Raw genomic sequence first — 57,671 nt, forward strand, 5'->3', positions numbered from 1 at the left:
GGACACCTTGGCGGCATGAACCCCGTCTGCGTGGATGCAAGCGCACCTACGGCATCCAGGGGACTGAGGGCAGCACAGTCCAGGGGCTCGCCGTAGTCGAATTCCAGCCGGCTGCCCGGCAGGGCGAGCAGCGGAACGTCCCACAGTGCCACCCCGTAAGTCCTCGGACCGAGCACAGGGGTGCGAATCGACGGTGACGAAAGGCTGGCAGGCGGCAGGTCTGAGGACAGTGGCCGCGGAAACGCCAGCAGCTTGGCCCGCCGCCTCGCCCACTCGGAAGAAGTAAGCAGAGGCCTGGCAAGGTAGGACTGGCTGGTCACGAGCGGTCACCACCCGACTGTCATACAGGAGCTTGTGAACCCATATACACCTTTCCCCCGATTCTCCGGCGCTGTGTGAGTCTGGCGTGAGTAAGTACTACTCAGACTCGCCATGCCTTGTGTGTCTCGCATGGAGGTTGGCAAGGGACCACAGGACCGGCATACCGGCTGGGGTGCGCACGGGGTATCCGTAGGCCCGAGAAGAATCGGGAATGGCCGGCGCGGTTTCTGTATCCGGCTCAGTCGGCCAGGTCTCCAGCATCGCCTGGGCGACGGCGAGGCAGGTGAGCCCGGAGCCGGCCAGTCGGGGAGGGGTTTCAGCCACTGGGTGTCCGTGGGATCGTCGTCGATCTTCACGTGCAGTGAGGTAGCAGGGTGTCTGGGGCATTCGTCACAGAACGATCTTTGGTTTTCTGTCCGGATCGCAGGGCCGCCCGTGCGGTGAGGGCACCCGGCAGCCAGCACGGCTCCGGCCTTTACTGTGCGCCGAGCGTCATCCACTTCTCCGGCTTCTCGAGGGATACGAAGCCCGCCCTGGCGTAGATCGCGTGCGCGTCTGCGGTGGCCAGCAGAACACGGCGCAGCCCGTAGGGCGCGAGATGTTCGCAGACGGCGGCAACCAGTGCATGCCCCAGGCCCTTCCCCCGGCTGCCGCGAGCGATATAGACGTCGCACAGCCATGCGAACGTGGCCCGGTCCGTGACCACCCGGGCGTAGCCGAGCTGAACGCCGGTGACACTGTCATAGACCCCGAAGTTCAACGAGTTGGCCATGGCTGCATCCTGCTTCTCCCGGGACCGCCCCAGGGCCCAGTACGAATCTGCGGAAAGCCACTGGTGGATGACTGCACGGTCGAGACGAGCCGGGTCGCTGGATATGGTGAAGTTGGCCGGGAGATCAGTGGTCATGGCAGCATATAAGCAGACCCGGAGGCCCCGAGGCTATCCGATAGCCCATTGACGTATCGACACGCCGGATCGTGATCACTTCGGAATTGCTCGTCTAGATCACGTGCCGTTTTCGCCGGGGTGGCACCGGTATCCAGGAATGCTTTCACGACCTCGGTCCGCAATGCGGGGGCATGCTCAGGGACTTGCTCGACGGCACCGCACCGACCTGAAGACCGACGAGGTCACCCGCCAGACCGTCCGCGCCGTCACCGGCACGACGTCGTCCGAGGCGTAACCGCAGTTGATCGCGCGTATCTCCAGTGCAGCGGGGCATCGCGTCGGGGCGCCACGTTCACCGAAGCCTCGAAGATCCGGACAGGCGTGGACCATAGAACATGGTTACCCTTCGCAACTTCGCGATCAACCTCCGCGACGAAGGCCCCCGGCATCGCCGCCGGACTCCGGGAAGTCTCCCTGTATGCCCGTCACCCGCCCACTGGACCTCCTCGGGCCAACAACCCCTGACCTGCAACGCCACATGATCAACCCGGCTATGAATCAGCCCTTGGCCCAGGTCTCTTAAGCATGAATTGCTCTTTCGCAGGCGCCCGATTTGGGGGACTGTCATTCAGGTCGCCTGTCCAGCATTCAAGGGTGCGAGGCCGGCGGTCGGGTCTGGGGCCTGCCCTCCGAGGTCTCGGCTCCGACGGTGGATGACTTGAAAATATTCGACCTTTTGAGGGCCAAATGAACCTATCCCGAACCAGTCCCGTCAAATCTGTGATCTTCCTCTCGGGAGTCGCCCTGGCTGGAATGTCCTTCTTCTCTGTTTTCTCGGCTCAGGCCATGTTGGACGCGGTATCTCTCAGCGCTGTTGCAACATCCGGCTCCACGGCTCCTATCGTCCCCGATTTCAGCGTTCTGGTGAACGGGGGAGCCGACAACGGCCGGGACGCCGCCAGTGGGTCCGTCGGAAAGCTTTCATACGACGACATCACCATCAAGACCGGTATGTAGTTCGATCCGAACGGTAAGTTTCCCGTCAGTCCAGAAGAAACTGCCGAGTACCCGATCCCTCTGTACGGGGTTCTTTTCGATCATGAAGATGGCCCTGCTCGGTGGCCTGAGGCCTGCGACGGCATCAGGTCTTCACCGAGGCAGGGCCATTGGGCTGGAACGTCACGGCAGGGCTGGGCTCCGATCGGCTTGTCGGGCAGGTGGCACCGGTTCGTCGAGAGCTTGTGGACGATCAGGGCTCGCCGGTGGCGGCGGGACAGATGTGGGCGCCGGGGCTGTGCAGGCCGGTCGTGGTGGTGTTGTTCCTGCTGCGGCAGAACCCGACTCAGGAGGCCGCCGAGGAGCTGTTCGGCATCGGTCGGGCCGCCGTCTGCAGGCGGTGGACAACCTTGCTGCCGGTGGGGGAAGGTCCTGACCTGCCGTGTTCCCGACTCCGCCGAAGCGCCTGCCGGTCGGAACGTCCTGGTGGACAGCACTCTGGTCACGACATGAGACTGCCAAGGAGTGGGCACTCGGCTGTGTCTTCGGCAAGCACTGTGCCACCGGCTCCGACCTCCAGGCCGTCGCTCTCGGGGACCTCCTCGCGGTCTCTATAGGGTGCCTAGCCCCCGTCACAACATGCACGCCTGGCACCGGTCCTCCTCCCTCCCCCTCGAAGTCTTCGCCGAACGCGAGGGCATCGGACATCTGGGTCACCTCGGCTCCGGCCTCATCGCACCAAGGCACAGACCACCTGGCGGGGAACGATCCGCAGGAAACGAAGCAGTCGGCGGCCCGGCCGGCACACTCCGAGCCGCCGTCGAACGGGCCCTTGCACGCCTGAAGGGGTGGAAGATCTTCTCCATCCGCCACCGCGGGCCCTGCACCCAGTTCCCCGGCATTGTCAAGACCGTTCCCGCCCTCGCCTTCCACAAAACAGGCTTGAAACCCCGCGAACAGGCCCTCCGGTCTAGGCTTGGGTCAGCCGGACGGACGGAGGTGTCTCTAGCCCGATTCCGGGCCGGGCGACGGAGTTACTCATCAGCGGATCTCCTGGGTACAGCACTTGATACCTCCGCCGGCCTTGCGGAATTCCGACAGGTCGATGGGGACGGGTACGAAGCCGCGGTCGGCAAGCTGACCGGTCAGGTCGCGGGCTTGGGGAGCGATGAAGACATGGCGGCCGTCGGAGACAGAGTTGAGGCCGAAGGCCACGGCGTCGCCTTCTGTGGCGATCAGCGCGTCTGGGTAGATGTGGCGGAGAACTTTACAGCTGTCCCGCGAGAAGGCCGACGGGTAGTAGACGATGTTCCCATCGCTGTCACCGGTCTCCTCGCCGAGAAAAAAAAGTGCGGTGTCAAGGTGGTAGAAGCGGGGATCCACCAGCTGGAGACTGATCACCGGCTTGCCGAACAAATCCTGTGCCTCGCGGTGAGCGGACCGCTGTGTGCGGAACCCCGTTCCTGCCAGTATGATCTGGCCGGCTGCGACGAAGTCACCTTCGCCTTCGCACACCGCGTGCGGACGGTGGACGTCAAATCCCGCTGCCTTGAACCACGTTTCGTAAGCGTTGGACTCTGGTCGCCGCTCGGGTGCGTGGAAGAAGGATCCGAAGACTTTCCCGTCCACGACGAAGGCCGCGTTGGCCGCAAACACCATGTCCGGTAGATCTTCCACCGGAGCCACGGTCTCGACCGTATGTCCATGGTCGCGGTAGGCCTGGGCCAGGGTCTGCCACTGCGCGTGTGCCAGAGCGATGTCGACTGGGGCGCCGGCATTCATCCACGGGTTGATGGCATAGCGGACCTCGAAGAAGCGGGGCTCGCACATAAGATAGCGACGGCCTGGGATGTCAGGATCACAGCTTACGGACATAGAGACGTTCCTCCACCTCTGCGGTGGTCAGGGGAGTGCTCCCACTACAGGAGGGTGCGGTAGACCGGAAAGAATGAAAGGCTGAGTGCACCAAGCCCGTCCCGTCCGGCATGCCGTTCATGCACGCTCACGGCAAAGGTTTCCGCAAACCTCCATCTCCAGCAAGATTCACGCGGGCGGACATAGTACATATCTTCCGGCAGGCAATCTACTCATGACTGAGTAGATTGTGCTCACCTTCGCCAGGGAGAACGCCGCTTTCCGGAGAAGTGGGCAATGCCCTTCGGGGGCTGTCGCTCAGCCCGGTCCCGGGGCAGCGGTGTCGTGCGGAATCTCGTGCAGTCGGCCCCACACGCCTGCCCTGGACCAGATCAGGAACCGGCCAGGCGATGAGCAGTCGACTTCAATACCCCGAAGCACGGCGGCAGAGCCCGTCAGGCGCAACCGGAAACCAGCACGTAGATGTTCGCGGCGAACAGCGTCTCATCGGGCGTGTCCTTGCGTTCCGCCGCCCTGCAGCCGCACTTTCGACGGCGGGATCAACGGCTTCGCGATCTCCCACAGCCCGTCCGGAACAGTCCCACTCCATGTACCCCGCCCCATGCAGGACCCAACGATCGCCTCACCACATAGGACACGGTCATATACCCAATTGTTTTCAGGCGCGGTCTGCTGGTTGGTTTGGTGGGTGGCATCAGGGTGACGGTGTGAGTGGGTGGTGGGGGCGGGTTGCGGTGGTGGGGGTGCTTGAGGTGCCAGTTGGTCATCTTGCGTTTGATGACACGGGGGTTGGAGCGTTGTCTGCGGGGTGGCAGTAGCCGTTGCAGCAGCTCATGGGTGGTGTGTGTCAGGGCTCGGCTGAGTCGTGAGGGGGGAAAGAGCCGCCTGGGCGGTGACGTGGCGGCGGGCGGCGTTGAGGGTGCGGGTGAAGGAAGATCCGGTCGGGATCGAGGCGTGCTTCGCAAGCCGCCTGGTGCATGACGCCCCGCAGTGCGTGGTGGACGAGGAGGAAGTAAATCCGTAGATTTCCTGCTCGACGCCGTCGGGATACTGTGAGCGCAGGACCAGCTGTCGGCCGCCCTGGTGGGTCTTGATCTCGTCCAGGGTGTTCTCGATTTCCCACCGCTGGTGATAGAGCGCGGCAAGCTCAGCCGCACTCTGCTGCTACAAACGGCTCCTCAAGCTGACCTCCGCTCGACGACCCAGCGGTGCATTCCGAGGCCTGAGCCGTGTGGGATGCCGCGGCGGGCGATGACCGGTTTGATGCCTTGGGCAAGTTTCCGCCGGTCAGCGACACGGCGAGCCCTGTCCGTCGACGAGGACGTGGTGCTTGCTGCCCGGTCGCGCTCGGGCGACCGGCCTTGGACCGCTTTTGGGCCGCGCCGGGCAGCCCGGATGTGGCTGGAGTCGATCACCGCCCTGGACCGCTCGAACCTCTTAAGCGGTCCGGGTCCTGAGTCCGATCTCGACCAGGTCGCCGCGCACGGCAAGTGATGGCAGAAACGTCAGTGGGTATCAGCGCAGCGCCATCGTGTGTCCGAGGGCAGGGTGCCCACTTGGGGCGACGCCTAGTGCGAACGCCGGCCACCCGGGTTCCGGGGTACTGCCTTCATCGTCATGTGCTCGCCCTTTGCGATCTCTGGTCTGCTCCCATACCGGAGCTTCATGGCCGACGGGGAGTGCGTGCGTGCAGCCGCATGGGCAGTAGATCCGGCCTCAGGGTGGTTCTGACCATTGGTTTGACCAGGACGCGGGGGTCCGGTTCCAGATCGAAACGCGCGGCGATGGTGCTGAGAGCGAGAGTGGCTTCCGCCATGGCGAACGAGTCGCCGATGCACTTGCGTGCTCCGCCTCCGAACGGGATATAGGCGCCGCGGGGCGGGGGTGGCGTCCCGGGCAGCCAGCGGTCCGGGTCGAAAAGGTGAGGGGAAGGGTAGATCTCGGGAAGGTGGTGGACGATGTAGGCGCTGTAGACGATGTCGGTTCCTGCGGGAAAGGTGTGTCCGCCCAGTTCGGTCTCGGCGGTGGTGACCCGGGTGAACAAGGGGCCCGGCGGGTACAGCCGCATGGTTTCCGTCAGGATCCGGGTGGTGAGACCCAGCCGGGGAATATCGTCCCAGGAAGCCGGATTGCCGTCGAGGACTTCGTCGACTTCACTGTGCAGGCGCTGGCGGATGTGCGGGTGCCTGCCGAGGAGATGGAGCGCCCATGCCAGCAGGGACGCGGCGGTTTCGATTCCGCCGATGAAGAAGGTGATGACCTGGTCGTGCACCTCCTGTTCACTTAGCGTGTCGCCCTGCCCGTCGTGAGCTGCCAGAAGCATGGAGAGGAGGTCTCCGTGCGGTGCGTTCTTCGAGTTCCTGTACTGCGTGATCGTGTCGCTGACGATCTGGTCCATGCGGGACCGGGCCTGCATGTATCTCTTATTTGCCGGAGTGGGCAGCCGCTTCAGGAAGGGAAGGGGTGACGTCATCTGCTTGTAGAATCCGTCGAAAGTAATGGTGATGCATTCTCCGAACTCGTCCATAGTTCTTTCTGGAACGGCGGAGAAAATGGTGTGCGCTGTCACACGTGACGCTATGTCCGTCATCGCCTGAAGCGCATCGATCACCTGACCGTCACGCCACGATCCCATGACAGCCGCGATGCTGGACGGCATGGCCTGTGCGTATTCGGCGATGCGTTCCGCGACGAAGGCGGGCTGGATCAGGCGCCGCTGGCGGCGGTGAGCCTGGCGAGGGCAGGTGGCCAGGCCGTCCCCCAGTATTTTCGCCGCTTGTTCGATGAGCGGTCCGCCCTTGTCAAACGCCGTACTGTCTCGTAGGACGAGGTGGGACAGTTCCGGGTCGCAGGTCACGTATGCGGTCGATGGGCCGAGGCCGATGGCGACAAGGTCGCCGTGTTTCGGGAGAGACGCCAGGAACTCCAGGGGGCTGTTGCGCAGAGCCAGTGCATGTCCGAGAACCGGAAGCCGATGCGGAGCTGTGCCGAGCGTGCACACCGCCTGCGGCAGCGCTGCTGCGGTCCCGGACCGGTGATGGGCCTTGCCGCCATCCATGTAGGTTCTCCTGTTCATTTCACGTATCGTCCTTCGACGAGCTCCTGGAGCCATGCGAGCGTTCCGCTGAGCCAGTGCTCCAGGTCGGCGATGTGCTGCATCAGGGCGGTGTTCTCGTCGGCGGGACCAGCCACGGCAGTCAGCTCCGCTTTTGCGCGCCGGAAGTCCTCGACTCGTTCATGCTGCATGGCCTGGATGCTCTGTACGGCTGCGGAGCGGCTGTGCCCGCATACCCGCTCGAGCACGAACACAAAATTGAGCGGGCAGCCCGCTGCCTCTTCCTTCTCCACGGAAGTGACGTCTTGCATGAGCCACACCACGTCGTTGGCGGCGTCACGGAGCTGCCGTATCCTCGGGTCGGCCGCCAAGGCAGGGGAGAGCTCGCTGCGGCTCACCCGCTCGCACAGATCCCAGCACACTTCCATGGCGATGGTTTTTCTGCGCAGCGCAACGTACGCGTCCACTCCGGGCAGGTCTCCGGCCGGTCCCGTCCTCAGCGCCACCTCACGCGCGCAGCTGGTCAGGTAGGCCTCCCAGGTGTCCGCAGCGCGCTGTCGCCAGGCTTCTGACATCGGGGCCGACTCGCGCTCCCAGAAATCCTGAAAGGCCGCGACCAAGGCCTCCTCGCCGCCGCGGGCCGTTGCGGGACGGAAGTGCACGACGTCGACGAACGGCCGGCACGCCTCGAAAGCGGCACGCGCCGGATCCGGACCGGGAAAGAAGTCGAACAGGTCGTCGTAGATCACGATCCAGTTGGCGAAATCCGTACCCACCATCAAGTCATCGATCGGAGCTTCCGGCCAGTTCCTTGCCATATACGCTGCCAGCTCGGCAGCTTCCACGGACTTCATCGCTCTCGGGTCGGAAGTCACTCCGAAGTCCTCCAGCCATTGCAGCGATCGCGAATGCGCCTCCTGGGCATTCGGGTTGACTCGCAATTCGAACGGCATGTCGAAGGGAGTGTCCTGCGGCATGAAATCCCTCTTTCATGTTCCATAGCGGCGGGTGCGCCGCCGGTACCATGCCAATGCCTCGAGGAAGTCGCTGTGCGTGAAGGCAGGCCAGGGAATGGATGTGAAGGAGAACTCTGAGTACGCGGTCTGCCATGGCATGAAGCCGGACAGCCGCTGCTCGCCCGCGGTTCTGATGACCAAGTCCGGGTCGGGCTGGCCTGCGGTGTCCAGATGGGCGCCGATCTCTTCCGGGTGGACTGTGCGCAGGAGATCGCCAGCCGCCTGCCGGGCGAGAACCAGACTCTGTACGGCACGCGCAATCTCGTCACGCCCACCGTATGCGACGGCGACGTTGACTACCTTGCCGGTGATGTGTCTGGTTCGGTGCACGCTGTCGCGGAGGCTTCGAGCGGTTTCCTCCGGCAGTCGGTCCAGGGAGCCGATGAGACGCACCTGCCAGCGCTGGGTCGCGGCTATCTTCTCCGTCGTCTCTGTGATCACGGAGAGGAGATCCGCCAGCTCGCTCTGCCCACGTCGGAGGTTCTCCGTGGACAGGGACCACAGCGTGACTGTCGTGATCTCGTCGATGGAGTCGCACCAGGTAAGGAGCTCCAGAACGCGCTGGCCTCCCGTCCGGTATCCCGTGATGGCCGGAAGATCGTGCTGAAGAGCCCAACGCCGATTCCCGTCCACGATGACGGCCAGGTGGCGCAGCGGTTGAGGGATCGTCTTGGCAGGGGGTGCAGGCATGTCTGCTGCTCTCGCGGCTCGATCTCACGGGGGACACCTCCTGTCGCCCGCGCGGCCATCACTGCAGCGGCTGCCCGGGGCGTTGATGCGTGCAACTGTCGGAGAGTCCTCTGACAGTTACATGCTCCACAAGAATCCGCTGATCCAGCACAAATCACCATGATGTATGTCAGGTCGCCGCTGTCCGCTGGAGCGGCGGCCTATGCTGAACGGGTTCCCTGACCTCGACCCGAGTGGTCTGCCGACGGGAAGGCTCATTTCATGACATCCACTCCACAGCCTCAGGCGCCCCTCCTCCCCCTGCTGACCGAAATTGCAGGACTGGAGACGTTACAGGCCCTGCCGGCAGCAGACCTGCCACGGCTGGCAGATGAGATCCGCCGTTTCGTGGTCACGCAGGTATGTCGGGCGGGAGGCCACCTGGGGCCCAATCTTGGTGTCGTGGAGCTGACGATCGCGCTGCACCGCGTCTTCGCCTCGCCCTACGATGCCCTCCTGTTCGACACGGGGCACCAGGCTTATGTCCACAAGATACTGACGGGTCGGCAGGACCTTTTCGGCTCCCTCCGTCAGAGCGGAGGACTCTCGGGGTATCCGTCGCGCGCCGAGTCGGCGCACGACTGGGTGGAGAACTCGCACGCGTCGACGGCGTTGGCGTATGCCGACGGACTGGCCAAGGCCCGCCAGCTCTCGCGCGAACAGCACCGGAACGTCGTCGCGATCATCGGGGACGGAGCGCTGACAGGCGGAATGGCGTGGGAGGCCCTGAACAACCTCGGCGCTTCGACCGACCGGCCGGTGATCGTGGTCCTCAACGACAACGGCCGGTCCTATGCCCCCACCTGCGGCGCACTCGCCGGACATCTTGCCCTTCTCAGGCATGGCGGCGAAGAACCCCAGAACCTCTTCCGGTCACTGGGTTTCGCCTACCTCGGTCCACTCGACGGCCACGACATCGCCGCTGTCGAACAAGGTCTCACACAAGCGCGTGACCTGGACCGCCCGGTGCTGGTGCACATCGTGACGGTCAAAGGCAAAGGCTACCCGCCGGCAGAGTCGGATGACGCAGACTGCCTCCACGCCGTCAGCGTCGTCGACCCCGACACCGGAAGACCCCCTCCTCGCACTCAAGCCACCTCGGCGTCCTGGACGAGCATCTTCGCCCAGGAGCTCGCCGACTTGGCAGAACAGCGCAGCAACGTGGTGGCCGTGACCGCATCGATGCTGAGGCCAACCGGCTTGCACCCGATGGCGACAAGATTCCCGGACAGGGTCTTCGACGTGGGAATCGCCGAGCAACATGCCGTAACGTCCGCCGCCGGCCTGGCCATGGCCGGCTACCACCCCGTCGTGGCCATGTATGCGACCTTCCTCAACCGGGCACTCGACCAAGTCATCATGGACGTGGCCCTGCACCGGCTGCCGGTGACGTTCGTACTCGACCGAGCCGGAATAACCGGACCCGACGGCCCTTCTCACCACGGAATGTGGGACCTGAGCCTGCTGACATCCGTGCCGCACCTGCGGATCGCATTGCCCCGAGACGCCGACCAGCTCCGACAGCTGCTGCGCGAGGCCGTCGACGACGCCGACGGACCGACGGTGATACGTTTTCCGAAGGGAACCGTCGGCCGCCCCGTCCCCGCCGTGGCACGGGTGGACGGAATCGACATCCTGCACCGCACCTCCCCGGGCTGCCAGGATGTCCTGCTCATAACCACGGGACCACTCGCACATCCTGCTCTGGAAGCAGCCGCAACGGTGAGAAGCGAAGGTCTCGGAGTCACAGTCGTGGATCCCGGCTGGGTTCAACCGGTCAACGAGACCCTCATGTCCATGGCCTCCCGACACCATCTGGTTGTCACCCTCGAAGACGGGATCCGCGCAGGCGGCATCGGCAGCACCATCACCCAAGCGTTTCAGGACGCAGGTGTCGCTACCCCTGTGATCACACTCGGCCTGCCACGTACCTTCATCCCCCACGGCAACCGCGCTGCACTCCTCTCCGAAGCCGGCCTGGACGGCCCCGGCATCGCACGGTGCATACTCCAGGGTGCCGGCAGGGCGAGCTCCTACGGCGTGCGGGGGCTCGGGTGAGTGCCACGCTCCTCATCCCGCCGGCCTCGCCGCAAGGCTGTGCAGACCATGTGCCCAGAACCGTGAAAGGGAGCGGCATCGGCTGCCCCGGTCCGGCCACGCACCCCGCACGATTACGAAGGGCCATTGCGATGGCCACTAACTTCATCGGTTCTTGACCGTCCCGACCCGGCTCGCCGAGCGGCGCAAGAGCCGCCAGATCCAGGTCGGCAGCGTGGCCGTCGGCGGTGACGCACCCCTCTCCGTGCAGTCGATGACCACGACCCGCATGTCCGACATCGGCGCCACGCTGCAGCAGCTTGCCGAGCTGACGGCCTCCGGCTGCCAGATCGTGCGCGTGGCCTGCCCCACCCAGGACGACGCCGACGCCCTCGCAGTCATCGCGCGGAAGTCGCAGATCCCGGTGATCACCGACATCGACTTCCAGCCGAAGTACGTCTTCGCGGCGATCGACGCCGACTGCGCGGCCGTCCGCGTCAACCCCGGCAACATCAAGCAGTTCGACGACAAGGTCAAGCGGCAAGGGCCAGATCTTCGTGAAGGGCGAGGTCATCAAGACCGTCCCCGAGTCGAAGATCGTCGAGACCCTCATCGAAGAGGCCCTTAAGATCGCCGAACGGACGGAGTGAGCACAGCACTACCGATTGCAGCAGTCCGCGTGCCACCGCCCCGGACGCTCTTGGAGCGTCAAGACCGCATGCGCGGCCGAGACCAATGTGACATGACGATGCCACGCACCGTACGTCCGCCCCCCGAAATCACGGATACCGAGACGGCCCGCACCCTCACGGCAGTCCTGATCGATACGCCGGGGCAGCGCGCTGAGCCGGGCCAGCGCCACCACCGGGGCGCTGACCATGTCCGTCAACCACAGTTCGCCGGGCCACTGCTCCCGGCTCTCGCCGACACCCAGCAAAGACACTTCGACCACCGAACCGTCACACCCTCCGGCCGGCACCATGCCGACCCCGGTGACCACCGCAGCCAATTCGACACCGGCGATCGCACCCTGCTGCGATCGCCGAACCACCGGACGCACGCGATCCCAAGCGCCGCGCATCAGCTGACCGGCATAGCCGGTTGCCGAACCGGGAACGCCCGGCACAAGCGGAAGGTCGTCCCGTACCCGTGCCAGGAAGGGAACGCCCGCACGGCGGAGACTTCCGATCATGAAGGACACATCGACCTGTCGAGCGTCCACGATCACTGGCAGATCCAGGAGCCCCCACTCGCTTCCGGTCTCGACCGCAGCCTCGACCGCACACTCCCCGAGACTGCGCCCCGCGACGCCTTCGGGAATACCAGCGCGACGACGCACCGCTTCCTCCAGCCATGCTGAAGACAACTGCAACCGCCAGTTCACAGGACTGCTCAACCACTCCGTCACGGCCCACACGCCGATTGCCTGCTGCGCGTTGACGACCTGACCTGACTCCGGGGAATACAGACGATCTACACCGATCGCAGTCACACCCCACTTCGGAATGATCATGGGCTCTACCACCCAAGCAGCCGGTCGGAGCCTTTCCACCAGAAAACGAGCGAGCGCGTGGCGTACGGGCGACCATTCCCACGTGGAATTCGAGATGAAGTGGTGAAGGCCCTGCTGGGCTGCAGGATCGCCGAAGATCGCGGCAATATTCCGGATCGTCCTGCGCCCGTGCGCACCCAGAAGGCCTCGCAGATAGTCGGTTCCGCGTGCCCGCTGATCCTTCCGGCTGAGAGATTCGAACAGTACGGAACTCAGCTCTCGAAAAACGCAGTCGTTGAACTCCGCCGGACATCGGTCGATCATCGAAGGCCTACCGGATTCTGTCCGGCAGCCGAGCATCGGCCGCCTGCTCTCGGCCCGCGCCGAGGCACTTCCTGCTTCACGGCCATCCTGCTCCCTGAGTCCTTGCGGCACTGCAGAAATACCCCTTCAGACGGCGAAGGGCACTCACGGACACCGCCCTAGACTTCACCCAACGGAAAGCACCGGCCGCGTGAGAAGCCGATACCCCTCAAGGTCCCCTCCCCCTGATCGCAGCATGTGAGCAATTAGTACTCAACTGAATCGTGTCGGCTTGACGCATGTTCATTCTTCGAGCGCCCAACGTACGGGTGCCGGGCTTCAGTACTCGATCGTTGGCTCTGCCGGTATCCGGCTGCGGCCACACCTGCTGACTGGGGGAACAGGATTCGGTGGCACGGTCCGGCATCACCCGGGATGATCTCGCGGGGCCTCGTAATTCGTCGGTCACGGGTTCAACTCCCACCCAACCCACGTACAGCCTCCGCCCGCTGTCGTCGGCGCTTCCGCCCGGTCTGCTACCGGAGATTCGAGCCGACCGGAAGTGCGGCCTGTTCACGGCCTCAGTCGCAGCCGCCGCTCTGGCTGAAAGAGTTCAGCCGCGCGGACGGGGTCCGGCTGCGTGGCCGATCGGCGGGGTACTGGTAGGAGCGGAGAGAGCCGAACCCTCACGCCGCGAAGGCAATCGGACTTGAATCCGGCGCGTCTGCCAGTTCCACCGCACCCCGTATCTGCAGCTGAGCATGCGGTACTTCTTCAACATCTGCCGCTGGTCCACCCGACGGCCTTGGCTCATAGTGGAACGGATGTCTCACCGACCAACCCGAATGGACCGTCCTGTTGACAAGCACCTGCAGCGAAACCAGCCCTGCCCCTGGCACGGCACGTGTTCTGGGAAGGTTCTGGACCGTGCGCCTGACCGGCTACGGTAACCGCACTGCCACGGTCACTTGTTCCACTGCCGCGTGCCGGATGCCGCCTCGCTCGAAGGACCTGGCGTCGCTGCGCACGTTCGCCGCCCAGCATGCCGCTGCCCACGCCAAAGCTGCCACGCTACGACCCAACGCCGCGTGCCACTGTCGCACTGAGCATTGCGCCGCCCACGAGGACACCAAGGTGTACTGCACCGGCACCGCGGCGCTGATCCTGCGCCACGACCCGGCCTTCGGCCGGGTGTGGAGCGTTGAGGAGGTCTGCGTCGCCTGCGCTCCTCTGATCCCTCATGCCAGGATCATCACCCGTGCCGTGACCCAACGGCCCGACACCACAAGGCCGTCCACGGTGACGTTGCCTTCACCCCCACGTTCCGCTGTTCCGGGCGGCTTCTCCTCTCCGTCCCCACCAGCCGACCGCGACCCGCACCTCCGGCGACCCGGCTCTGGACCGCGCCGTCCGCGCGGAGGGCAGGCGCGCTGACAGGGCGCTGCCACCGCACTCGCCAGTACAGGACAATGTCCCCGAGGAAGCGTGTGGTGCCCCCGCCTGGGTCAGGGGCTGCCGAGCGGGCGGGGGACCAGCGGCCGGCTGTACTTCCCGCTCGCGGCCACCTCCTGTATGCAGAGTGAGGTCATCTTCGGCCCCACCACGGCAGATCACTGAACCCGCGACCTGGCCGCTTCGGCATGGGCGACTCCCCACCGTCCCCGTCCCGGCGGAGTGCGTACTGGTCGGGGAAGCAGCCGAGAGCCCGATAGGAAACGGGCCGGTCCGATACCGCGCCGAGTTCATCGAGGGGGTTGATGCGCTGCGCTTCTCGGCCACCGTGCACAAGCGGTCCCAGCCGTCGCCCACGTCGAAGACGTACGCGAACTGTTCGCCGGCTTCGGCGCGCTCAGTTCGGTGGCACGGCCCTCCACGGTGCCGTCCGGAGCCTCGTCGTCCCACCCGCCCAGGGGACAGCCCCGGATGCCGTCAACCAACATGAGCGGCCCCGACTTTTGTGGAGTCCGCGATCGTGTGATCAAGCGGTTGCGGGTCTTGCGCCCGGTGTTCCCAGTACGCGTGTTCGTACTCATCTGGCGGGACGTAGTCGAGGGCGGAGTGGAGTCGTTCGCCGTTGTACCAGGCGACCCACCGGAGGACGGCCCGTTCGACCTGGCCGAAGTCCCGCCACGGCCCCTGATGCTCGATCAACTCGGCTTTGAAAGTGCCGTTCAGGGCCTCGGCCATGGCGTTGTCGTATGAGTCGGCAACGGACCCGACCGATGCCGAGGCGCCGACCTCGGTCAATCGCTCCGTGTAGCGAATGGACACGTATTGCGACCCGTGGTCGCTGTGATGGATCAGATCGGCATCCGTCTTGATCTTCTGCCGCCACAGAGCCATCTCCAGCGCGTCCAGCGGCAGGTCGGTCCGCATGTGGTCCGCGACCTGCCAGCCCACGATCCGGCGGGAGTACGCGTCCAGGACGAACGCCACGTAGACCCAGCCCGACCAGGTGCGGACGTAGGGCAGATCAGCCAGCCAGAGCTGGCTCGGGCGCTCGGCCTCGAACTGCCGGCTGACCAGGTCGGGCGGGCGCGCGGGGCGGTCGGTTCCGGGATCGTGGTGCGGCGGCGCCGGCCGCGGATGATGCCCTCGATGCCGAGCTCGCGCATCAGCCGCTCGACGGTGCCCGCGCGACCCGGTGCCCGGCGCGGACCAGGGCCCGGGTGATCCGGCGGGCTCTGTAGGTCCGGCCGGAGTCCTCCCACACCGCTGTGACCAGCAACATCAGTTCCTCGTCGCGGAGTCGGCGGGCCGATTTCGGCCGTGTCCTGCGTGCGAAGTACGTCGATGGGGACAGGTCCAGCACCCGGCATACGGGATCGACCCCGAAGCCGTCGCGCAGGTGGTCGATCACCTGCTCGGCCTCGTCCGGGGACGGTCGATCTCCTGGGCGAAAAACACGCTGGCCGCTTTCAGGATCTCATTCGCCCGCCTCAACTCGGCGTTCTCCTTGCGGAGTTCCTTCAGCTCGTCGCGTTCAAGGGTGGCGAGCCGGTCGTCGCGCTCGCCCGCGTCAGCCTCGGCCTGACGGACCCAGGACCGCAGGGCCTCCTTGTGGATGCCCAGGTCACGGGCGACGTGGGTCACCGGCCGGCCGGTCGAGCGGACTTCGCGCACGGCGCGCTCACGAAGTTCATCGGGGTACTTACGTGGTGCTGGCACAGCTCGTGGTTCTCCTCATGCCCGGACCGTAGTCCAGGCTTCAGGGACTCCCGAGAGCAAGAGCAGCTCACGGCTGCCTAATGGGAGCTACGGAACCGGGGAATGCTCGGTTCCGTAGCCGCCAGCAGGTGAGCACTATCGCTGCCAGAACCATTCGAGTTCTGGGGTCAGACCGTGCCCCTGATGGTCGGCCGGGAGGCCAGACCGCTGATGGGGTGGCGTGCCCGCCCGTCAGGGCGTGAGCACTAGATCCATTAGGCCGCGTGCCGTGCCTTCCGCTGGCTGCACCGCTGTTGGGTGAAGTACTGACTGGGGAGGGTCTGTTGCTGCTGATCGGTGACGACTGGGCCGAAGATCACCACGATGTCGAGCTCCAGGACGAGGCTGGCCGCCGTGAACCTGCCCGAGGGGGTGGCAGGCATCGCCAGACTGCACGAGCTCATCGCCCGTCACGGCGGCGAGGGCCTGAAGCCGGCGGACGTGGTGGTCGGGATCGAGACCGACCGTGGTTCGTGGGTGCAGGCCCTGATCGCCTCCGGTTATCAGGTCTACGCGATCAACCCCCGTCAGGTCGTCCGCTTCAAGGAGCGGCACGCGTCCTCCGGTGCCAAGAGCGACAAGGGTGATGCCCACGCGCTGGCCGACATGGTCCGTCTCGACCGTGCCCAGCTGCGGCCGGTGGCCGGGGACAGCGAGCAGGCCCAGGCCGTCAAGGTCGTCGCCCGCGCCCACCAGACTCTCATCTGGGAACGCACCCGCACCTTCCACCGGTTGCGCACCACGCTGCGGGAGTACTTTCCCGCCGCCCTGAACGCCTACGCAGATCTGACCCTGACGAGCATGGATGCGCTGGAACTGCTGGTCAAAGCACCCACACCAGCAGTGGCGGCGAAACTGACCCGCACCCAGATCACCGCCGTCCTGGCCCGCCACCGCCACCGCCACCGCCGGCGCAACCGCGACGCGAAGGCGGCCGCTGTCCTCACCGCTCTGCGCGAGCCGCAGCTTGGACTGCCCGAGCCGGTCACAGCCGCCTACGCGGCCACCACCGCGGACCACGCGCGGCTGCTGATCGCGCTGAACGAGCAGATCGCCGCGATGGAGTACAGGTGAAGGCGCATTTTCTGGCGCACCCGGACGCTGAGATCTACCTCTCGATGCCCGGCATCGCGGAGATCACCAGTGCCCGGGTGCTCGCCGAGTTCGGGGACGCCCCCGCCCGCTACGACAGCGCGAAGGCCCGCAAGAACTACGCCGGCACCAGCCCGATCACCCGGGCCTCCGGCAAGAGCCACCACGTCCAGGCCCGCTACGTCCGCAACAACCGCCTCGCCGACGCCCTCCAGACCCAGGCGTTCTCCGCCGTGCGGGCCTCACCCGGAGCCCGCCGCTACTACGACAGACAACGCGCACGCGAAGTCGGCTACAACCCCGCCCTCCGACAGGTCGGCAACCGCCTCGTCGGCATCCTCCACGGATGCCTCAAAACCCGCACCCTCTACAGCGAAGCTACCGCCTGGTCACACCACGCCAACCTCCACGCCACTTGACACCAAATGACATGGGGTGTCTGACCCGAACAGTGTGGCCCGTCCGGTCGTTGCCCTTCAGCCCGAACCCGGCTCGAGGCTGACTACGCCCGGCTGGAGACCGAGCTCGGCAAGGCCCGCACCGTGACTGAGATCCAGGGAGAGCTCTCCGCGCCTCGACCATACGGACAGCGCCACCCCAGAACCGCGAGAAGTACGTGACCATCCCCACGGACACGGGGCTCGATCGGGTGGCGGGCACGGTCTTCGAAACCGCTCGTTCCCCGGCCCTGGCGGCTCGGCACCGCGCCCGGCCATCCGCCTAGAACCTGTCAAGAGACCTTTCGACCTCGCAGCATTCGCCTCGCTGTACCAGCCCGAGCCACACGCTACTACGACCACATGGTTCCAGAAGCGACCCAACAAATGAGTAGACGCTGCTCACCCGACTGGATCGGCACGGATAAACAATTGACGAAAAAGATCAATTCGGGTAGATGGCGATTTCGCGGCGTGAAATTAAGCACCCTCAGTGAATATGCAGGCCGCTTGGAAATAATGGCCCATCTCGCCATTTTGACAGCTGAACAGAACTCTGCAGATCCTAAGTGAGGCGGTCATGTCCCATGCCCGGACAAACGCGACCTGTGGATTCGCCTTCTCCAGAGGTACCTCTGTGTGTATCTGTTGCCTCCGAGAAGGGTGATCCGCACGGTCGCCTGTGAGCGCATGCGGAATTTTAATGCTGACGGGTGGCTATCGCCGCGCCTCTCTGATGCTGACGCTTGCGGCAGCAGAGATCCACTGCAGGAGAAACGTGGTCGGACGGCTGCATCGGCTCTCCTTGAAGGCTGCGAAGGCAAGGGTGACTGAGCTTCTTTAGCAGTTCGATCTGAGTGGGGCGGTACTCTAGAGGAATGCACCGGCGGCTCAAGCTCGCCGCTGCCCATGACTTTGCCGACATAAACCAGCGACTGCGCCGCCTTGGAGAATTGAAATCATTTCATTCCTGAGGCCACTGCAGGGCGTGTCTCCCATTGACGCATTCAAGAAGAAGCCGTCAGCCGCCAGGGCATCCACAGGACGTCCACCGAGATACCCGAATAATTTCAGGAAGTTGAGAAATTGTGACTGTTTTCGAATCTGTGCAGATCAATCCAGGAAACTCCAGGCAGGCGCGAGCGTGGGATGGTGACGTCGGGATTTTTTGGGCCAAAAATGCGGAACGATTCAATCTGACTATGCGTGGATACAGGAAGAGGTTCTTCAACGTCGCGGCGATTCGTTCCACAGACCGGATCCTTGATATCGGCTGCGGATCGGGGGAAACAGCGCGCGACGCGGCACGTTTCGCTACCTGCGGTTCGGTTCTTGGCGTGGATCTTTCGGCGGCAATGCTGGAAGTAGCTGAAAGAACCTCTATCCGGGAAGGCTTAAGCAACATAGAATTCCAGCAATCCGACGCGCAGGTCCACCCATTTCCCCGTGAGGAATTTGACGTTGCGATCAGCCGGACTGGTACCATGTTTTTCTCCGATCCGGCCTCCGCCTTCAGTAACGTTGCGACGGCGCTGCGGCCTGGAGGAAGACTGGTCCAATTGGTATGGCAGGCTCCCTCATGTAATGAATGGTTCACAACGTTCTCCAGAACCCTTGCGGGGTGCGAATTTTCGATTCCTCCAGGTGATGAGCCCGGTCCGTTTTCTCTGCTCGATCCGGATCGGGTTCGCGATCTGCTCACTGGGGCTGGTTTTGCTGAGCCGAAATTCGAAAAACTGAGCGCGCCCATGAACTTTGGTCATGACGCGGATGACGCCTTCTGGTTCATCAGCACTCTGTTCGGGTGGATGCTCGGAGACGCTGAGAACCGCGACCGGGCCCTAGCCGATCTGCGCGCGAATATTGAGAGTCACGCGAAGCAGGATGGGATCATGTATTCGTCGGCGACTTGGCTGATTACCGCCGAACGTCTTTGATGTGCGGAAATAAAGAAGCGCTCGGTGAAACTGAAATGTGTTCAGTCGGGGGAATGGGTAGCTCGATCAGAAGGTGAAAGAAGGATTGTATCCACCGAGAAACGATGCGACGTTGCGAAGTCGTCCGTGACCTCCCGCCGCCCGCGCCCACGCTTTAGAGGGGCATCTGATTAATGTTCACGCTGTTGCGAGCGGGATGCCCGTTCGATCCGCCAGGGTGGTGCCGACTCTCCCGTGAGTTCTCGGTCATCTTGTTAGTCATCGTCCAGTCTCTCAGCGGCAGGGCTTCGTAGTCACGCGCCAGGCGGCGGTGCTGTATCAGCCAACCGAAGGTCCGCTCGATCACCCACCGCTTGGGTATTGGCTGGAAGCCCTTCACTTGCGGTCGCTGCACCACGTCCACATCGATCCCGAGGCCGACGCCGTGCTGGCGACCCTGGTCTGGTAGCTGCTGCCGGCCCACACCTTGGTCGGATGGTCCGCTGCCAACTCGGTCAGAGCCTGCTTGCCATCGGTGGAGTCGTGGACCGAGGCGGGCGGTGACAAGGTCGGTCAGGACCAGTCCAAGGGTGTCGGTGACCTGGTGGCGCTTTCGCCCTTGATCTTCTTGCCGGCTCCGATGCCCTGACCGGCTTCGGCGACATTGCCAGAGGTCTTCACGCTCTGCGCGTCCCCTGCGGCCGCGGACGGCTCCCCGGCTCCGAGCATGCGCTCGGCGGGCCTGCTCCCGCACAGGCGCCTGCCTCAATGTCCTGCGGGCCCGCGAGACAATGAGCATTTTCAGCGTTGCCTCTCCAGGGTGAGGACCGCGGCGGCGATGTCCGTCATGCGGTTCGGGCTGCAGCGGCTCCGGCGGAAGATCCGCCAGGACTTCAGGCGGGCGACGCCTCGTTCGACAGGAGCGCGGGCCTGGGCGAGTGCCCGGTTCAGCGTCCGTTCGGTCGGTGACAGTTCGCCGTTGGGCGGGCGGCGGATGGCGGTGGTGACCCAGGAGCCTGCGCCGATGTAGGCGCGGTCGGCGACGATCGGGACGCCCTGGCGTTCGCAGATCCGGATGATGCGGTGGGTGCGTGCGGCGGTCAGATCGTGAGCGCGGCCCGGCAAGGCCGGCGAGATCCACAGAAGCTGGCCTTGGGGATCGGTGACTATCTGCACGTTCACGCCGTGGCGCCGGTGCTTGTGGGAGTAATCGGCGCGTGCGTCGCCCAGGCGGTCGCACTCGCTGAGGGTGCCGTCCAGGAGCACGTAGTCCGGGTCGTGCTCGCGCAGGGTCTTGAGCAGGCCCGGCGCCCGGTCGGCGAGGAGCCGCACGACGGCGGTGGTGTAGGCGTGGGCGGTGCCTACGGATATGCCGAACCCGGCGGCGATCTGCGCGAGAGTGTCGTGCTTGCGCAGGTAGGTGAGAGCGACGAGGGCGCGCTTGTGCGGCGGGAGCTTGCAGCGGCGGTCACCCTCACGGGTGACGATAAGCATCGTGACCCACTCGACCAGCGCATGAGGCAGGTCGAGTGCGGCAGGATAGGGAACCAACAGGGCTCCTGGGCCGGCAGGTTGAGACTTCGAACACCTCACCCAACGGCCCGGGAGCCCTGTCCGTTGCGGGCGCCAAGGTCATCACCCGATCGGTGGCCACGCTGAAAATGCTCAATGACAAAGCAGAAACGGACCCTCCGGCCTCGTCCCCCCTCGGCCTGGCCGAACTCAGGCGCCTGATCCACCGCCTCGCCCACCGCCAACCCGCGCCCTTCGAACACATCCTGCACGGGTCATCACACTGGTGACGGCATCGACCGTTCCAAGCCCGCCTCAGCCACTACAAACAACGCGGCCACACACCCCAGAAACTGCCCAGCCATCAGACCGCAGACCGTTGAATTACTAGATCAGGTGCCCACTTATCGGTGGGCGCGGCCGCCCCTTTCTCGGAGTGGCAGGTGATCAGAGTGGCATCGATGTCCAGGACGAGGCCGGGTACTTCCCGTCCACAGGCTTTCGCCGCCGGTGTGCCGCAGCGGGTCGGTTGCCTGTCGTCAGGCCACTCCTCGGGCATGACTCCGGACCCGGCAGTCCAGAACATATTCGACGGCCGACAGCAGCCGCCAGGCCCTCGGTTTCGGGGCGACGGGACGGAACACTTGACCCTGGTCCTGTAGCATGGCCAGATTCGTGACCGCCTCGCCGCCCTCAACCGACATCACCGAGGTCCGTGGCGATCCGGCCCGGGCCATGACCAGTACACTCCACTGCGCTGAGTCCTCGATCACGCGGTCGCTGATGCCACTGGGCTGAGCAGTGCGTAGCCGTGCTCCGGCGTGACCGACCGCCCCCGCATCGTCAGCACAGACATGGAGCTCGGGGCGCAGACCGATGCTCTGGACGTGGAAAGTGCCTTCTGTCCAGACCGACAGTGCCTTCAACAAGGCTCATCGTCCGAGTTCAGAAGGCACTTTCGCGTTCCCGTCCGTGATCCGGACGGACTCCAAGTGAAAGCCCGAGGTTAGGCCCGTCAACCATAGGGGCGCCGTGGAATCCCCAGGGCGCCCCTATCCGCGTGTCAGACGGTGCAGTACTGCGCCTGCTTGCCAATGGAGCGGTACATGCAGTCGGCGTTCTCCAGGAGCTGGAGGACGGCGTCGCGGTTGCGGCTCGTCTCGCGCTCGATGACCTCGTCGGGCGGGTAGAAGCCGCCATACCAGGACGATGTCGGGTACATCTCGAAGGTGTACCCGAAGATCCTCTGGGTGCCCCAGAGGTAGTCGTCGATCGACCCGTCCGTGATATAGAGGTCGCTGGACTGCTCGGCGGTGTAGCCGTTGCTGGAGGCCATCTTGCCGCCGACGGTCGCGAAGGCGTCGCGGTCATCCTGAGTCATGCCGGGCGCGGTGTTGGCTGTGGTCCAGCCGAAGGGCCATAGAACAAGCTCGCTGTACGTGTGGAAGTCGATGGCCGCCTTGATCTGCTGCTTGCCGCCCACGACGCGCGAGCGGACGAAGTCGGCGACGACCTTCACCTCGGGTGCGGACTCGGCGGCAGCACCCCGATAGGTCGCGGAGCTCTTGAAGCCGGAGGAGCCGCCGCAGCAGCCCCACTTGTAGTTCCAGTTCCGGTTCAGGTCCGTGCCAATGTAGGAGGAACCGGAGTTGGGCTGACGGTTCTTGCGCCAGCTGCGGTAGGAGCCGCTCGCGATGTCGTACTCGCCTCCGTCCGGGTTGAGATCCGGCACGATCCAGATCTCGCGGCTATTCACCATGCCGGTGATCCGGGAGTCCATGCCGTAGCCGGCGCCGAGTTCGCGCAGCAGGTAGAGCGCCATCTCGACGGTCAAGTGTTCGCGGGCGTGCTGGTGGTGGGTGAAGAGGACCTCGGGCTCGTTCTCGTCGGCGCCGACGTTGTCGCTGATCTTGATGGCGACGATGTCCCGGCCTTGGTACGTCTTCCCGATGACCCGCTTGCTCATGATGCGTGGGTACTGGGCGAGTCGCTGGTCGATCTCCGTGTTCATCTCCGCGTAGTTGTGGTACTTCGAGTCGGCGGAGGGGAAGTCGAAGGGCTGGACGGCCAGGCCCTTCACCGAACGGTCGGGCGGGGCTGGGAGAGCCTCGGGGCGGTGGCCGAGCGCGCGGAGCTTGCGCAGCTGGGCTGAGTTGGCGCTGACGACGGTGCTGTGGTCGCCTGCCTCGTCGATCGAGACTCCGGTCGCGGCGAGGACGGTACGTTCGGCGACGGTGGACGGGCTGTGGATCTCGTACTGGCGGATCACTTCCTCGGCTGCCGGAGTCGGCTCCGAGTCGGCTTCGGCGAGGTTCGCGCCTGCGGAGAGGGGCGCCGCGAGGGCGAGCGTCAGAAGGGCCGCGAGAGCGGCTGACTTTCTTCTGTTTGTTCGAAGTCGCATGCTTGCTCCTGAGTGGAGTGTGGGTGTGCGACATACATGTGCGGGTGCCGGGCACATGGTCCAGTGCTGGCATGAACTAGTCAAGGTATGTTCGGTCGCTAACGAACCGGCGCGTGATTGCGGTTGACGGGTGAGGGATGCGTAGGCTCCTGGCCGAGCGGGATGTGTGGTGCCCGACCGTCCTGGCATACGGCTTCGGACCCTGGCCGATGTGTTCGCCTATGCTCAGGCTGAGGGTGCCGAGCTGCGTCTGGATGCCACCGAGATCCAGGTCTGCAGACCCATGGCGGGGCGCGGCGGACGCCGGGCGTTCGTCTCGGGGCCCTGCTTCAGGCCATCCTGCCGGTCCGTGGCAAGCGCGGCCGACCCCGGCGACGGCCCGACACCTTGCTGGGTGATCGCGTCTACGACCACGACAAGTACCGGCGTCTGGCCTGGGCCCTGGGCGCGAAACCCATCATCGCCCGATGCGGCGTCCGCATGGTTCCAGGCTCGGTACCCACTGGTGGGTCGTCGACGGACCTTCGCCCATCTCACGTACTGACCTGGTCCCACCGGCGACGACATCGGTAAGCCACCGCCCGCCACTGTCACTGCCGGAGGAGAAGCAGCCCAGGATGCGATTCGCTGCTGGAGTACCAACTATCCATCGGCGAGCGACTCATGGGATCTACTGGCTGCTGGTCGGAAGCGAGATTGCCCTCGGCTGCGACTTCTGGAGCGGTTCGCTGTGATCGTGTACTGCTTGGACTCAACCGGTCGTTGCAACACTGGTCTGTTGGAGCAGCAGTAGCTGCTCGTTGAGTGCCTCGGCCGGGGTCCTCCAGCCAAGTGTCCTGCGCGGCCTGCTGTTCAGTGTGTGGGCGACGGCCTCGATTTCTTCGGCGGACCAGCGCGAGAGGTCGGTGCCCTTCGGGAAATACTGGCGCAGGAGTCCGTTCGTGTTCTCGTTCGTGCCTCGCTGCCATGGGCTGTGCGGATCGGCGAAGAACACGGGGATGCCGGTCTCGACCCGGAACTGGGCGTGTGCCGACATTTCCTTGCCGCGGTCCCATGTCACGGACCGTGTCAGCTGCTCGGGCAGCGGCGCCATGGTGTTGGCGAGTGCCCTCTTCATGGAGACCGCTCCGTAGCCGGCCAGTGCGGGGCCGTTCGTCGTGCGGGGGGTCGTGCCATATCCCTCTTCACGGGGCAGATGGACCAGCATCGTGAACCGGGTCGACCGCTCGACAACGGTGCCGATCGCGGAACGCTCCAGCCCGATGATCAAATCTCCTTCCCAGCGGCCGGGAACAGCCCGGTCCTCGGCCTCGGCGGGCCTCTCGCTGATCAACGCTTCAGGCGTGACGTGCGCCCAGGTCTTGCGCCGGGAACGCGCCCGCGGCACACGCAGAGCACGACCGGACCGAAGACACAGGATCAGCTCGCGTTTCAGCGCTCCGCGGCCCTGAATGTAGAGGGCCTGGTAGATCGCCTCGTGGCTGATGCGCATGGACTCATCATCCGGGAAGTCAAGCTTGATCCGGTTCGCGATCTGCTCCGGACTCCACGCCTGGACCCACGCACGGTCCTTGCGATGCGGCTTGTTCCGTCCCGTCCACGCGCCTGTCGAGGGACCCGTGATCGCCCTGCCGTGTGACGTGCTGATCTGACCGGACAGCCGCTCCTGAACGTAAGCGTGCAACCGCGGGTTGGCAACCAGCTTCGCCGCTTTCGGCCGGCGTGCGGCCATATCGGCCTTCCACTGGGCGACTGATGCGCGATAGTCACGCCTGCCGGCTCTGGTGGCCGCGTTGCGCCGAAGTTCACGGGAAATCGTTCCCGGATCACGACCGACGTCTCGAGCGATCTGGCGAACTCCCTTGCCCTGGGCTTTGAGGAGCGCGATTTCCTCCCGCTCATGAAACGACAGGTACCTGCCCGAACAGGGCTTCGCATCGAACGGTCGCATACCGCCACACTGGCGGTACCAGCGCGTCGCGACGGCCGGCGCCACGCCGACAATGCCCGCGGCCTCCTCGGCAAGAAGGCCCTTCGCGATCTCCGTCCAGAACGCCGCCTCGACATGCCGCTGGTACTTCGGATGCCCCGGAGACCTCAGCTTCGGCCGCACCGCCCGATCCGCTGCCTGCTGACGACGAACCATCCGACACCTCCATGATCACGAGGTGTTGCGACGACCGGTTGAATCCGCCCTGACTACTCGGTTAACCTTGCCTCGATTGGGACTACAAAGGCTTGTATGATCCAGAACAGTTTTCGCTTATCTCTAAGTGCCTGATTGAGAACCGGTCACGGTGAGGTGTGCGGGTGGGTTGTTGTCTGGCGAGGCGGCGGGTCATGAGGATGATCATTGACCACTTGACCATGGCTTCGTGGTGGGCGGGCAGGCGTTCGTAGTCGCGGACGCAGCGTCGGCGTCGGCAGATCCACGAGAGGGTCCGTTCGACGACCCATCGGCGGGGCAGGACGACGAAGCCCTGGGCGCCGTCGCTGCGTTTCACGATCTCGACGGTGAGGTCCCAGCGCTCTCTCGCCCAGGTCACGAGCTTGCCGGCGTATCCGCCGTCGGCCCACACCCGTGTGATGTGGTGGTGGATCTACTGCAGCCGGGAGATAAGCGGCCGGGCGCCGTCACGGTCCTGGACACAGGCTGCGGTCACCAGGACGACCAGCATCAGGCCGAGCGTATCGACGGCGAGATGCCGCTTGCGCTCGTTCACCTTCTTGCCCGCATCCCACCCCCGGCTGCCGACGGCGACGGTCTCGGCAGCCCGTAGCGACTGCGAGTCGATCACCGCCGCACTGGGCTCGATGCCGCGGCCCGCCTTCCGGCGGAGGCGGTCGCGCAAGGTGTCATGGAGGTCGTCGACATACTGCGCACGTTCCCAGCGGGTGAAGAAGGCATACACAGTCGGGTGGGGCGGGAAGTCGGCCGGTAGCGCCCGCCACTTGCATCCGTTGTCGACCACATACCTGATGGCGTCGACGATCTTCCGGCGGCAGTGCTCCTCCGCTGCCGCCCCGGCCCCACCGCCAGGCCGGCAGGGGCAGCAAAGGCTCGGTGACCTGCCACTCCGCATCACTCGTGTCCGACGGGTAGCGCACCAGATGCGCCGGCTCACAGGCGCCCCGCCCATGGCGGCCTGCCGGACACGGACAGCCCGCTGAAGGGAGCGAGTTGGCATCGGACAGCCCGGAACGGTAAAACGGTATGACAGGACTCCTGTGACAACGGTTTGGCTTCGCAACCGCTGTTGTTACGGGAGTCCTGCTGCTTCTGCGGACTCTTCAGAGCCCCACCATGCGAACGTGACACTCCACTTACCGTCATCGGTTCTCAATCAGGCACTCAGATCCGGCGTGTCCCGCTGACACCGCGCACCAGGAGATTAGTGCGGGCCTGCTCCAGGGCCCCGTGAATAAGCCGGCCACGTCCGAGCGGTCGGAGCCGTCCTCGCTGTCGACCCCGACCGATTCACGGAAACGGTCGAGGCCCTGCAGCGGGCCGGGCTGACGGTGTCGCGTGAACAGCCGATTCTCGGCGCACACTCTCCGGCACCATCCCAGAAGACCAGATGACAGCCCTGATGGCGGTCGACCGCGGTGCATCCGTCGACCAGGAACGCACCATCCGGCTCCCCCACCATGACGAGTGCTTGCGAGGACGAGCGCGGCGGGAGAATGCGCGGAACGAGCTGCTCGCCCTCTCTATGTGAGATGGACTATCGGGCGCGGGGTCCTCCATGCAGGAGCAGGATGGCCACCGCTGCGCCAGCAGTCGCCGCGATGAGTAGCGCTACCCACATCCGGCCCGTGGCGGCGACGGTCACCACGGCGACCGGTACGGCGGTACCGAGCGAGGCCGCGACTGCCCAGGTGCGGTCCAGCGCGTCCCGGTCTGTGACCGTAATCAGGACCAGAGCCGCCAGCCAAACCACGGAGATCAACACCGCACCGAGCGTCAGCATCGCCACTTCCCACCAAAGCCACACCAGACGACGGAGGTCGGAGAGACCACCGCTACCCATGATTCACATAAAAGCATGACAAGCCATCTCATCTTCGCATTCGTGTGGTGTGATGGCCACCGACTGCTGTCATGCCAGGGCGCTTGCATAGTCGAATTTCGCGCGGGTTTCTGCTGTTCAGCGGGGGAGCTGAGAAGGCCGAGTGGGTGGTGAAGGGTTCGCAGGACAGATCGCGGACGGGCTTCGGTCATGTCGGTGGCGCGGAGTTGGTTGAGGGGGTGTTGCGCAGGGTGTCCATGTTCTCGGGGTCGTGGCCGGTGCGGATCTGCGAGCGGTGTCACGACGTAGTCGATCTTGATTTCGAAGCGCCATTGGCCTCGCAGGGCCAGGGTGATCTTCTGGGGTTTTGGCCTGGCGGGACGGCAGGGTGGTGATGTCATGCGGGCGCGCGGGTCCGCTTGCCTGTGGGCTTGTCCGTCCGGCACCGGATGACCCGGGCGATCAGTCGGGCATGAGGAAAGCTGAGGTTGGAGACGGTCAGGACCTGAATGATGCGGGTTTCCTCACGGCCGTGGCCTTCGGTGCCGGTCGTAGTACTTCACGGTGGCCTTCTTTCAGGGCGGACGGCGGTACCGGACATAGAGGGTGGGCTGGTTAAGCTCCATGGTGAGTAGGTGACGGGCCTTCTTGCTCTCGACCAGCTCCCCTCGCCCGTCGGGCTGAGAGTTGTCCTTTTTGTGGTGGTGTTTTCCGGCGGCGCGCGGGGCTGCTGGTGCGGCCTGGTGGGTGGCCGGTCCGGGGCCGGGATGCTTTCGGCGCTTTCGCGGGAGTGCCCAGGCTCCGCCGGATCCGGCGATAGCCGCGGAGGACCCGGCGGGGTGAGGGTGTCCGGTGTCAGCGGCTTCTCCCAGGGTCTGCGGAGATCTGCGGCGAGGGGGCGGGCGAGGCGGAGCTGGGTGTAGGCGGCCAGGATCAGCCAGAGATGCGCCACAGGCGGTCGACGTCGTGCGCGGTGGCGTCGGGGCCGCTGTGCCACAGCCACATCGGTTTGGGGTCACGGTTGTCAGGCAGGTACTCGACCGCCAGGTGAACGAGTTTCCCTTCCGCGATGGGGAGTTCATCGTCATGCCGGGTCCATGAGCCGCGGCGTTCCAGTTTTCGGATGCAGACGTCTCCAGCAGCGAGCGACAACGGCACCAAAGCCGTGGACAGTGGTGGACTCCTGGGCCGGAACGGTGTGGGTGGCCAAGGTCGGCGAGGCGGAATACCTCGCCGTGACGCGGCTGTCGGCCCTTGACGGGGCCCTTGCGCCGTCCTGCCGGATGTGACGCATGACCCCGTCGGCGCGGATCCGCCCGAGCAGCCGCACTGGGTCCTCGCGCAGTAGCCAGGACAGGGCACGGCGTCGTAACCGGAGTCGAGCACGAACAGCACCTCCGGGTCGCCCTCGTGCCACTGCCCGGCCTCCCGCAGCCGGACGAGCAGGTCCCTGATCTGGGCGACGGTGACCTCGGTCGGATCATCATGCGGGCCGAGCCGGACCGCGTCCAGCACCCCGATCCACGACGTGCGCCCCCCCCGTTACCTTTTTCGTGGCTCCGCAATGGGGCCTCCGGCCTTCGGGTCCGGCATGACTTCCCCCCCTTGTTGTTCATGATCCGGGGGGTGGTGTCACCGGGCCCGGAGGCATCGACAGACCGCTAATGAGGGGCTTGAGCACCGGCTTCACCCAAGCCGGAAGAGCTCTCCGTAACGTGGATGTGGCAGCTCGGTGCCCTGGCAAGGCCGGACGAAAGCGTGATGGAGGGGCCTGCACGTGATCGATACCGGCGACATCGACGTCTTCCTCGGCCTGGACGTCGGCAAGGGCGAACACCACGCCACCGCCGTCACGCCGGCCGGGAAGAAGGCGTTCGACAAGCGGCTACCCAACACCGAACCCAAGCTTCGCGAGCTGTTCGCGAAGCTGAAGGCCAAGCACGGAACGGTGTTGGTCGTGGTCGACCAGCCGGCCTCGATCGGCGCTCTGCCGCTGGCCGTTGCCCGCGACATGGGCTGTCCGGTCGCCTACCTGCCTGGATTGACGATGCGGCGGATCGCCGACCTCTACCCGGGCGAGGCGAAGACCGACGCGCGGGACGCGTTCATCATCGCGGACGCGGCCCGCGCGATGCCGCACACGCTGCGGGCTATCGACGGCGAGGACGAGACGATCGCCGAGCTGGAGATGATCGTGGGCTTCGACGACGACCTGGCCGGCGAGGCGACCCGGGTCGCGAACCGGCTGCACGGCTTGCTCACCCAGATCCATCCGTCGCTGGAACGGGTGCTGGGGCCGCGATTGCAGCACCCGGCCGTCCTCACGCTGCTGGAACGGTTCGGATCACCGGCACAGATACGCAAGGCCGGCCGTCGGCGGCTGGTCACCCTGCTGCGGCCGAAGGCGCCGAGGACGGCCGAGCGTCTGGTCGAGGAGATCTTCGCCGCGTTGGACGAGCAGACCGTGACGGTCCCTGGGACCGAGGCGGCCGCACTGATCGTCCCGAGCCTCGCCGGCTCGCTGACGGCCGTGCTTGACCAGCGGAAACTCTTGGCCGGGCGGATCGAGGAACTCCTGGAGGACCACCCTCTTTCCAAAGTCCTGACCTCGATGCCAGGCATCGGCGTCAGGACCGGAGCCCGCATCCTGATCGAGGTCGGCGACGGCAGCACCTTCCCGACCGCCGGCCACCTCGCCGCCTACGCCGGCCTCGCCCCGGCCACCCGGAGCTCGGGCTCCTCGATCCGCGGCGAACAGCCATCCAGAAGAGGAAACAAGCAGCTCAAACGGGCCTTCTTCCTTTCCGCGTTCGCTGCCCTTGGCGACCCGACCTCGCGGGCCTACTACGACAAGAAAATCAGCCAGGGCAAGCACCACACTCAGGCCCTGCTCTGCCTCGCCAGACGACGAGCCGACGTCCTCTTCGCGATGCTCCGCGACGGAACCTTCTACGAACCCCAACCCGCAGGGGCCAGGTGACGGTTCAGACTCACCGGTCAGTCCTCCTCCGGCCGAAGCCGCTGCCGAGCGGCCTCAAGTCATGGTCATAGTCAGGCGCGAACAGCCCAGGAAGTGACTTGGCCAGCGTCCCCGCGATGCGATGGATCGGCGCCCAGACCGCCGGGTCGTCGACAACCCGGCTCAGGTCCGTCATCTGCAGCTTCTCCAGCCAGTCCGACAACACCAGCGCCTCGTCACTCGTGAGCTTGATCGTGACCTGGCTATCACCCATGCACACCCCTACGGCTCGGCCCCACCCTCGACCACACGAACCTACTGGTCCTCGACCTTGACCAAACACATAGGGGCACCCCCCCGCCCAGCGCGGCCGCGACCTGGTACGGCCACCCCGGAATCGTCTGCCGCACCCCGTCACACCGACACGGACGGTGACAGGTCAGCCGGCCCGGTGAGCACTCCGCGTCCGGACGCGGCCACGGCGTCACATCCAGCGCGATCAACAACTGCCGGTCAGACCCACGCGGCAGCGTGAGGCCGGCCAGAGCGACTCGCAGCCGGCCCACATCGACCGGCCGTCGGCCAGTGCGTCGTACACCGCGCCGTGTCCCCACCGGTGCACCACCTGAAGCGACAGCTCCGGCAACGACATCACCGGGCCCTCTAGAACCAGGGCTCGTCAACCCAGCCAGTGTTCGTTACTCCGCCAGTGACGGTCACTGTGCCGAGGGACCTCTCTGGGCCCCAGGTGTAGTCGTCCACCCAATTCGTGTAAACCTTTGCGCTTTGCGTGGGTGCGATCGCGACTTGCCAGGCGTATTTGCTGGCAATCTTGTCGTTGCCGTCATCGAAGAGGCCGGCGCCGAAATCCACGTAATGGGTGACATTGTCTATATTGCGCACTTCGGTATAGGCGCGATCCGAGCTCGTTCCGTCCCATTGGATACAAGAGCGGACGGTGAGTGAATATCCTGCCTTGTTGCCGTGCGCGACCGACTTCCACAGGGAGCACGTGACCCCCGATGCAGCCTGGGCGCTTCCAGCGGTACCAGTGATCAGCGCCGCAGTTGCGGCTGCTGAGGCCAGCAGGGCTGGGACTATCCTCTTCATGCCTTGCTCCTTACGCCAGGTTATCCCTGCGCCCATGGAACACCTTCAGTACCAGTTTCTGATTAGGTAGACGGTACTTGACTTCGCCTTTCAGGCATGGTTACCGGTGTGGTGATCTTCAGGCTCGTAGCTGGGGCCATACCCGTAAAGCGAGCGAGGTAGGTGGCCCGGCTTTACCGGAACTATCCTGGTTCATCCCTTGAGTGTTCCCCTTCTGAGATCCCGCGGTCCGGCCTGCAGGGTCCCGCGCGGCCTGGATGCGAGGCATCAGCATCGGCCAGGCTTCATCCGCTGACCAGAGGCGATGACGCTTGCAGGCGGTCTCCCACGGCTCGAACTGCTCCGGAAGGTCACGCCGCTGAACGTTTGTGACCGTGCGGTGGTCACTCCATCTGCCTCAACCTGCACCAGCGTGAGGCAGGGACGACGCCAGCCGTTCCCGCTCTGAGTTCGTCAGATCCCCACGGCCATACGACGAGCCTGGCCTCAACGCTCCACCTCTGTCAGGAGATCCGAGAAGCAGTGCCTAGTGATCTGAGTCAGAGATTCGGTGGCAGTAGGCGGCGACTTTGTCGAGGATCTCGTCGGCGGTCTTGGTCCAGATGAAGGGTCTGGGTTGGTTGTTCCAGTCGGCCAGCCATGACCGGATGTCGCGTTCGAGGGCCGGGACGGAGCGGTGGACGCCGCGCTTGAGCTTCTTCTGTGTGAGTTCGGCGAACCATCGCTCGACGAGGTTCAGCCATGACGCGCTCGTGGGTGTGAAGTGCAGGTGGAACCGCGGGTGGGCGAGCAGCCACTTCTTGATGTCGGGTGTCTTGTGGGTCGCGTAGTTGTCCAGGATGAGATGAATCTGCAGGTCGTCCGGGACTTCCTTGTCGAGCTTGGCCAGGAACTTCTTGAACTCGATGGCCCGGTGGCGGCGGTGAAGTGAGCCGATGACTTTGCCGGTCGCGGCTTCGAGGGCTGCGAAGAGGGTGGTGGTGCCGGCGCGGATGTAGTCGTGACTGCGTCGTTCGGGGACGCCGGGCATCATCGGCAGGACGGGCTGGGACCGGTCCAGGGCCTGGATCTGCGACTTCTCGTCCACGCAGAGGACCAGGGCCTTCTCCGGCGGGTCGGGGTAGAGGCCGACGACGTCGCGGACCTTGTCGATGAAGAACGGGTCGGTCGACAGCTTGAAGGTCTGGGACCGGTGGGGTGCCAGCGCGAATGCCCGCCAGATCCGGAGTCGGCTGATCACGGGGCTTTCGCCTGCGGGGATTGCTGAACTCGCCGGCAAGGTCGGTTCGTTGTGGCGCGAACGGCATCAGGTCGTGCTTGCCTCGCGGCCGCGGTGCCGGGCAGTGGGAGCCGGGGCGAAGCGCAAGCTGGCCTTCGTCGATCGGCTGCTGGTCATTCTCGTCCAGCTTCGCCACGGTGCCACCCATGAGTACTGGCCTCGCGGTTCGGTGTCGACTGTTCCACCACTCACCCGCGCAATCGGTGGGGTCGGCCGCTGCTCGCCTAGAAGAGGTTGCACCGTCACCCCGGTGTCCGGCTCCGTTGCCTGCCGAGGCCATTGACCATCCCGGCGTGAGCCAGCAGACCGGGGATCATCGACGGCACCGAGATCCGGGGAGGCACACCCGCAGCCGGCGCGAGGACCGGGAGAAGCGACAAGCAGAGCGCCGTGAAGTCGATGGTCGTCACGGGACACCTCCGGCCGGCTGCTGTTCTGCAGCCCGGCCGAGCCGACGTGCTGTGTCAACATCACTCATGCCCGACGGTTGGGCCTGGTCAAGCTCCTTGCCGACGGGCCCACCGTGGAGATCCTGGCCGACGCGGGCTATCAGGGGCTCGGTGCTCAGACGGGCGGCCGTGTGGTGATACCGCCGTACTGCAAGTTCAAGAAGAGGCCTGCCTGGCGTGCCTCTTCTTCGCGGGAGCGGGTGTGGCGGGACCTCCTGTTCGGGATGGTGTTCTTCGTGGGTGTGCCCTGGCGCTGCTTCTTCCGCCGGATCCTGCGGGAACGCGGCCGGGCAGGGCGCTTTGCGAAGAGCCCTTGCTGGAGGGCTCGGCAGACGGTCTCGGGGCGCAGGTTCATCGTCGGCTCACCGGGATGGATGCAGGTGAGGTGGCGGGTGATCTGCTGCGGTGACCCTATGTTGCCCCAGCTTGGCGTTGACGAGGTCACGCAGCGCGGAGCTGGTCCGGAGCCTCTCCGGCTTGGGCTGGCGCCGGCGGAGACTAGCCTCGTTGCCGGACCGCCAGGGGTTGTAACGGCCGCCGGGCCCCTGGCCGAGTCGGATCTCCCGGTAGACGGTGGAGCGGGACCTGCCGATCGAGACCGCGAGCGGTGATCCGGTCGTCCTGGCTGAGGTAGCGGGCGTCGATGGGCGTGTCGGGCAGGAGTATCGTCCAGCCTTGATGGACCACAGCGGGCCCGCGCTGGTGGATACACGCACCCGGCGGGCAGCCGCTGCCCCTTTCAGGCCGCCTCTACGCAGTTGTTCGAAGTCCCTCTTCGGCACCGGCAACGGTAACCGGTACAGCCCGATCTCGGCTGGAAACGCGTACGGCTTCGGGTCTCTGGGCGCTGATCGCCAACGTATCCCGGCTGCATGGTCGTCGGGTGGCGTTGGGTGGGTTTGTGCGTGTCGTGCTATCGCTTTGCGCGGTGAGGGGGAAGCTGGGCTCTCGGTATGGCAGAGGAAGGGCAGGTACGGGTGGTCACGACGGCGGTTGGGGCTGGTACGCAGGAGACGGTGCGGCCGTTCAGGGGCGGGGACGGGACGGCGGTGCTGCAGCTGGTCGGTGCGGATCTGCTGCCCGGCCGACCGTATCCCACCCTGGCCATGCTCGACCACGCTGTGCAAGGGACCGTGCCTGGTGGCCCGGCTAGCCTGGAGGACGTGCGTACCGAAGTACTCGCCTCCGCAGGCGGTCAGATCCTGGGCGCGGTCTGCTGGGCGGTTCGTGCGTCGGACGGCGCAGGGATGCTCTTGTGGCTGCACTGCCTGGAGGACGAGCAGCCGCTCACCCGGGTACTGATCCGCCATGCGACAGCGCAGTTGGGGCGGCGGACGGTGCATGCATTTGCCGAGCCCACTGCGCTGGCACCCGCAGGGCTTGCCGCGGGCAATCGTCCCGGGACCCGCCGCGCCTTGGAAGAATGCGGATTCTCCGGTACGGACCGGTGGCGCTACCTGCACCACCGCCTCGAGACCCGCAGCAGGTGGCTGTATGCAGTCGCCGACCTTGCCGAGTGCCCGGATTCTCAGGGCTGGCACCTGCACCTGCGGGAGCCGGACGGCACCCGCATCGGCGAAGCATTCACCGCCCTGCCCGTGGATGGCACCACCACCCTGGAGTGGGTACGTCTGGCACCCGGCCAGCACCGTCTGGGGCACATCCTCCTCGAACAGTGCCTGGCCCACCTCGCCGACTGCGGCGTCCGTGAGGTGACTGCCCACCTGGCCGCGCCCACCGAAGACCAGCCGTACCTGGACGCCGCTCTCGGCCTCCACTCCGCCGTCGGCTTCACCGAGATCGACCAGCTCCACACCTACACCCGCCGTCCCTGACCGAGCGGGCCGACCAGACCGGGACCCGTTCCACAGTCACCGGAGCGCTCCGCTCGCATGCACGACGCCTAAAGGGAGCGCAGCGCAACAGGCTGATGGCCTCTGGAGCGGAGTACAGGCCGCATGAACGTGCCGATCGAGCCGACGATCGCATCGATGCCGACTGGCTGCCCGGCCAGCACCCAGCCTGCGAAACCCTGACGCCAGCCGGTGAAAGCCCGAGTGAGACAGAGACTGTCGTCGTGTGTGCCAAACACGATGAGGTAGTAGGCGCGTTGCGCTGCCGGGTGCGGCCCGCCGACGGGACAGGTCTGAATGTGTGGCTGCACGCCCGCGAGGACTTTGAGGTGACTGCCGCGCTCGTCGCACTGGCCGATCTCACCTCGGCCACCGGCCGCTGTATGCGTGTACCGGCCCCGGCCACCGCCACCGGCATCCCCGGGCCTGCCCATTGAGCACCGTGCCATCACCGCACGCGCCCTGGCCGCTGCTGCTGGCTTCTCCCCGGCCTCCGCGCGGCGGTACTTCCTGCGCGACCACACCACCACCCCACTGGTGCTGCCGGCATGCCCACTGGCAGATGTCACCTCTCTGGGCGGTCCGGCGGGTTGGCGAGTGGCTATCCACCATCGAAGGCCAGCACCTGGCCACTGCCACCTTGCTCACCTCCACCCCGGCCACTGCTCACATGGCCGTCCTGTCACAGCTGTCTGCCCGCTCCGGGCAGCGCCGCCGCGCCATCGGCAGTCACCTGCTCGCCCAGACCCTCGACCAAGCTCATGCCCACGGTGCCCGCCACCTCACCGCCGACATTCCCGAAGGGCACACCGCCGCCCGCCTCCTGGCCAGCACGGCCTTCCTCCCAGTCGACACCCTCACCGTCCACCACCACCGCCCCTGAACCTCACGGGACCGGACGGACCTGCCTGGGTCTCCCAAGTGACCACGCGCACAGAAAAACCTCCGGCCCACTGGACACCAGCACCCGCCCGGCTCTGGATACATGCCGCGTCTGATGAGTGGTCGTGCGGCACAGGGCGGCTGGGCCGCCAGCCGCATATCGGCGCTGGGAGCCCGGCACGCCACCCACGAAAGGGCGTACAGGGCATCGGCGCGGCACGTGGCGGGCAGGCTCCACCGCCCCTCGGAGGCTGGACTTGGGGTAGCCCGCTTGTGGTTTGGGCCGGTGTCGTTGCTTGCGCCTCAGACCCGGCAGTGGTGGTTCGTCTCAGGCGGTGCGGCGCTGGGAATCGGGTGTGTCGGCGTCGTGCTTGCGTCGGGCGGTTTCCAGGAGCCGGGCCCAGGACTGCACGGTCGGGCGGCGCTTCAGCAGAGCCCGGCGTTCGCGTTCCGTCATGCCGCCCCATACACCGTGCTCTATCCGTTCGTCGAGCGCGTAGGCAAGGCACTCGGCCTTCACTGAGCAGCCGGTGCACAGCGCCTTCGCCCGGTTCTGAGCGGCTCCCTGGACGAACAGGTCGTCTGCTGGCGTGGTCTTGCACAGCCCCGACGACATCCAGCTGGTCTCCACACGTCCCCGCTTTCCCGACCGCCATCCGTGCTCGGCCTGCTTCTTCACTCGACAGGGTTGGCACGCTACGTAGGCAAGTGCCGCCGGTCTACATCTCACACCACTCTTCGCCCATTCGGGTGACTTCGTGGGACGTGAGGTGCGGCGGTGCCGTACGTCGTTTGAGGCGGGCGGAGGGTGTTGCCTGGTCTGGCTTGAGTGTGGGGCCAGGCGCGAGCCTGAGTGATCGTGGGGTGCTCCGGACCGGTGGTCGAGGAGGGCTGCGGCCGTGATGACGTGGCGTCGGACCGTGTGGCTGTGATGACGCTCGGCTCTGGAGGTATGCAGCCCACGGGGCGCGGACCCCGGTGATGGCCTGGCGTCTCTTCACACGCATACTTCAGCGGCTGAAGGAGTGGGAATGGTGTCCCGTTTCGTTGGGTGCCTTCGTCATTCAGCTGCTTGAGGAGGGCACCTTCATCAGTGCACCCCTGCGGCCTCGTTAGGGCGGCCAGGGCTCCTCCTGTCTTCGACTCATAAGCACGGGTGTCGACATGCACAGGGCGATTCCCGCCGTACCGGATCGCCCCGCGCGCGGGGCGGGACGTCGGCTCATTGGGGCTTCCGACGGGTCTTTCTCGGGGACTACCTTCCCGCGGGCCTTGTGGAGGGTATTCCGCTGTCAGGCATGTCGTGGAGGCCGGTCGCGGCAGCTTATGGGCGATAAGAGCAGTGAGCATGCTTTGCTCAGGCGAGGGCCAGACATCACACGCAGAGTGATGAGAAGGTCGGCGCGCCCCTCGTCGTCTCCCGGTTGTGCAGGGCGGCGCCGGCATGGAAATCAGCGGATCCCAGTGCCTATATCGCAGGGAGATGCGCAGGAGGTTGCGGCATACGGTCGCGGGGGAGGAGGCCGTCACTTCTTGACCTCTTCAAGGTCCGGGCGGCAGCCGTTCGAATGCGTTTGCGTGGGTGAGTGAAGGGGCGTTGTGTACCGGCCAAGGGCTGGGCCTGTGATGAAGGGAAGTGCCGGGATGATGTCGATGAAAGACTTCTGGCGCGTCATGGCTGCTACAGCGGAACCATCCGGCGTGCAAGCTGTGCAGGAGATCGCCGACACGCCTTTTGTGGATCTTGGTTTCGACTCATTGACACTCATCGACGCCGTGGAGCGCATTGAGAGCCAGTACGGAATCGGGATCGATCACAGGCGGCTGGAAGGCCTGAAGACACCGAGAGCGCTATACAGTTTCCTTTCTGACCGCGGCGGGAGAACAGCGACCCCGTCCAGGCCGCCTGTCGGCCTGGGACGGGTGACGATCTCCCAGCAGGATCCCTCGTCGAGCACAGAGCCGCACGAGTAGTGCCACCGTAGATGGTCAGTCTGGCTGTGGCTCGGCACCAGCGGCCTTGTGGGCGCCAGGAGCCCTCAGTCAGGCGCTCACCATGCGTGACTCGGGGATGCCAGGTCAGTCCCCGAGTTTCCGCTGTGCTCTGCGCGCACGCGAATGACACCGTTCACAGCACGGATCGCCCATATGAGCCGAGGGCCCAAGGCGCCGTCCCGGGGAAGGTTGCGGATGGTGACGACACCATCGACCACGGTCACATCTGTTTCGGACGATGGAGTGAAACGCGGCAGGATGGCGCTGCGAATCTCGTCGGCGAGTTCGGCGTCGGAGCGGAAGAACGTGACGGGGATGTCGCCACGGCTGACGATTCCCTCGAGCAGGCCGAAACGGTTGACGACCGGGAGATGATCGATGCGGTCTCGGACCATCAGCCGTGCTGCTTCCGTCAGCGTCGCATGCGACCGGACCGTCCGGGGCGGTACAGACACGATGTCTTCTCTACCGGTGCCCTGATCGGGTGTCCCCTGCCGGGGGTGCGGACGCCCCCCTGCAGGGGATGCCGCGGTCATTACACCAACGACGCGTCCCTCTCCTTCGAGCACGGGAATTACGCTGATGTCCCACTCGCGCATCAGCTCAGAGATCTCCGCGGGCGAAGCATGGCGTCCGACAGCGATGACGGTGAGGGACATCACGTCGTTAACAGTGTGAGGGGCTGACATAGGACCCTCCTTCGGCCCGGTACGACCAGCGTGACACTACAAGACCTGAAGAGCGGCTGACGGAGCCGAAACAAAGGGGCACCTCTCTCATCGAAGGCCTGGTGTGCAACAGTCACCCGTTTATTTTAGAGGTCCTAGCAGAAGCTGCTGATGTTTGTGATTGCCAGCTCGAATGCCCGTCGGCCGGTTCGTGGGGAAGGCGGATGCTCGACTGTGGACCGGCGACCCGTTGCGGCCATTCCGGCACAGAAGCTGGTGGCGACACAGTAACGGACAGCCGACCGGCAGGTTCCGTGAGGGATCCTGCCCCAGAAGCTTGGCTTCGAGTCTGGCATGACATTTCGACGCTGGCTTGCCGAGTGGAACGAAGCCGGGCGCAGGACCGGCTCCATGCGGTTCTGCGCGAAAAGGCTGCGGTCGGCAGAGCCAGCGGTCGACTCCAGCCGTATCAGGGCTGCTCGGCGGAGGACCGCGGCCGCAGACGGCCGGGCACATGGTCCGCTCGATCACCCGCCGACGGCGCCCAAGCCGTTCTGATGACTCGACGCCCTTGCGAGCGACACAGGCTCACCGAACCGCTTGCCGCGTAGGCATTTCCGCAGCTCAGGTACGTCGTAGGCCCAATGGGAACCTAGGTTGGCCGTTGCCGGCCTCGGCATGGGGTGGGTGCCGTACCACGGCCGACGGGGAAGACTTTCCGCAGTTCAGCAGGCCGTCACCGGCTCTCACGCAAGAATTCCGGGGCCTGGTCAAGGAGGCCGTCGCCACCCTCAAGTCTTGGCGACTGCTCGTAGGCTCCGCTGCTTGACCAGGCGGATCACCACCATTGCCCAGGCCATCCTCACCCTGCACCTGACCAGCTCAGACTGAAGATGGAAAGGCGCAATAAACCCTTTCAGCCTGTGCTGGGGGGAAATGGGCGGGTCAGTGGGTGGGGTGACGGGGAGGGGCCCTGGCCGTTGGCGTGGTGATTCCACTCAGCACACCGGCGGCCGAGGAGCCCCTGCTGGTTCCGTGTCCCCATGCTCGACGTCCCGCATGAGCTCGTCGAGCATATTGCCCGGCTGCTGTACGAGCATTGCCGGACCCGGCAACACCCGCTGGCGCAAGCTCGGTTGCTCCAAGCGGGTGCTGCTCCTGGTTCACCTGCGCAAGGGACGAGACGTTCTCGCAGCTCGGAGCCGGTTTCGGGATATCCCAGGCCGCCGCCTGGCGGTATGCCGACGAGATCCTGGACGTTCTCGCAGTGTGGGCGCCGACCCTGCAGGAGGCCCTTGTCGGCCCCGATGAGGGCGATCACGTCGTCGACAGCCTCCCTGATTCCCACCGACCGGATCCGCACGGACGAACCGTACTGCCCGATGAAACATCGCAAGCACGGTATGAACATGCAGGTCAAGCCCGCCCGGACGGCACACCGCTCTGGCTTCTCCCGCGCGGCACCCGGCCGCACCCATGATCTGGCCGAGGCCCAGGCCCACGGCACTGTCCAAACCTGCCTCACCAGACAGATACACGCCCTCGCCAACCGCGCCAACCAGGGCGCTGGCGCCGCCTTCCCACCCCGTACCACCACCATCGCGAACAGCCTGAGTATTACCAGCAGTTCAACCGCGACCATGCCCGACTGCACGCTCTCGGCGGACCTTCACCCAACCCGAAATCTGTCACATCATGTGCGGAACCCACCGCTCAACCCGACATATCAACCGCACGTCCAAGCCATCCAAACCCCCTGACCTGCGACTATTCAGGATGAAAGAGGTTCACTGGGCCTCTTTCATCCTGTGCCGGGAGGGTGGAATGACCTGGTGGGCGGGGGTGTGACGGGGCAGGGCCCCTGGTCGTTTGCGTGGTGATCTCACTCATCACACCGGCGACCGAGGGGCCCTGTTGGTTCTATATCCTTCCATGCCCGACGTCCCGTACGAGCTCGTCGAGCATGTCTCCTGGCTCATCTACGCCCGAAGGCGTGAACTGAACTCGCCGTGGAGACGGCTCGGTTGCTTCAAGCAGGCGCTGCTCGTCCTGGCCCATCTGCGGAAGAACGAGACGTTCGCCCAGCTCGCTGCCGGGTTCGGCGTCTCGACCGCGACGGCCTGGCGCTACGTCGACGAGACCCTGGACGTCCTCGCGGCGTGGGCGCCGGGCCTGCACGAGGCCCTGACCGGGCTGGGCGAGGGCGACTTCGTCATCGTCGACGGCACCCTGATCGCCACCGACCGAATCGCGGCGGACGAGCCGTACTACTCACAGAAGCACAAGCAGCACGGCATGAACGTCCAGGTCATCGCCCGGCCGGACGGCACACCGCTCTGGTTCTCCCGGGCCGCGCCGGGACGCACCCACGACCTGACCGCCGCCCGTGCCCATGGCATCACCCAGGCCTGCCTCACCAGGCACATCCTCGTACTCGCGGACCGCGCCTATCAGGGCGCCGGCGCCACCGTCCGCACCCCCTACTACCGCCACCGCGAACAGCCCGCCCACTACCAGCAGTTCAACCACGACCACGCCCGGCTCCGCGCCCCCGGCGAACGCGCCTTCGCCGTGCTGAAGTCCTGGAGACTGCTCCGGCGAGCCAGATGCTCCACCCGCCGCATCAGCACCATCGTTCAGGCCGTCCACACCCTGCTGACCTGCAGCTATTCAGGATGAAAACGCCTCACTGACGGCAGCTGCGCAATGCCTCTAGTGTCCGACCGCTCAAGATGAGTCGCTCGTGTGTGGAGCACGGTCTACTCATGTACACGGGCTGCTCCGAGCTTCTACTAGAAGATCGGACGACATCGGATCTCCGGGCGCAGTGCACGGTTAGCAGGCCACGCAAGTCCCTGAGCTTCTTCAGAGTGGCCACCGATCGGGTGACAATTGGGCTCACGAGAGCTTTGCGCTGCCGCAGCTCAGAGGGCAGTCAACCTCAGCCAGCCACTCATCCTCTGGAGTGACCGCTGAAGAAGCTCCCTGACTCCGTTGACTCCTTGTCGAAGCTTCACACAGCGGAAGGCAGGACCTTGTCAGATTCTTCTTCACGCAGGCGCTTTCTGGGTGCGGCAGCCGGGGCACTCGGAGCCGCGGCCGTCTCGGCTGTTGCCCTGCCAGGCACGTCCTATGCGGCAGTACCGGAGGTGCCGCTGGTCACGCGCGCGGATCACCCCGCCGCCCTGTACGTAAGGGGCACTGACCGCAAGAACAGCGAGCCCCTCAATGCCACGGTGGACTGCGCACTGACAGGGGAGGGAAAATAATGGCGACCTTCATTACTCGAGCTCAGTGGGGCGCCAGAACCCCCAAACTTGTCAACCACAGAATCACCCCGGCCAATGGTGGAGTAACCATCCACCACACGGGCGGAGCCAAGGTTGCCCGCGCCAATCACGCCGACTGCGACAACTCGGTCCGCAACATCCAGAACCAGCACATGGATGTGAATGGCTGGGCCGACATCGCCTACAGCCACATCGTCTGCTCCCACGGCTACGTCTTCCAGGGGCGTGGTGAACACGTACGCTCGGCAGCGAACGGCAGCACGTCAGGAAATCAGAACTGGTACGCGGTCCTGGGCTTGGTCGGCGGTGCACCAGCCAACTACGACACCATCACCAACGGACTCCTCGACGGCTTTCGCTACGCCATTAACCGGCTGCGCATCCAAGGCGGTGCAGCCCACGCGATCAACTGTCACAAGGATCATGTGGGGACGCTCTGCCCAGGCAATCTGGAACCGTACGTTCGATGGGGCGATCTGGAGCCTTGAGTCAGCCGGCCCCGAAGGGCCACCACCACAGAACAGGCCGGCTGATGCGAGCTGAGGTGGGTGTTCAACCGGCACGATCCCCCCGGGAGCTGCCGCATTTCTCGACTTCCCGCGGATCGCCTCTGCGGCCTGGGACGAAGAGGGTCTGCCCAGTAAACGGTGTAATAGTCGGTGGGTGAAACAGAACGCGCAGCTCCTGGCGGATACCTGCGGTCTCGACTGAGAACGCATCTACCAGGCGCTTCGCTAAGTACGGCCTGCAGTCGTCGAAGTATGGCCGGACTCTCCATGGCCACAACACCGTCGTTGCCCGCCCCGGCCTGACCTGGAGTACAGGTCAGGCCCAAGGCAGGCCATATGCACGCCACAGGAGTAAGAGGCCAGGTGTTTTACATCGCTACCTGATTGAGTACTTCGATAAGTACACCGACATGCTGGCCGGGGCAGAACGGTGCTGGGACCTTACCTACGCCGTCTGCGTCCGTTATGCCGAGAGCACACCTCTGGCGAGGCTGACGGCTTCCGTCCCAAGCTGCCGCGGCGAGGTTCAGGTACGGATGGTCGACTGGGGGTGTTCTTGAGCTCTTTCTCCGCAAGGGAGGGCGGATGGACTGTGGTCCGTGCCGGACAGTCAGATGGTGACGCCGATGCTGCGGAGATAGGCGACAGGGTCTATGTGCGCGTTGTAGGTGTTCTCGGTGCGGATCTCGAGGTGGAGGTGGGGCCCGGTGGAGTTTCCGGTGCTGCCCGAGAGTCCGAGCTGCTGCCCGGGGGCGGTCCTCTGCCCGGGGACGGCCTCCGTGGAGCTCAGATGGGCGTAGAGGGAGTACATGCCGTCGGTGTGATGGATGACGACGGAGTTGCCGTATGCACCGTTCCAGCCGGCAGAGACGACTGTGCCGGAGGCGACGGCCTTGACAGGTGTTCCGGTGGGTACGGCGAAGTCCGAGCCGGTGTGGAACCCGGCTGCCCAGGAGCCGGGCGTGCGGTAGGGGGTGGTGATCGGAGCGTCGACGGGTGCCGAGCCCTTGCCCGTGGCAGGCATGGCGGCGTCGGATGTGGTCGGTGTCGTGCTCGGCTGCTGCGGGGTGCTTGTCGTCGGTTCAGGCTGAGACGGCTGGTCGGCGGGCCACGCTAAGGCTGTCCGGACGTGGTTGCGGATCTCGGCGGTTTCGGGTGTTTGCTGTGTGAGGGGCTGCCCGGCCTCGGCCGTCAGGCCTGCCTCGATCGAGCAGACGGGCCAGGCACCGGAGCCTTGGACTGCCAGAACCTTCTCTGCTATGGCGATCTGCTGCTCCTTGGTAGCCAGATGCGCGTCTGTTGCGTAGAGGTGGCCACCGAACTCGGCCCAGGTGCTGGAGGTGAACTGCAGGCCGCCGTAGAAGCCATTGCCGGTGTTGATGGACCAGTCGCCGCTGCTTTCGCAGGAGGCGACCCGGTCCCAGGTCTGAAGGTCTGCTGCGGAGGCACCGGACGCGGAGAGGGCGACAGCGGTCGGGACGATGGTGCCGACGGTGAAGAGTGAAGCCAGGATGCGGCGGGGCACACGGAAGGCAGGGATGTGGAGCATGGGGGACTTCCTGACAGGAGGTGACCGGTGCATGCGTTGAGCCGGGGCACATGGCGATCTGGTGGGGTGTGCGGGCAGGATGTTAAGAGGGTCGGGGCGGCAGACCTTGAACGGTCCCGGTGGCACGTGGTGTGGCGCAGGGCTCCGACGGAACAGTGCCGCTCGGTACAGGCATGGATCCTGGCGATTGCTCGGAGGAGCAGTCAGACATCTTTTCCGGCCGGGTACTTGCGCCGCGCAACAGGCGCCGCTGTCCGACCGGACGTGATGACCTGCCGCCCGATACGGCTTCTTCTAGTCGATGAGTGAGGACGGATCTGGTCGTGACGATTAGGACGGGGCCATCCCGTAGTACTGGTGTGTGCCGTGTCACCTGGCAGGCGATGCCCGGCCGAGGGTCGCTGGAGCCGGGGGACACAAGCACTACTGGTACAGCGGGCGCGACATCGTGGTGCCTGTGCGCGTCTTCCGGCGGCGTTCTTGCGTCCGGGAAGGAGGCCGCTCGCCTGCCCGTTCGACGTGCTGCTCGATGACGTTGTGTGCCGAGATGGCGCAATCAGTGATGAGTTCGCGCCCTGGCCGGCATCGGCGTACCGGTAGCCCGAGCACTTGCCGAGACGATTTCGTCGCCGTTGCGGAGACGCAGGTCTCGGCTTCCGTAAACGCCGCAGTGCCGGGCCGAGTTAGCGGTCGTTGCGGCATCCGTAGAACAGAGGGGGAGAGCCAGGGCAACTGCCGTGTTTTTTCGTGAGCATGGTCAGGCCAGTCCTCCTTGGAGTGTCGGACCGGGGGCGAGACGTCCGGCTGACTGCTCCTGGCGCCGTTCCCTCCTCCGGTAAGCGGAATCGTAGGCGGCAGCGCCGATCGGGCGGCTGAGTAACCAATGCTTTGGTAACGGCAAACCGGTACAGCAAGCCAATGTCTACTAACTATTGAGTTGGCTTATTTGTCCAAGTTTATGATCTTGTGCGGCATGAGATTTCACGTGACGTGAGCGGATGAAGTGGTGCCTGCACACCATCTGGTGCGGCTCGGTGCCCGACCCGGTTGCGCCCGATGTGCGGCACGGCGCGGGCCGCACATCGGGCTGCCAGGGATGCACTCGGGCCCCGAACGCACTCCCCTCCACGAGGGCACGCCTGCCACGGTCCCCGCCGTCCGGGACGTGGACTGCTCCCCAGGGCGAACGACTTCTTGCATCACCAGCGCTGCTTCGCCACGAGTTGCCCCTGCGTGGTCGCGATACGGGCGGCGGTGAGGCCGGCCCGCACCGGTCCGTCGCTGTGGTGACGGTGCACTAGATGGCGGCATCGCTGCCGGATCGCGGGTCCCGCGCGACCGCCACCTTGACATGCCCGGCCGCTGCCGCCATGACCTCCCGGGCCGCGCCGCGCGGGCTCGCGGGAGGAGGTGTGCATGCCCCAGCTCAAGCAGCGCGCCTACCGGCAGGCCTGGCGCGGCGCACGGCGTGCCACCATGCTGGGCCTCTCCATCATCGATCCGCCTGACTGAGGCGCGACGGCAGCGGCAGTCGCAGCGGCGAGCGGGCAAGGCCAGATCACCGAAGCTGGTGTAGACGGCACCCGGCTTGCACCTGGTGCTCGCCGAAAGCGCAGCTTGGGAGTAACGCCGGAGGGGTGCCGGACGTCGCCGGGTATCGCTCGAGCGGGGGCCGAGACTGCCCGGCCCGATACCACCACAGAGGTGGTCCGCCGCTACCGGTTCAGGTCAGACGCCGATGGACAGTCCTGCTTAACGACAGCAGGCACGGACACCTCGAGTGATTGTGAAGCCCGAAGGGCTTCATGATCGGTGACCGTGAGCATTTTCAGCGGTGAGTCTCCAGGGTGAGGATGGCTTTGGTGATTGACGTGATCTTGTTGGGGCTGCAGCGTGCTTTGCGGAGGATGCGCCAGGTCTTGATCCGGGCGATGGCTCTCTCCACCGGCCATCTCAGGCGGGAGTGTGCCCGGTTGACGCATTTCTGTGTGACCGTGAGGTCCTTGCCGGGGCTCCGGCGGTGGGGTACCGCGACACCGGCACCGGCGGCCTGGTACGCCTTGTCCGCCGGAATCGGGATGCCCAGGCGGATGCAGGTGGCGGTGATCCGGTGCCGGCGGGTCGCGGTGAGATCGTGCACCCGGCCGGGCAGCACGGGTGAGATCCACACGAGTGTCCCGTCGGGATCGGTGATGACCTGCATGTTCACGCCATGCTTGCGGTGCTTGCCCGAATAGTCTGCGCGGCTGTCACCGACCCGGTCACACTCGGCGAGCGTTCCGTCGAGCAGGACATACCGGGCGTCCACACCTCTCAGGGCCACGACAGAATGAACGTAGGCGTGGGCGGTGCCCACGCTGATCCCGAATCCGGCAGCGATCAGCATCGTGACCCACTCCACCAGGGCATGCGGGACATCGAGTACGGCACGAAAGGAACCACAGAGCCTCACTGGTGAAGAGCTGAGCCTATTGATCCGAAACGGTTTGGGTTCTGGGTCGTTGGTGGGGTGCGAGCGATCTGGTGGGGGACGCGCGGCATCTGTCGCCGTCGGCGCAGGAGGCCCTGCGGCTGCGGGCGGTGGCCGCGTTGGTGGCGGGGCGGGACCGTGAGGACGTGGCGGCGGTGTTCGGGGTGTCGCTGAAGGCGGTCGACACCTGGTGGGCGAAGTGGCAGGCCGGTGGCCGGGAGGCGCTGGTCATGCGCCCGCGAGGCAAGCCGGTCGGGGTGCATCAGGTGCTCGGGGAGGCCGAGCAGGCCGCGGTGCGGCAGGCGGTCCTCGATCACCGGCCCTGCGACGTGGGGCTTTCCGGTCAGCTGTGGACGCGGCGGTTGGTGGGCGAGCTGATCGCGAAGCTGTACCGGGTGCGGCTGACGGAGGTGGGGCTGGGCAAGTACCTGAAGCGGTGGGGACTGTCCTTCCAGCGCCCGGACAAGCGGGCCGTCGAGCAGGACCCGCAGGCCGTGCGCCGCTGGCATCAGGAGACCTGGCCGGCGATCCGGGCGAAGGCGGGGAAGGACGGCGGCGAGGTCCTGTTCGCCGACCAGGTCGGCATCCGCTCCGACCAGGTCACCGGCCGTACCTGGGGCGAGAAGGGGAAGACCCCCGTCGCGCGGCGGACCGGCAACCGGTTCTCGGTGAACGCGATGTCGGCGATCAGCACCAAGGGCCGGATGCACTTCATGGTCTTCACCGAGAGCTTCACCGCTGAGGTGATGTGCCGCTTCCTGGACCGGCTCGCCGGCCACTTCGACCACAAGGTCCATCTCGTCGTCGACGGACACTCCGCGCACCGCCCGAAGAAGGTCCGGGACCGGCTCGCCGCCCACCCCGACGACGTCGAACTGCACTTTCTGCCCCCGTACTCGCCCGAGCTGAACCCTGACGAGCTGGTCAACGCCGATCTCAAGCACAGCCTGCCCAAGCAGCACCGAGCCCGGGACCAGGCCGAACTCGCCGCGGAGACCCGCCGCTTCTTCCGCAGACGCCAGCGTCAGCCGCACATCGTCCGCGGTTACTTCGGCGGCCCACATGTCCGCTACGTCCTGGACGAGAACCCCATGAGTTTCTGATCAATATGGGGAGACTGTCATGGCCGCCGTCAACCGATCCACAACTCTTGACTATTGCTCACACCGTGAGCATCAAATGCCCTGCCGGAATCCCACCGGCAGGGCATTCTCATCGCCCCACATACTCATCGGGAGTGACAAGCCCATGCTCATCTTGAATGGCAAGCAAAACTTGCCACGGGACAGTCAACTCCTCAACCAGTCACGCGAGATGATGCCGCGAAACCCCCGTGAACAACGGATGCGCGAGAACCGCCCGGTCGACCATGATCGTCACACCCGGATCATGCCACCCACCAGCAACGACGTATCAACCGCTATCACGCACCCGCTCGTTAGGGCTCGCAGAGAATCAAGTTGCGTGTTTTAGGCCTTGACGCAGCAGGTCAGCGCGTTGCTCGTCCGCGTGTTGTTCTTCTGCGAGCCCTTACTACATCGTTCCCCCAATGCGGACATGAACGGCGTCGTGACTCCCATCTGCCAGGACGGCGGACGCCGGGTGAGACCCTGCTTCGCCCGCCCCAGTGGAATTGATCCCGAGGACTACCCCCGACAGAAGAGCAGCAGCGGCGAAGAGGCGGGAGACCTGGGACATAGGCCTCGTGCGGGTGAAGAGCATCATGGTTCCCTTTCAGCTTGATGCGGACCGAGGGGTGTTTTCGGCGACGAACGAATACGCAGCATGAGCACGATCCCACCTGTCCCAACAGTCCTCGGCACACAGACAATCTCCTGAGCAGCACATGCTCACACGGCAGCGTCACCCGATCAGTGGCCAAGTTGAAAATGCTCCGTGCCTGCACTCCTTCACGCACCTACTGGCGGACGTTCTTACGTACCTGCCCTGCGCGCGGCGATCCACCTGGCGCCGCGACCGGCATCGTGCCCGCCTCTGCCGCTGTCGCTGGCACACCTGCGCCGACATCGCACCATGATCAGAAGACTCAGCGCTGTCTACACCTGCCGTGACTGAGTTGTGATTGCTCATGCAGTGGGTAGGCGGCAGGCGGAGGGTGCGGTAAGTCGGACCATGGGTAAGACATCGCTTCCGTGGGCCGCATTCATTCAAGAACTCCGCGGCGACCAGGTGCGACCGACCGGGTACGCGCCCCGTGTCTCGGTGGAGATGGGAGACAGTTATGGGCAGGCTTGGGCCTACGGAAATTATTATCATTTTAGCCGTGATCATGCTGCTGTTCGGCGCCAAGAAGCTGCCTGACATGGCCCGTTCGTTGGGTAAATCGGCTCGCATCCTCAAGAGCGAGGCTAAAGCGATGAAGGACGACAGCTAGGCTTGATCTTTAAACCGTGTCCTATTCGGTGATGTGGAGAGTCGTTTGTAGCAGAAGACGGCGGCGAGGCCGAGGAAGGCCAGGTAGTTGCGGGGATGGCGTTCGTAGCGGTGATTGAGCCGGCGATAGCTGGGCAACCAGGGCATGGTGCGTTCGATGACCCATCTGCGTCCTCCGATTCGTTCGGAGGACGCGATGCCTTTGCGGGTGATGCGGACACCGATGTGTTTGCCGCGTAGCCATTTCCGCAGCCCAGGTGCGTCTTATGCGTTTTCGGCATGCAGACGCTGGGGCTTGAAGTGGCGACCGCGGTGGGGGTCGTGTCTCTTTTGGTGACCGAGCACCATGGGCTTCAGGGCTTGGCTGTCGTGGGTGTTGGCCGCGGTGACGCCGACGATGAGGGGCAGTCCGTTCGCGTCCGACATGTCGTGCATTTCGGAGCCCGCCTTGCCGCGGCCTATGAGCTCGTAACACGATCTTGCGGGCCACTGGAGGCCAGCCCTAACCGGTACGACGATTGAGCCGTTCCGTAGGGACGTGGGCGTCAAGCCGTGGGTCGTGGACGATGAGTTGTGGACGACGATTGAGCCGATGCTGCCGCCCTGGCCTGAGCGCTTGCCCGGACCCAAGCCAGTCCTTGACCGGCTGTGCTTACAGGGCATTCTGTTCGTGCTCAACACGGGGATCCCGTGGAAGCAGCTGCCGGTGGAGCTGGGCTTCGGCTTCGGACAGACCTGGTGGAGGCGTCTGGAGCGATGGCAGGAAGCCGGGGTCTTCGATCAGCTCCACCGGACACTGCTGGCGGAGCTGAACGCCGTCGGCAAACTGGACTGGAGTCGCGCGTGCGTGGACGCCTCCCACGTGCGTGCGAAAAAGGTGCCTCTATGGTTTTCGTCAAGCTGTAGCGGGTGTGGGTGGTTGGTAGAAGGTGCCGTCGCGGAGCATGGCGAAGAGGACGTCGATGCGGCGTCGGGCGAGTGCGATGAGGGCGGCGATGTGGTGTTTGCCCTCGCGGCGTTTGCGGTCGTAGTAGGCGCGTGACTCGGGCTGGGAGAGCGAGGCGAACGCGGCGAGGTAGAAGGCTCTCTTGAGCTGTTTGTTGCCTCGGCGGGAGGGGTGTTCGCCGCGGATGGAGGAGCCGGAACTGCGGGTCACGGGTGCGAGGCCGGCGTAGGCGGCGAGATGGCCGGGGGTGGCGAAGCCGCTGCCGTCGCCGACGTCGATGAGGATGCGTGCCGCGGTCCTGATCCCGATGCCGGGCATCGAGATCAGGACCTGGGAAAGAGGGTGGGCCTCCAGGAGTTCCTCGATCCTCGCGGCGAGGAGTTTGCGCTGGTCAAGCACGGACTGGAGCGAACTCGCGAGGCTGGGAACGATCAGCGCGGCAGCATCGGTTCCGGGAACCACCACGGTCTGTTCGTCGAGTGCGGCGAAGATGTCTTCGACCAGCCGCTCGGCCATTCGCGGTGCCTTGGGACGTATCAGGGTCACCAGGCGGCGGTGTCCGGCTTTGCGGATCTGGGCCGGGGAGCTGAACTGGTCCAGCAGTTTGAGCACGGCCGGGTGCTGGATCCGCGGGCCCAGGACGCGTTCCAGGGACGGGTGGATCTGGGGGAGGAGGCCGCGGAGCCGGTTGGCGATCCGGGTGGACTCGCCCGCGAGGTCGTCGTCGAACCCGGCGATCATCGCGAGCTCCGCAACCGTCTCGTCCTCGGGATCGATCGTCCGCAGGGTGTGGGGCATCGCTCTGGCGGCGTCCGCGATGATGAACGCGTCACGGGCGTCTGTTTTCGCCTCACCGGGATAGAGATCGGCGATCCGCCGCATTGTGAGTCCGGGCAGGTAGGCGACCTGGCAGCCCGCGTCCCGGGCGACCGTCAGCGGCAGGGCCCCGATGGAAGCAGGCTGGTCGACGACCATCAGTACCGTTCCGTGCTTGGCCTTCAGCTTGTCGAACAGCTCCCGCAGCTTCGGTTCGCTGTTGGGCAGCGGCTTGTCGAACACCTTCTTCCCCGCCCGGTTCACGGCGGTGGCGTGGTGATCGCCCTTCCCGACATCCAGGCCCAGATAGACGTCGATGCCCGTCTCGTCCGCCATGCCCTTTACTCCCGTGCTTGCGTTCTCCCCGGCCTCACCTGCGGCATCAGCGTGCCAGCATCCACGTTACGAAGAGACTGCCCGAGGGCGCTCGTGCCTCTAATCAGCGGTCTGCCAATGCCTCCGACACCGGCGACACCACCTTTTCGATCATCTCGACTGGGGGCTCAAGTCATACCGGGGCCGAAGGCCGGGAGCCCCATTGCGAGGCCACGAAAACGGTAACGGGGCGCCGCGACGGGCCCATCACCGGTCGACCGCCGCAAGACCGGCAGCAAGCACCACCTGATCACCGACGGCGGCGGCACTCCGCTCAAGGCCATCACCACTGCGGCCAACATCAACGACATCACCCAGACCCTCGCCTTGGGCGATGGCATCCCGCCGGTCGCCGGCCGCGTCGGTTACTGACGTCAGCTCGTCAGGGTGATAGTTGCTCGACGAGGGTCAAGCCGGTCCCCGCTATGAAGCCGTCGAGGGTGTGGGACCGGTATTGAAGGCGTTTGAGCCTGTTACGGACAAGGGCTTCGAGCTGGTCGAGGGCCATGACGGCGAGGTTGGCGAGGCTGCGTTTGACGTGGGCCCATACCCACTCGACGGGGTTGAGGTCGGGCGAGTAGGCGGGCAGCAGGAACACCGTCAGCCATGCCCGCTCGGCCACGAGGGCCTGCATCCTGCGGGACACGTGGGTGTTCAACCGGTCCCAGACCAGCACGATTGGTGCCCCGACCAGCTGGTGGACACCGTCGATCAGCGCGATGAAGTCCCGCTCGCCCATACTGCGACGGGCACTTTTCCCCGCGGGATGACTCCGCAGGCGGTGACACAGCCGGGTCCGGGAACCCGGCCGCATTGCAATCAGCCCGGCCACTGACAGCCGGCCCGAACGGCGGCCGCTGATGGTGACAACCGGGGTCACTCCGCGCCGGCCCCAGGTCCGTCCCCGCGGCGGCCTGCGGGTGAACCCGGCTTCGTCCTCGAAGCAGACGTAGCCCCCGCAGGCCGCCCTCGCCCTTTTACCTCCGCCCAGGTCGCCTCCTTCCATACGGCGACAGCCTGCTCATCGCGCTCCGCGACCCGCCGGGCGGGCACCTGCGGGCTGAAGCCCAGCCGGTGCATCAGCCGGGTCGCACCCGAGACGCTGTAGGAGACATGGAACTTCCTGCCGATCAGCGTGGCCACCCGCGAGGCGGTCCACACCTGGTCCTCCACCCAGCCATGCGCGGCCGGCCCCTGCTCCAGATACGCGGCCAGCTTCTCCAAAGACCGCGGGGACAGCCGGCACCGCGACCCGCTCGGACCACGGGAGGCCAGCGCCTGAACACCGCCATCCCGCCACAACTGGTGCCACTGATAAGCCGACTTCACACTCACCCGCAGCCGCCGTGCGACTTCCGACGGCTTGATCTGCTGCTCGAACAGTTCAGCCGCCTGCATCCGAACCGTCTCCCGACGCCGGCGCCCCGTCAGCGTCAGCCCGCCCCCATCTGCATATCTCACACCTCACGGATACAGCCACCCGCCTTCACCCGTCAGGGACTTCACACAGATTCACCCCGACGAGCTGAAGTCAGTACCCCCACAAGCGCCCCGAGACGCTCCTGGGCGACAAGGGCTACGACAGCAACCCGAATCGGAAGGCACTGCGGCGGCGTGGGATTCTGCCGGTCATCTCCCGGAGGGGTCAGCCCAACATCCAGGGCCGCTGGGAACGTCGCCTTGACCTCCACGACGCCTCTACCTCGCTTGCCTGCTCCCTCATCTGCTGGAGGAGGCTCAAGAAGAGGTAGCTTGATCGTCCTGTGGCAAGGACGGAAGGGCGGGACGGGTGTCGGAGCAAGTGACGAGACCAAGCGAGCTCCTGGCTGAAGGTGAGGTCCGAATGCTGCGACGAGCTCTCGGCGAGTGGGGCGGGTCGGCTCGGTGCAGCGACCAACTCGCCTTCGGTATGGGGTTCGCGGACGCTCGCGATCTGCTCGATCAGTGCAGGATCCTGAGCCGCGCTCTGGGTAAACGATGATCCGATCAAGCCCGTCGACTGGGCGCGGACTCTCCTGGCTGCGGAGATCGTCTTCGTCAGTGACCTCGCCGGTTCAGGCATCGAGTGGCAGACGACCACAGGGCTCAGCGACGAGACCACCCTCCCGGCCCTCCGAGCGATCCAGCGAAAGCTGGCCAGTACCGTGAGCACCTACTGCAGAAAGCACCCGGCCCCATAGCCAAGATCGTGTTACAAGGTCTATGGGGTTCGGGCCTGTGAGTTCGCCCCTTTCGGCGCGGACGTGTGCGGAGGCTCTGGACCAGATCAGGAACCGGCGGTGCGCGGTCGACTTCGATGTCCCGAAGCAGGGCGGAAATGTATACCTTGCGCCATAACTCGACGGTGATCTTCTGGGACTCGTCGCCCAGCATTGGCGTTCTCTGCATGGATGCCGCCCGCCTCGCGGGCGGCTGTCCGGAGGGGCGAGGGGTACCCGGAGATGGAGCAGACCCTACTCTTACGGAAAATCGACGGCGACTGCTTTAGTACCAGTATGCGAGCGCGCCGCTGATCGCATTGTTGCGGTCCGGCGCAGCCTCTTTGCGGATACCTTGCGAAATGAATCCAGTATTCTACTGCCGTGAATCCAGAGGGCTGAGCGTGCTACTCAGCGAAAGTAGCTCGTACGCGCTTTTATAACATCCAGTGTAGCTTTGATTTTGAAGGAGCCGGAGTGTCCAGTCTTTCCGTCACTTATAAGCACCTTGCCGTTGCGGCAGTAGCCGCACTGTTCTTCATTCCTGTTGTCACGCATGTGGGTGGCGGAATCTCGGCAGCCGTTGGGGGGTCATCCGCCAGCGATGTTCACGTAGAGGGCGCAAAGCCGGCCACGCATGTCAGCATCAGCGAACAATCTCTGGGTGACTGAGCGCGGGCTCGCTTGCCGAGGGCTCGCAGCCGCGACGGACCGTCGCGTCGACTCCCGGGCGATGAGCTGATGCGTGATCGTGGCGGGTTGAGCTTGCCTGACCCGGACACGGCATGATCTTCCATTGTGATGATCATGACGAACCATGCCGGTCCTCGGCCATCGGATGCTGACCTGCCTCACGCGCGGGCACCTGGCGGAGTTGGTCGTCGACCTCGCCGCGCCGTGGCAGGCGGAGGTTGAGGGCAGGCGACACGCGGTACGGGGCAGCGTGCGGCGCCGGACCGCGTGTGCGGGCGCCAAGCACCGGTTGGTGTTCGACCGAGTGGATACGACGCTGACCCATCTGCGCCACGAGCTGCCGCATGCGGTGCCGACGGGCGTTCGTCTCCGGTAGGAATAAGCAGAGCACCATGAAGATCACCGCCACCGCCGAGGCGCAAGGCCAGGTGTTGTGGGCTGGCGACCCTCGGCTCGCGCACGCCGCCACCATCTGAGGCGAAGGCATTGACGGCCTCCTGTTCTGCCAGTTTCCCGAAATCCAAATCCTCCTGAAATACATATACTTGGACCTTCGACGGGATTATCCTGGCCAGGCGGTCATCCTGCAGCAGAAGGCGCACAAGATCTGCCCGCCGGAAGTCCACGAGGCGCAGGAGCGGGACCGCCACGACGGAGCTTGGCCAGAGGGGTGCGGTTCTACCAGGTCGCGCGAATGGCAGTCGAGCGGTCGGCACCGGACAACAGCTCTGGCACCGCATGCCGCCGTCCTGTAGATGGGTCGGCGCGACCACCGGCCGGTCGCGAAGAACCATTCGATACCGGCCTGGCGTTCCGCGCCTTGCCCCGACTGTCATGGCGTAGTTCTCGATTTTCCGCCTGCCACGGCCCGTCAGACTCCTCAAGCAGCTGGATGAGACGGTGGGAACGGCCCGATGGCTGTGTTCGCCGCACGCGGATCATGCCGTCCCCCGGTAAGGATGGATCATCCCTGCCATGCCCCAGCTCGTCAGAGAAGGTGGCGGTTCGGGCCCTGAGCTGCGGCCGCGAATTCGGGGATTTCGATGACGGCCACGCCGGCACCCTCGAGGAGTTCGATGCCGTCGGCGCCGGGCACGAACGTGTCCGGCTCGCGCCAGGCGGTGACGACGCGCCGAATGGCGGCGTTGCGAATGAGCCGGGCGCAGGGAAGGGGCTTGGAGGCGCGCTTGGCGCAGGGTTCCAATGAGCTGTAGATCGTGGCGGCAGCGAGCCGGGGGTCGCCTGTAGGGATTTTGTCGAGCGCGGTTTCCTCGGCGTGGGCGGCAGGGTGGGTCTCGCGCGAGTAGCCGCGGGCGAGTTCGGTGCCGTCGGCGCCGACGACCACCGCGCCGACGGAGAACGCGGTGGTCGAGGGTGGGCAGAGGGCGGCTAGCTCGCAGGCGAGGGAGAGCCAGGCCCGGTCGGCTGCATTGGCGTCGTGGCCGGTGCCGGGAGTGCTCGTGCTGGAGGGGATGCTGCTCATAGGGGCTCCGTTGAGATGTCTTTGGGGGCGTACCGCAGGAGTACCACGTCGCCGATCTGCCGGGTCTCCATGAGGCGCAGCCGGGCGGTGGGGCCGCCGAGGTAGTGCGCGGGGCCGAGCATTCGGACGGCGTCGGGCTGGCCCACGAGGAGCGGAGCGATGACGAGCTGGAGCTCGTCGGCGAGTGCTTCCGCGAGCAGCTGGGTGTGGATGCTGCCGCCGCCCTCGACCATGAGGCGCTGAATGCCGTACATCGCACCGAGGATGTCGAGGGCGGCCGGCCAGGTGGCCTCGGCGAGGACGCCCTGGACGGTTGCGAGGCCGCCAAGGTTCGCTTCGGCCCTCGCAGCTGCCTCTTTGCCGACGGCCAGGACGAGCTTCTCGCCGCCGTAGTGCCAGAACCTCCAGGCAGGGTCGAGGTCGCCGGTACGGGTGACGGTGATCTTCACGGGGTGTTCCGACCGTCCGGTGGCGACGCGGGCTGATCGGCGCTCCCTGGAGTTGACGAGGAGGCGGGGGTTGTCGGCGCGGAGGGTGCCGGCGCCGACGAGGATCGCATCGACGGATGCACGCACGGAGTCGACGCGATCCAGGTCGGCGGCGTTGGAGAGCCGGAGCCGGTCCTGGCCTGGCCGGGTGTCGAGGAAGCCGTCGAGGGAGACGGCGGCAGACAGCAGAACGTACGGGCGTGACACGGGAACTCCGGAATTCAGGAGGGGTGCACGAGGATCCGGCTGAGTGCGCGGAACACGCCGACGGTCTGGAGTCGGTTCCGTCATCTGTGAGTTCCTCATGCTTCCTCTGAACGATGCTCTAATGGCGACGGGGCAGGGTTGTCATGTTTCGGCAGAAGTACCACTTTGATCTGCCGCGGACGGTTCGCGGTACCTCGGTGGGCGACGGTAACCTCGCCGGTTCCGATCTCGCAAAGTTCAAGAAGAAGCAGAGCGAGAACCTTCAGATGCAACATTGATTGTCCCGCGCTCTGATCCGGGAATCGTGGTGGGTTCGAGGTGCGGGTCGGGGCAACTGCACCTGGATCGAGTAGCTGCGACGTCACCAGGCCTCGCCTGCTTCGGCTTTCCTCCAGGGTATTCCTGGGGCGGCCGGGGCCGAGGCGTGGCCGGCGGTGACCGGGTAGGAACTACACGGTCGTGGTTGCTGTTCCGCGGCGATAGGCATGACAACCGCGCGATGCAGCCGCTTTCCGAGGCAAGGTCATGGCCCGGGCGTGTTCACGAATCTGCTTTGCATCCGACAGCGCGGGTGGCGACACCGTTGGACCACGCGTGCTCCTTAAGGCGCGGAGAGTGCTGCCTCGGCCGCCTCGGCTCGGGTGTGGTTCTCCAGCAGGAGTGCGGTGAGGTGGAAGCCTGCGCCCACTGCGGCCAGAACTACGTAGGGGGTAGTGATCGAGGTGAAGTGGCGGGCTAGGTTGACGGGGTAGGTGGCGAGGGTCATGTTGCCCAGGTCCCGAAGGGATTCCAGGTAGGCCCCTGGACGGATTGTGTTGGCCCAATGGTCGAGGAGTCGTCGTGATCCTTGGTGTGTGATGAGGGAGACTTGACTACTGTGGACGGCGTTGCGGGCCAGGAGCTGGTTCACCAGGTCGGGCAGTCCGTTCAGGAGGAGCTTCTGGTAGATCTCACTGCCGGCGGCTTCCATGCTGTACACCGGTGTCGGCAGCCCTCGTGCATCCAGTGGCAGATGGGCGTGGCCGTCGATGTCCACGGATCGAACGGACATGGTCAAGCCTAGGTACTGGTCGCTGTGTGTCTGTGAGAGATGGTCGACTACCCGCAACAGGCCGGTGGGGCCGACGACTGCCGCAGCCGCCGCGTCGCCGGCGGCGAATGCATGGCCTTTGGCATAGTCGAGATGCCGCGTCCAGTTCGATCCGCATGCGATCAGCACGTGCCGGGCACCGCCTGTTGCCACAGCTTCCGTCGCAAGCACCAGCGAGGCCAGGAAATTCGAGAACTCACTGTTGATCGGGACTACCAGAGCCTCACGTGGCAGCCCGAGCATGTGGTGGACCCGGTAGAGGGAGTTCGGAGTGGTGTGGTCGGGTACCGAGGCGTATCCGTAAAGTCGGTCGACCGATTCCGGCCCGATTCCGGCCTGCGCCAGGGCCTGGAGTGCGGCATCGGCCATATGGGGCTCGATGGTTTCGCCGTCGGAGAGGTGCCGCCGTTCCTGCGACCCGGTGAAGAAGGAGACCGTGTCGAATGTGTCGCTGCTCCCCGGATCGCGCGGCAGACGATTGAAGACGGGGTCGTCGTTGTGACGGATGGCCGTTGGCAGGGAGTGGCCGCAGCCGAGAATCCCGGCCGAGGAACAGGGCTCGGATGCATGGGGCATTGCTTCAGCCCTCCCTCTTGTTGCCGGACTCTCCTCGCTTGAACGCTGCGCTCAGGGTTGCGATCCTTCCGGCTAGCGCCCAGGGGACCTCTTCCGGGTCCACG

At 65.4% G+C, this 57,671-nt stretch carries 37 protein-coding genes and 18 pseudogenes (2 of these 55 running past the window's edge); 22 read left to right on the top strand and 33 right to left on the bottom strand.

What is annotated here, in order from left to right; translation table 11 throughout:
* Window positions 1-152: the beginning of a hypothetical protein gene (locus tag OG462_RS43065; protein WP_406053892.1), read on the bottom strand. It extends 1,138 nt beyond the left edge of the window; the window shows 152 of its 1,290 coding nt (coding positions 1-152); its start codon is at window positions 150-152; the stop codon falls past the left edge of the window.
* A gap of 644 nt (window positions 153-796) precedes the next feature.
* A complete protein-coding gene (locus OG462_RS43070) occupies window positions 797-1,228 on the bottom strand; it encodes a GNAT family N-acetyltransferase (RefSeq protein ID WP_406053891.1) in 432 nt (143 codons plus the stop codon).
* Between the two features lie 762 nt (window positions 1,229-1,990).
* On the opposite strand from OG462_RS43070, the gene OG462_RS43075 reads away from it, so the two are divergent.
* Window positions 1,991-2,227: a hypothetical protein gene (locus OG462_RS43075; RefSeq protein WP_406053889.1), complete on the top strand. Its 237-nt coding sequence runs from the start codon at window positions 1,991-1,993 to the stop codon at window positions 2,225-2,227.
* 1,020 nt (window positions 2,228-3,247) lie between these two features.
* On the opposite strand, the gene ddaH is transcribed toward OG462_RS43075, so the two are convergent.
* From ddaH to uppS, 7 genes and pseudogenes are all read right to left on the bottom strand, one after another.
* Window positions 3,248-4,081, bottom strand: coding sequence for a dimethylargininase (gene ddaH, locus OG462_RS43080; protein WP_406053887.1), 834 nt, complete (start codon window positions 4,079-4,081; stop codon window positions 3,248-3,250).
* A 265-nt stretch (window positions 4,082-4,346) separates the two neighbouring features.
* A pseudogene (locus tag OG462_RS43085) lies at window positions 4,347-4,684 on the bottom strand (transposase); the annotation flags it as partial.
* A gap of 228 nt (window positions 4,685-4,912) precedes the next feature.
* Window positions 4,913-5,227, bottom strand: a pseudogene (locus tag OG462_RS43090) (IS4 family transposase); the annotation flags it as partial.
* A 44-nt stretch (window positions 5,228-5,271) separates the two neighbouring features.
* Window positions 5,272-5,505: pseudogene (locus OG462_RS43095) on the bottom strand (IS5/IS1182 family transposase); the annotation flags it as partial.
* Between the two features lie 239 nt (window positions 5,506-5,744).
* Window positions 5,745-7,157, bottom strand: a complete 1,413-nt coding sequence (locus tag OG462_RS43100; RefSeq protein WP_406053886.1) for a cytochrome P450 — start codon at window positions 7,155-7,157, stop codon at window positions 5,745-5,747.
* A complete protein-coding gene (locus tag OG462_RS43105; RefSeq protein WP_406053884.1) occupies window positions 7,154-8,113 on the bottom strand; it encodes a terpene synthase family protein in 960 nt (319 codons plus the stop codon). The genes OG462_RS43100 and OG462_RS43105 overlap by 4 nt, the downstream gene beginning before the upstream one ends.
* 12 nt (window positions 8,114-8,125) lie before the next feature.
* Window positions 8,126-8,842, bottom strand: a complete 717-nt coding sequence (uppS, locus tag OG462_RS43110; protein WP_406053882.1) for a polyprenyl diphosphate synthase — start codon at window positions 8,840-8,842, stop codon at window positions 8,126-8,128.
* 261 nt (window positions 8,843-9,103) lie between these two features.
* Between uppS and OG462_RS43115 the strand changes: the two genes are divergently transcribed.
* Together OG462_RS43115 and OG462_RS43120 are read left to right on the top strand one after the other, a co-directional pair.
* Window positions 9,104-10,939: a 1-deoxy-D-xylulose-5-phosphate synthase gene (locus OG462_RS43115; protein ID WP_406053879.1), complete on the top strand. Its 1,836-nt coding sequence runs from the start codon at window positions 9,104-9,106 to the stop codon at window positions 10,937-10,939.
* A gap of 154 nt (window positions 10,940-11,093) precedes the next feature.
* Window positions 11,094-11,456: pseudogene (locus OG462_RS43120) on the top strand (flavodoxin-dependent (E)-4-hydroxy-3-methylbut-2-enyl-diphosphate synthase); the annotation flags it as partial.
* A gap of 120 nt (window positions 11,457-11,576) precedes the next feature.
* On the opposite strand, the gene OG462_RS43125 reads toward OG462_RS43120, so the two are convergent.
* Together OG462_RS43125 and OG462_RS43130 are read right to left on the bottom strand one after the other, a co-directional pair.
* Window positions 11,577-12,734, bottom strand: a complete 1,158-nt coding sequence (locus OG462_RS43125) for an IS701 family transposase (protein WP_406053877.1) — start codon at window positions 12,732-12,734, stop codon at window positions 11,577-11,579.
* Between the two features lie 1,908 nt (window positions 12,735-14,642).
* Window positions 14,643-15,881 (bottom strand): annotated as a pseudogene (locus tag OG462_RS43130) (IS3 family transposase).
* Between the two features lie 323 nt (window positions 15,882-16,204).
* Here OG462_RS43130 and OG462_RS43135 point away from each other — a divergent pair.
* From OG462_RS43135 to OG462_RS43145, 3 genes and pseudogenes are all read left to right on the top strand, one after another.
* Window positions 16,205-17,431 (top strand): annotated as a pseudogene (locus OG462_RS43135) (IS110 family transposase).
* Between the two features lie 381 nt (window positions 17,432-17,812).
* The gene (locus OG462_RS43140; RefSeq protein WP_406053876.1) at window positions 17,813-18,022 is read left to right on the top strand and encodes a hypothetical protein; all 210 of its coding nucleotides are present in this window, start codon (window positions 17,813-17,815) and stop codon (window positions 18,020-18,022) included.
* 515 nt (window positions 18,023-18,537) lie between these two features.
* Window positions 18,538-19,386 (top strand): class I SAM-dependent methyltransferase, encoded by an 849-nt coding sequence (locus OG462_RS43145; RefSeq protein ID WP_406053874.1) that lies wholly within the window; start codon window positions 18,538-18,540, stop codon window positions 19,384-19,386.
* A 780-nt stretch (window positions 19,387-20,166) separates the two neighbouring features.
* Here OG462_RS43145 and OG462_RS43150 read toward each other — a convergent pair.
* Together OG462_RS43150 and OG462_RS43155 are read right to left on the bottom strand one after the other, a co-directional pair.
* Window positions 20,167-20,916 (bottom strand): transposase family protein, encoded by a 750-nt coding sequence (locus tag OG462_RS43150; protein ID WP_406053872.1) that lies wholly within the window; start codon window positions 20,914-20,916, stop codon window positions 20,167-20,169.
* A gap of 1,024 nt (window positions 20,917-21,940) precedes the next feature.
* Complete coding sequence (locus OG462_RS43155) at window positions 21,941-23,278, bottom strand: M14 family metallopeptidase (protein ID WP_406053870.1); 1,338 nt, start codon at window positions 23,276-23,278, stop codon at window positions 21,941-21,943.
* A gap of 160 nt (window positions 23,279-23,438) precedes the next feature.
* Here OG462_RS43155 and OG462_RS43160 point away from each other — a divergent pair.
* Window positions 23,439-23,600, top strand: a pseudogene (locus tag OG462_RS43160) (IS5/IS1182 family transposase); the annotation flags it as partial.
* Window positions 23,601-24,029: 429 nt separating this feature from the next.
* Here OG462_RS43160 and OG462_RS43165 read toward each other — a convergent pair.
* From OG462_RS43165 to OG462_RS43180, 4 genes and pseudogenes are all read right to left on the bottom strand, one after another.
* Window positions 24,030-25,424: an IS30 family transposase gene (locus OG462_RS43165; protein ID WP_406053868.1), complete on the bottom strand. Its 1,395-nt coding sequence runs from the start codon at window positions 25,422-25,424 to the stop codon at window positions 24,030-24,032.
* 82 nt (window positions 25,425-25,506) lie between these two features.
* Window positions 25,507-26,466, bottom strand: a pseudogene (locus tag OG462_RS43170) (IS5 family transposase).
* Between the two features lie 537 nt (window positions 26,467-27,003).
* Complete coding sequence (locus tag OG462_RS43175) at window positions 27,004-27,309, bottom strand: hypothetical protein (RefSeq protein ID WP_406053866.1); 306 nt, start codon at window positions 27,307-27,309, stop codon at window positions 27,004-27,006.
* 912 nt (window positions 27,310-28,221) lie between these two features.
* Window positions 28,222-28,446, bottom strand: coding sequence for a hypothetical protein (locus OG462_RS43180; RefSeq protein WP_406053865.1), 225 nt, complete (start codon window positions 28,444-28,446; stop codon window positions 28,222-28,224).
* Window positions 28,447-29,065: 619 nt separating this feature from the next.
* Here OG462_RS43180 and OG462_RS43185 point away from each other — a divergent pair.
* Window positions 29,066-30,268 carry an IS110 family transposase gene (locus OG462_RS43185; RefSeq protein WP_406053863.1) on the top strand — a complete coding sequence of 401 codons (1,203 nt, stop codon included), beginning with the start codon at window positions 29,066-29,068 and terminating at the stop codon, window positions 30,266-30,268.
* Window positions 30,269-30,278: 10 nt separating this feature from the next.
* Here the strand turns inward: OG462_RS43185 and OG462_RS43190 are convergent, their stop codons facing one another.
* From OG462_RS43190 to OG462_RS43205, 4 genes and pseudogenes are all read right to left on the bottom strand, one after another.
* A complete protein-coding gene (locus tag OG462_RS43190) occupies window positions 30,279-30,521 on the bottom strand; it encodes a hypothetical protein (protein WP_406053861.1) in 243 nt (80 codons plus the stop codon).
* Entirely contained in the window at window positions 30,514-30,861 is a 348-nt protein-coding gene (locus OG462_RS43195) for a transposase (RefSeq protein ID WP_406053859.1), read from the bottom strand. The genes OG462_RS43190 and OG462_RS43195 overlap by 8 nt, the downstream gene beginning before the upstream one ends.
* A 49-nt stretch (window positions 30,862-30,910) precedes the next feature.
* Window positions 30,911-31,357, bottom strand: a complete 447-nt coding sequence (locus OG462_RS43200; protein WP_406053857.1) for a hypothetical protein — start codon at window positions 31,355-31,357, stop codon at window positions 30,911-30,913.
* A 526-nt stretch (window positions 31,358-31,883) separates the two neighbouring features.
* Window positions 31,884-32,582: pseudogene (locus OG462_RS43205) on the bottom strand (IS630 family transposase); the annotation flags it as partial.
* A 1,666-nt stretch (window positions 32,583-34,248) separates the two neighbouring features.
* Here OG462_RS43205 and OG462_RS43210 point away from each other — a divergent pair.
* Both OG462_RS43210 and OG462_RS43215 read left to right on the top strand, forming a co-directional pair.
* Window positions 34,249-34,920, top strand: a complete 672-nt coding sequence (locus OG462_RS43210; RefSeq protein WP_406053855.1) for a GNAT family N-acetyltransferase — start codon at window positions 34,249-34,251, stop codon at window positions 34,918-34,920.
* A gap of 580 nt (window positions 34,921-35,500) precedes the next feature.
* Entirely contained in the window at window positions 35,501-35,821 is a 321-nt protein-coding gene (locus OG462_RS43215) for a GNAT family N-acetyltransferase (RefSeq protein ID WP_406053853.1), read from the top strand.
* 327 nt (window positions 35,822-36,148) lie between these two features.
* Here the strand turns inward: OG462_RS43215 and OG462_RS43220 are convergent, their stop codons facing one another.
* Window positions 36,149-36,436, bottom strand: a complete 288-nt coding sequence (locus tag OG462_RS43220; RefSeq protein ID WP_406066306.1) for a WhiB family transcriptional regulator — start codon at window positions 36,434-36,436, stop codon at window positions 36,149-36,151.
* A 1,010-nt stretch (window positions 36,437-37,446) separates the two neighbouring features.
* Here OG462_RS43220 and OG462_RS43225 point away from each other — a divergent pair.
* A complete protein-coding gene (locus OG462_RS43225; protein ID WP_406053851.1) occupies window positions 37,447-37,794 on the top strand; it encodes an acyl carrier protein in 348 nt (115 codons plus the stop codon).
* Between the two features lie 77 nt (window positions 37,795-37,871).
* Here the strand turns inward: OG462_RS43225 and OG462_RS43230 are convergent, their stop codons facing one another.
* Both OG462_RS43230 and OG462_RS43235 read right to left on the bottom strand, forming a co-directional pair.
* Window positions 37,872-38,504: an HPP family protein gene (locus tag OG462_RS43230; protein WP_406053850.1), complete on the bottom strand. Its 633-nt coding sequence runs from the start codon at window positions 38,502-38,504 to the stop codon at window positions 37,872-37,874.
* A gap of 492 nt (window positions 38,505-38,996) precedes the next feature.
* A pseudogene (locus tag OG462_RS43235) lies at window positions 38,997-39,124 on the bottom strand (IS5/IS1182 family transposase); the annotation flags it as partial.
* 46 nt (window positions 39,125-39,170) lie between these two features.
* Here OG462_RS43235 and OG462_RS43240 point away from each other — a divergent pair.
* The 5 genes and pseudogenes from OG462_RS43240 to OG462_RS43260 form a co-directional block, all read left to right on the top strand.
* Window positions 39,171-39,374 (top strand): annotated as a pseudogene (locus OG462_RS43240) (IS5/IS1182 family transposase); the annotation flags it as partial.
* A 94-nt stretch (window positions 39,375-39,468) separates the two neighbouring features.
* Window positions 39,469-40,140, top strand: a pseudogene (locus tag OG462_RS43245) (transposase family protein); the annotation flags it as partial.
* A 216-nt stretch (window positions 40,141-40,356) separates the two neighbouring features.
* Window positions 40,357-41,162, top strand: a pseudogene (locus tag OG462_RS43250) (transposase family protein).
* 356 nt (window positions 41,163-41,518) lie between these two features.
* On the top strand, window positions 41,519-41,752 hold the full coding sequence (locus tag OG462_RS43255) for a ubiquinol-cytochrome c reductase iron-sulfur subunit N-terminal domain-containing protein (RefSeq protein ID WP_406066908.1): 234 nt from the start codon (window positions 41,519-41,521) through the stop codon (window positions 41,750-41,752).
* On the top strand, window positions 41,752-42,261 hold the full coding sequence (locus tag OG462_RS43260) for a hypothetical protein (RefSeq protein ID WP_406053846.1): 510 nt from the start codon (window positions 41,752-41,754) through the stop codon (window positions 42,259-42,261). The genes OG462_RS43255 and OG462_RS43260 overlap by 1 nt, the downstream gene beginning before the upstream one ends.
* Window positions 42,262-42,892: 631 nt before the next feature.
* Here the strand turns inward: OG462_RS43260 and OG462_RS43265 are convergent.
* Together OG462_RS43265 and OG462_RS43270 are read right to left on the bottom strand one after the other, a co-directional pair.
* Window positions 42,893-43,831 (bottom strand): transglycosylase family protein, encoded by a 939-nt coding sequence (locus OG462_RS43265; RefSeq protein WP_406053844.1) that lies wholly within the window; start codon window positions 43,829-43,831, stop codon window positions 42,893-42,895.
* A gap of 1,828 nt (window positions 43,832-45,659) precedes the next feature.
* Window positions 45,660-46,217, bottom strand: a complete 558-nt coding sequence (locus tag OG462_RS43270) for a transposase family protein (protein WP_406053843.1) — start codon at window positions 46,215-46,217, stop codon at window positions 45,660-45,662.
* A gap of 137 nt (window positions 46,218-46,354) precedes the next feature.
* Between OG462_RS43270 and OG462_RS43275 the strand changes: the two genes are divergently transcribed.
* Together OG462_RS43275 and tatA are read left to right on the top strand one after the other, a co-directional pair.
* Entirely contained in the window at window positions 46,355-47,404 is a 1,050-nt protein-coding gene (locus OG462_RS43275; protein ID WP_406053841.1) for an IS630 family transposase, read from the top strand.
* 1,139 nt (window positions 47,405-48,543) lie between these two features.
* Window positions 48,544-48,690, top strand: a pseudogene (gene tatA, locus OG462_RS43280) (Sec-independent protein translocase subunit TatA); the annotation flags it as partial.
* 2 nt (window positions 48,691-48,692) lie between these two features.
* On the opposite strand, the pseudogene OG462_RS43285 reads toward tatA, so the two are convergent.
* A pseudogene (locus OG462_RS43285) lies at window positions 48,693-49,157 on the bottom strand (transposase); the annotation flags it as partial.
* A 76-nt stretch (window positions 49,158-49,233) separates the two neighbouring features.
* Between OG462_RS43285 and OG462_RS43290 the strand changes: the two are divergent.
* A pseudogene (locus tag OG462_RS43290) lies at window positions 49,234-49,566 on the top strand (transposase); the annotation flags it as partial.
* A gap of 24 nt (window positions 49,567-49,590) precedes the next feature.
* Here OG462_RS43290 and OG462_RS43295 read toward each other — a convergent pair.
* Complete coding sequence (locus OG462_RS43295; protein WP_406053839.1) at window positions 49,591-50,793, bottom strand: IS110 family transposase; 1,203 nt, start codon at window positions 50,791-50,793, stop codon at window positions 49,591-49,593.
* A 228-nt stretch (window positions 50,794-51,021) separates the two neighbouring features.
* On the opposite strand from OG462_RS43295, the pseudogene OG462_RS43300 reads away from it, so the two are divergent.
* A pseudogene (locus OG462_RS43300) lies at window positions 51,022-51,198 on the top strand (transposase); the annotation flags it as partial.
* Window positions 51,199-51,214: 16 nt separating this feature from the next.
* Here OG462_RS43300 and OG462_RS43305 read toward each other — a convergent pair.
* Together OG462_RS43305 and OG462_RS43310 are read right to left on the bottom strand one after the other, a co-directional pair.
* Window positions 51,215-51,823 (bottom strand): transposase, encoded by a 609-nt coding sequence (locus OG462_RS43305; protein WP_406066281.1) that lies wholly within the window; start codon window positions 51,821-51,823, stop codon window positions 51,215-51,217.
* Window positions 51,709-52,269, bottom strand: coding sequence for a winged helix-turn-helix domain-containing protein (locus tag OG462_RS43310; protein WP_406066909.1), 561 nt, complete (start codon window positions 52,267-52,269; stop codon window positions 51,709-51,711). Before OG462_RS43310 ends, OG462_RS43305 begins: the two co-directional genes overlap by 115 nt.
* A 1,238-nt stretch (window positions 52,270-53,507) precedes the next feature.
* On the opposite strand from OG462_RS43310, the gene OG462_RS43315 reads away from it, so the two are divergent.
* Both OG462_RS43315 and OG462_RS43320 read left to right on the top strand, forming a co-directional pair.
* Complete coding sequence (locus tag OG462_RS43315; protein ID WP_406053837.1) at window positions 53,508-53,702, top strand: hypothetical protein; 195 nt, start codon at window positions 53,508-53,510, stop codon at window positions 53,700-53,702.
* Window positions 53,703-53,847: 145 nt separating this feature from the next.
* Window positions 53,848-54,099, top strand: coding sequence for a hypothetical protein (locus tag OG462_RS43320; protein WP_406053835.1), 252 nt, complete (start codon window positions 53,848-53,850; stop codon window positions 54,097-54,099).
* Window positions 54,100-54,711: 612 nt separating this feature from the next.
* Here OG462_RS43320 and OG462_RS43325 read toward each other — a convergent pair.
* The 3 genes and pseudogenes from OG462_RS43325 to OG462_RS43335 form a co-directional block, all read right to left on the bottom strand.
* Window positions 54,712-55,901, bottom strand: a pseudogene (locus OG462_RS43325) (dihydrofolate reductase family protein).
* Window positions 55,902-56,502: 601 nt separating this feature from the next.
* Entirely contained in the window at window positions 56,503-57,567 is a 1,065-nt protein-coding gene (locus OG462_RS43330; RefSeq protein ID WP_406053833.1) for a hypothetical protein, read from the bottom strand.
* A gap of 4 nt (window positions 57,568-57,571) precedes the next feature.
* A protein-coding gene (locus OG462_RS43335; protein ID WP_406053831.1) for a thiamine pyrophosphate-binding protein crosses the window boundary here: on the bottom strand, window positions 57,572-57,671 show its 3' end. Its footprint extends 1,661 nt past the window's final position; only the last 100 of its 1,761 coding nucleotides appear in the window; its start codon lies beyond the right edge, outside the window — the gene reads right to left on this strand; it ends in the stop codon at window positions 57,572-57,574.

Source organism: Streptomyces sp. NBC_01077, assembly GCF_045162855.1.
GTDB lineage: Bacteria > Actinomycetota > Actinomycetes > Streptomycetales > Streptomycetaceae > Streptomyces.

Coding starts and splice junctions, on each gene's coding strand:
- OG462_RS43165 (WP_406053868.1), bottom strand. CDS start 25,424: ATGGTTCGTCGTCAGCAGGCAGCGGATCGGGCGGTGCGGCCGAAGCTG.
- OG462_RS43295 (WP_406053839.1), bottom strand. CDS start 50,793: ATGGCGGACGAGACGGGCATCGACGTCTATCTGGGCCTGGATGTCGGG.
- OG462_RS43200 (WP_406053857.1), bottom strand. CDS start 31,357: ATGAAGAGGATAGTCCCAGCCCTGCTGGCCTCAGCAGCCGCAACTGCG.
- ddaH (WP_406053887.1), bottom strand. CDS start 4,081: ATGTCCGTAAGCTGTGATCCTGACATCCCAGGCCGTCGCTATCTTATG.
- OG462_RS43215 (WP_406053853.1), top strand. CDS start 35,501: ATGTCACCTCTCTGGGCGGTCCGGCGGGTTGGCGAGTGGCTATCCACC.
- OG462_RS43225 (WP_406053851.1), top strand. CDS start 37,447: ATGAAGGGAAGTGCCGGGATGATGTCGATGAAAGACTTCTGGCGCGTC.
- OG462_RS43155 (WP_406053870.1), bottom strand. CDS start 23,278: ATGCGACTTCGAACAAACAGAAGAAAGTCAGCCGCTCTCGCGGCCCTT.
- OG462_RS43265 (WP_406053844.1), bottom strand. CDS start 43,831: ATGCTCCACATCCCTGCCTTCCGTGTGCCCCGCCGCATCCTGGCTTCA.
- OG462_RS43105 (WP_406053884.1), bottom strand. CDS start 8,113: ATGCCGCAGGACACTCCCTTCGACATGCCGTTCGAATTGCGAGTCAAC.
- uppS (WP_406053882.1), bottom strand. CDS start 8,842: ATGCCTGCACCCCCTGCCAAGACGATCCCTCAACCGCTGCGCCACCTG.
- OG462_RS43115 (WP_406053879.1), top strand. CDS start 9,104: ATGACATCCACTCCACAGCCTCAGGCGCCCCTCCTCCCCCTGCTGACC.
- OG462_RS43070 (WP_406053891.1), bottom strand. CDS start 1,228: ATGACCACTGATCTCCCGGCCAACTTCACCATATCCAGCGACCCGGCT.
- OG462_RS43260 (WP_406053846.1), top strand. CDS start 41,752: ATGGCGACCTTCATTACTCGAGCTCAGTGGGGCGCCAGAACCCCCAAA.
- OG462_RS43230 (WP_406053850.1), bottom strand. CDS start 38,504: ATGTCAGCCCCTCACACTGTTAACGACGTGATGTCCCTCACCGTCATC.
- OG462_RS43100 (WP_406053886.1), bottom strand. CDS start 7,157: ATGAACAGGAGAACCTACATGGATGGCGGCAAGGCCCATCACCGGTCC.
- OG462_RS43125 (WP_406053877.1), bottom strand. CDS start 12,734: ATGATCGACCGATGTCCGGCGGAGTTCAACGACTGCGTTTTTCGAGAG.
- OG462_RS43190 (WP_406053861.1), bottom strand. CDS start 30,521: ATGGGTGATAGCCAGGTCACGATCAAGCTCACGAGTGACGAGGCGCTG.
- OG462_RS43140 (WP_406053876.1), top strand. CDS start 17,813: ATGGTTCCAGAAGCGACCCAACAAATGAGTAGACGCTGCTCACCCGAC.
- OG462_RS43270 (WP_406053843.1), bottom strand. CDS start 46,217: ATGCTGATCGCTGCCGGATTCGGGATCAGCGTGGGCACCGCCCACGCC.
- OG462_RS43175 (WP_406053866.1), bottom strand. CDS start 27,309: ATGGGTAGCGGTGGTCTCTCCGACCTCCGTCGTCTGGTGTGGCTTTGG.
- OG462_RS43320 (WP_406053835.1), top strand. CDS start 53,848: ATGCCGGTCCTCGGCCATCGGATGCTGACCTGCCTCACGCGCGGGCAC.
- OG462_RS43330 (WP_406053833.1), bottom strand. CDS start 57,567: ATGCCCCATGCATCCGAGCCCTGTTCCTCGGCCGGGATTCTCGGCTGC.
- OG462_RS43220 (WP_406066306.1), bottom strand. CDS start 36,436: ATGTCGTCGGGGCTGTGCAAGACCACGCCAGCAGACGACCTGTTCGTC.